This is a genomic window from Vibrio sp. 1CM23M (genome assembly GCF_023161755.1).
Taxonomy (GTDB): domain Bacteria; phylum Pseudomonadota; class Gammaproteobacteria; order Enterobacterales; family Vibrionaceae; genus Vibrio; species Vibrio coralliirubri.
In genome coordinates, this window is record NZ_JALNTR010000004.1 from 256,445 (window position 1) to 314,115 (window position 57,671).

The 57,671-nt window shown below is 44.8% G+C and carries 47 protein-coding genes and 2 tRNA genes; 11 read left to right on the forward strand and 38 right to left on the reverse strand.

From position 1 onward, the window contains the following. Positions 1-77: 77 nt before the first annotated feature. Complete coding sequence (gene fusA, locus MSG35_RS15410) at positions 78-2,165, reverse strand: elongation factor G (protein WP_048612295.1); 2,088 nt, start codon at positions 2,163-2,165, stop codon at positions 78-80. Positions 2,166-2,400: 235 nt separating this feature from the next. Beyond that, a complete protein-coding gene (radA, locus tag MSG35_RS15415) occupies positions 2,401-3,780 on the reverse strand; it encodes a DNA repair protein RadA (protein WP_017058826.1) in 1,380 nt (459 codons plus the stop codon). A gap of 161 nt (positions 3,781-3,941) precedes the next feature. Between radA and MSG35_RS15420 the strand changes: the two genes are divergently transcribed. Continuing rightward, positions 3,942-6,287, forward strand: coding sequence for a PilZ domain-containing protein (locus MSG35_RS15420; RefSeq protein ID WP_048605639.1), 2,346 nt, complete (start codon positions 3,942-3,944; stop codon positions 6,285-6,287). A gap of 121 nt (positions 6,288-6,408) precedes the next feature. On the opposite strand, the gene serB is transcribed toward MSG35_RS15420, so the two are convergent. Beyond that, positions 6,409-7,389 (reverse strand): phosphoserine phosphatase, encoded by a 981-nt coding sequence (gene serB / locus MSG35_RS15425; RefSeq protein ID WP_248384479.1) that lies wholly within the window; start codon positions 7,387-7,389, stop codon positions 6,409-6,411. A gap of 109 nt (positions 7,390-7,498) precedes the next feature. Here serB and MSG35_RS15430 point away from each other — a divergent pair, with 109 nt between their 5' ends. After that, a complete protein-coding gene (locus MSG35_RS15430) occupies positions 7,499-8,110 on the forward strand; it encodes a YtjB family periplasmic protein (protein WP_076655999.1) in 612 nt (203 codons plus the stop codon). A 129-nt stretch (positions 8,111-8,239) separates the two neighbouring features. Here the strand turns inward: MSG35_RS15430 and deoD are convergent, their stop codons facing one another. The 7 genes from deoD to MSG35_RS15465 form a co-directional block, all read right to left on the reverse strand. Next, complete coding sequence (gene deoD, locus MSG35_RS15435; RefSeq protein WP_017063285.1) at positions 8,240-8,959, reverse strand: purine-nucleoside phosphorylase; 720 nt, start codon at positions 8,957-8,959, stop codon at positions 8,240-8,242. Positions 8,960-9,023: 64 nt separating this feature from the next. Next, positions 9,024-10,244, reverse strand: a complete 1,221-nt coding sequence (locus MSG35_RS15440; protein ID WP_248384480.1) for a phosphopentomutase — start codon at positions 10,242-10,244, stop codon at positions 9,024-9,026. A 76-nt stretch (positions 10,245-10,320) separates the two neighbouring features. After that, positions 10,321-11,649, reverse strand: a complete 1,329-nt coding sequence (gene deoA, locus MSG35_RS15445; protein WP_248384481.1) for a thymidine phosphorylase — start codon at positions 11,647-11,649, stop codon at positions 10,321-10,323. A 110-nt stretch (positions 11,650-11,759) separates the two neighbouring features. Continuing rightward, on the reverse strand, positions 11,760-12,536 hold the full coding sequence (deoC, locus tag MSG35_RS15450) for a deoxyribose-phosphate aldolase (RefSeq protein ID WP_161752724.1): 777 nt from the start codon (positions 12,534-12,536) through the stop codon (positions 11,760-11,762). Between the two features lie 520 nt (positions 12,537-13,056). Beyond that, a complete protein-coding gene (locus MSG35_RS15455; protein ID WP_017058833.1) occupies positions 13,057-14,319 on the reverse strand; it encodes a NupC/NupG family nucleoside CNT transporter in 1,263 nt (420 codons plus the stop codon). Between the two features lie 204 nt (positions 14,320-14,523). Continuing rightward, positions 14,524-15,336: a TatD family hydrolase gene (locus MSG35_RS15460; protein WP_248384482.1), complete on the reverse strand. Its 813-nt coding sequence runs from the start codon at positions 15,334-15,336 to the stop codon at positions 14,524-14,526. Beyond that, positions 15,317-15,472 (reverse strand): hypothetical protein, encoded by a 156-nt coding sequence (locus tag MSG35_RS15465; protein ID WP_248384483.1) that lies wholly within the window; start codon positions 15,470-15,472, stop codon positions 15,317-15,319. The genes MSG35_RS15460 and MSG35_RS15465 overlap by 20 nt, the downstream gene beginning before the upstream one ends. 243 nt (positions 15,473-15,715) lie before the next feature. On the opposite strand from MSG35_RS15465, the gene MSG35_RS15470 reads away from it, so the two are divergent. Beyond that, positions 15,716-16,954, forward strand: a complete 1,239-nt coding sequence (locus tag MSG35_RS15470) for a hypothetical protein (RefSeq protein ID WP_248384484.1) — start codon at positions 15,716-15,718, stop codon at positions 16,952-16,954. A gap of 96 nt (positions 16,955-17,050) precedes the next feature. Continuing rightward, positions 17,051-17,764: a hypothetical protein gene (locus tag MSG35_RS15475; protein ID WP_248384485.1), complete on the forward strand. Its 714-nt coding sequence runs from the start codon at positions 17,051-17,053 to the stop codon at positions 17,762-17,764. Here the strand turns inward: MSG35_RS15475 and MSG35_RS24105 are convergent. From MSG35_RS24105 to MSG35_RS15505, 6 genes are all read right to left on the reverse strand, one after another. Beyond that, positions 17,761-18,591: a LysR family transcriptional regulator gene (locus MSG35_RS24105; protein WP_248384486.1), complete on the reverse strand. Its 831-nt coding sequence runs from the start codon at positions 18,589-18,591 to the stop codon at positions 17,761-17,763. The two genes, MSG35_RS15475 and MSG35_RS24105, sit on opposite strands and share 4 nt — an antisense overlap. A 106-nt stretch (positions 18,592-18,697) precedes the next feature. Further along, positions 18,698-20,278 carry a peptide chain release factor 3 gene (gene prfC / locus MSG35_RS15485; protein ID WP_017059244.1) on the reverse strand — a complete coding sequence of 527 codons (1,581 nt, stop codon included), beginning with the start codon at positions 20,276-20,278 and terminating at the stop codon, positions 18,698-18,700. Positions 20,279-20,437: 159 nt separating this feature from the next. Further along, positions 20,438-20,893 carry a ribosomal protein S18-alanine N-acetyltransferase gene (gene rimI / locus MSG35_RS15490; protein WP_248384487.1) on the reverse strand — a complete coding sequence of 152 codons (456 nt, stop codon included), beginning with the start codon at positions 20,891-20,893 and terminating at the stop codon, positions 20,438-20,440. Continuing rightward, complete coding sequence (locus MSG35_RS15495; protein ID WP_050633587.1) at positions 20,886-21,284, reverse strand: DNA polymerase III subunit psi; 399 nt, start codon at positions 21,282-21,284, stop codon at positions 20,886-20,888. Before MSG35_RS15495 ends, rimI begins: the two co-directional genes overlap by 8 nt. A 198-nt stretch (positions 21,285-21,482) precedes the next feature. After that, on the reverse strand, positions 21,483-21,986 hold the full coding sequence (locus MSG35_RS15500; RefSeq protein WP_050633588.1) for an N-acetyltransferase: 504 nt from the start codon (positions 21,984-21,986) through the stop codon (positions 21,483-21,485). Continuing rightward, a complete protein-coding gene (locus tag MSG35_RS15505; protein WP_248384488.1) occupies positions 21,970-22,539 on the reverse strand; it encodes an SCP2 domain-containing protein in 570 nt (189 codons plus the stop codon). The genes MSG35_RS15500 and MSG35_RS15505 overlap by 17 nt, the downstream gene beginning before the upstream one ends. 216 nt (positions 22,540-22,755) lie before the next feature. Between MSG35_RS15505 and MSG35_RS15510 the strand changes: the two genes are divergently transcribed. The 3 genes from MSG35_RS15510 (at position 22,756) to MSG35_RS15520 (ending at position 26,874) form a co-directional block, all read left to right on the forward strand. Beyond that, on the forward strand, positions 22,756-24,795 hold the full coding sequence (locus tag MSG35_RS15510; protein WP_061038666.1) for a bifunctional diguanylate cyclase/phosphodiesterase: 2,040 nt from the start codon (positions 22,756-22,758) through the stop codon (positions 24,793-24,795). Between the two features lie 168 nt (positions 24,796-24,963). Then, entirely contained in the window at positions 24,964-25,977 is a 1,014-nt protein-coding gene (locus MSG35_RS15515; RefSeq protein ID WP_017068227.1) for a peptidase U32 family protein, read from the forward strand. 18 nt (positions 25,978-25,995) lie between these two features. Continuing rightward, the gene (locus MSG35_RS15520; RefSeq protein WP_017059237.1) at positions 25,996-26,874 is read left to right on the forward strand and encodes a U32 family peptidase; all 879 of its coding nucleotides are present in this window, start codon (positions 25,996-25,998) and stop codon (positions 26,872-26,874) included. 85 nt (positions 26,875-26,959) lie between these two features. Here the strand turns inward: MSG35_RS15520 and MSG35_RS15525 are convergent, their stop codons facing one another. The 17 genes from MSG35_RS15525 to rlmE form a co-directional block, all read right to left on the reverse strand. Continuing rightward, positions 26,960-28,297: an MATE family efflux transporter gene (locus MSG35_RS15525; protein ID WP_248384489.1), complete on the reverse strand. Its 1,338-nt coding sequence runs from the start codon at positions 28,295-28,297 to the stop codon at positions 26,960-26,962. Between the two features lie 88 nt (positions 28,298-28,385). Continuing rightward, positions 28,386-28,793 carry a MarR family transcriptional regulator gene (locus tag MSG35_RS15530; protein ID WP_017056675.1) on the reverse strand — a complete coding sequence of 136 codons (408 nt, stop codon included), beginning with the start codon at positions 28,791-28,793 and terminating at the stop codon, positions 28,386-28,388. 152 nt (positions 28,794-28,945) lie between these two features. Then, complete coding sequence (nlpI, locus tag MSG35_RS15535) at positions 28,946-29,869, reverse strand: lipoprotein NlpI (protein ID WP_048605659.1); 924 nt, start codon at positions 29,867-29,869, stop codon at positions 28,946-28,948. Positions 29,870-29,993: 124 nt separating this feature from the next. Further along, positions 29,994-32,114 carry a polyribonucleotide nucleotidyltransferase gene (gene pnp / locus MSG35_RS15540; protein ID WP_019819855.1) on the reverse strand — a complete coding sequence of 707 codons (2,121 nt, stop codon included), beginning with the start codon at positions 32,112-32,114 and terminating at the stop codon, positions 29,994-29,996. A 378-nt stretch (positions 32,115-32,492) separates the two neighbouring features. Beyond that, positions 32,493-32,762, reverse strand: coding sequence for a 30S ribosomal protein S15 (rpsO, locus tag MSG35_RS15545; RefSeq protein WP_010436144.1), 270 nt, complete (start codon positions 32,760-32,762; stop codon positions 32,493-32,495). A 218-nt stretch (positions 32,763-32,980) separates the two neighbouring features. Beyond that, on the reverse strand, positions 32,981-33,934 hold the full coding sequence (gene truB / locus MSG35_RS15550; protein WP_017059233.1) for a tRNA pseudouridine(55) synthase TruB: 954 nt from the start codon (positions 33,932-33,934) through the stop codon (positions 32,981-32,983). Further along, on the reverse strand, positions 33,934-34,347 hold the full coding sequence (gene rbfA / locus MSG35_RS15555; protein ID WP_017065964.1) for a 30S ribosome-binding factor RbfA: 414 nt from the start codon (positions 34,345-34,347) through the stop codon (positions 33,934-33,936). The genes truB and rbfA overlap by 1 nt, the downstream gene beginning before the upstream one ends. A 134-nt stretch (positions 34,348-34,481) precedes the next feature. Then, positions 34,482-37,172 carry a translation initiation factor IF-2 gene (infB, locus tag MSG35_RS15560; protein ID WP_048605664.1) on the reverse strand — a complete coding sequence of 897 codons (2,691 nt, stop codon included), beginning with the start codon at positions 37,170-37,172 and terminating at the stop codon, positions 34,482-34,484. Positions 37,173-37,194: 22 nt separating this feature from the next. Further along, on the reverse strand, positions 37,195-38,682 hold the full coding sequence (gene nusA, locus MSG35_RS15565) for a transcription termination factor NusA (protein ID WP_017059230.1): 1,488 nt from the start codon (positions 38,680-38,682) through the stop codon (positions 37,195-37,197). Positions 38,683-38,717: 35 nt separating this feature from the next. Continuing rightward, the gene (gene rimP / locus MSG35_RS15570; RefSeq protein ID WP_004738265.1) at positions 38,718-39,173 is read right to left on the reverse strand and encodes a ribosome maturation factor RimP; all 456 of its coding nucleotides are present in this window, start codon (positions 39,171-39,173) and stop codon (positions 38,718-38,720) included. 234 nt (positions 39,174-39,407) lie between these two features. Continuing rightward, a tRNA-Met gene (locus MSG35_RS15575) sits at positions 39,408-39,484 on the reverse strand. Between the two features lie 53 nt (positions 39,485-39,537). Further along, a tRNA-Leu gene (locus tag MSG35_RS15580) sits at positions 39,538-39,622 on the reverse strand. Positions 39,623-39,638: 16 nt separating this feature from the next. Beyond that, entirely contained in the window at positions 39,639-39,971 is a 333-nt protein-coding gene (gene secG, locus MSG35_RS15585; RefSeq protein WP_017059392.1) for a preprotein translocase subunit SecG, read from the reverse strand. Between the two features lie 294 nt (positions 39,972-40,265). Next, on the reverse strand, positions 40,266-41,606 hold the full coding sequence (gene glmM, locus MSG35_RS15590) for a phosphoglucosamine mutase (protein WP_248384490.1): 1,341 nt from the start codon (positions 41,604-41,606) through the stop codon (positions 40,266-40,268). A 20-nt stretch (positions 41,607-41,626) separates the two neighbouring features. Beyond that, entirely contained in the window at positions 41,627-42,457 is an 831-nt protein-coding gene (gene folP / locus MSG35_RS15595; RefSeq protein WP_248384491.1) for a dihydropteroate synthase, read from the reverse strand. Between the two features lie 88 nt (positions 42,458-42,545). Continuing rightward, a complete protein-coding gene (gene ftsH, locus MSG35_RS15600; protein ID WP_086775330.1) occupies positions 42,546-44,513 on the reverse strand; it encodes an ATP-dependent zinc metalloprotease FtsH in 1,968 nt (655 codons plus the stop codon). A 107-nt stretch (positions 44,514-44,620) separates the two neighbouring features. Further along, positions 44,621-45,250, reverse strand: a complete 630-nt coding sequence (rlmE, locus tag MSG35_RS15605; RefSeq protein WP_017059396.1) for a 23S rRNA (uridine(2552)-2'-O)-methyltransferase RlmE — start codon at positions 45,248-45,250, stop codon at positions 44,621-44,623. 114 nt (positions 45,251-45,364) lie between these two features. Here rlmE and yhbY point away from each other — a divergent pair, with 114 nt between their 5' ends. Continuing rightward, a complete protein-coding gene (gene yhbY, locus MSG35_RS15610; protein ID WP_004738252.1) occupies positions 45,365-45,661 on the forward strand; it encodes a ribosome assembly RNA-binding protein YhbY in 297 nt (98 codons plus the stop codon). A 125-nt stretch (positions 45,662-45,786) separates the two neighbouring features. Here yhbY and greA read toward each other — a convergent pair whose 3' ends face one another. After that, entirely contained in the window at positions 45,787-46,260 is a 474-nt protein-coding gene (greA, locus tag MSG35_RS15615; protein WP_017059397.1) for a transcription elongation factor GreA, read from the reverse strand. A gap of 513 nt (positions 46,261-46,773) precedes the next feature. On the opposite strand from greA, the gene MSG35_RS15620 reads away from it, so the two are divergent. Continuing rightward, positions 46,774-47,829: a porin gene (locus MSG35_RS15620; RefSeq protein ID WP_248384492.1), complete on the forward strand. Its 1,056-nt coding sequence runs from the start codon at positions 46,774-46,776 to the stop codon at positions 47,827-47,829. 112 nt (positions 47,830-47,941) lie between these two features. After that, the gene (dacB, locus tag MSG35_RS15625) at positions 47,942-49,375 is read left to right on the forward strand and encodes a serine-type D-Ala-D-Ala carboxypeptidase (RefSeq protein WP_248384493.1); all 1,434 of its coding nucleotides are present in this window, start codon (positions 47,942-47,944) and stop codon (positions 49,373-49,375) included. Between the two features lie 124 nt (positions 49,376-49,499). Here the strand turns inward: dacB and MSG35_RS15630 are convergent, their stop codons facing one another. Continuing rightward, the gene (locus MSG35_RS15630) at positions 49,500-50,345 is read right to left on the reverse strand and encodes a magnesium transporter (protein ID WP_210472483.1); all 846 of its coding nucleotides are present in this window, start codon (positions 50,343-50,345) and stop codon (positions 49,500-49,502) included. Between the two features lie 381 nt (positions 50,346-50,726). Next, on the reverse strand, positions 50,727-51,914 hold the full coding sequence (gene tyrS / locus MSG35_RS15635) for a tyrosine--tRNA ligase (protein ID WP_017059402.1): 1,188 nt from the start codon (positions 51,912-51,914) through the stop codon (positions 50,727-50,729). Positions 51,915-52,043: 129 nt separating this feature from the next. Between tyrS and MSG35_RS15640 the strand changes: the two genes are divergently transcribed. Beyond that, positions 52,044-53,333 carry a peptidoglycan DD-metalloendopeptidase family protein gene (locus MSG35_RS15640; RefSeq protein WP_248384494.1) on the forward strand — a complete coding sequence of 430 codons (1,290 nt, stop codon included), beginning with the start codon at positions 52,044-52,046 and terminating at the stop codon, positions 53,331-53,333. A gap of 96 nt (positions 53,334-53,429) precedes the next feature. Here MSG35_RS15640 and MSG35_RS15645 read toward each other — a convergent pair whose 3' ends face one another. Next, positions 53,430-56,519 (reverse strand): efflux RND transporter permease subunit, encoded by a 3,090-nt coding sequence (locus tag MSG35_RS15645; protein WP_248384495.1) that lies wholly within the window; start codon positions 56,517-56,519, stop codon positions 53,430-53,432. Positions 56,520-56,529: 10 nt separating this feature from the next. Then, positions 56,530-57,654, reverse strand: a complete 1,125-nt coding sequence (locus MSG35_RS15650; RefSeq protein WP_248384496.1) for an efflux RND transporter periplasmic adaptor subunit — start codon at positions 57,652-57,654, stop codon at positions 56,530-56,532. Positions 57,655-57,671: the final 17 nt, after the last annotated feature.

Here is a 57,671-nt window from a genome sequence, read left to right on the forward strand (position 1 = left end):
CAGTATGTTACAAGCAATAAAAAGCCCCGCAAGCTTTCACTTGCAGGGCTTTTTTAGTTACTTGAGAAAAGGGCTAATTACTTACCAGCTTCTTTTTCTGCTTTAACTTTTGCAATCACTTCGTCAGCAACGTTAGTTGGACATGGTGCGTATTGTGCGAATTCCATAGAGAATTGGCCACGACCAGAAGTGATAGTACGTAGGTGACCGATGTAGCCGAACATCTCAGAAAGAGGTACGTCAGCTTTAATACGAACACCAGTAACGCCAGCTTGTTGATCTTTGATCATGCCACGACGACGGTTAAGGTCACCGATAACATCACCAACGTGATCGTCTGGAGTGAACACGTCAACGTTCATGATAGGCTCAAGAAGTTGCGCGCCAGCTTTAGGCATAGATTGACGGAATGCACCTTTCGCTGCGATTTCAAATGCGATTGCAGATGAATCGACTGCGTGGAAACCACCATCGAAAAGTTCAACTTCAACGTCTAGAGTTGGGAAGCCAGCTAGTACGCCGTTTTCCATCATAGATGCGAAGCCTTTCTCAACTGCAGGCCAGAATTCTTTAGGAACGTTACCGCCCACAACTACAGAGTTGAACTTGAAGCCAGAACCTGCTTCGCCTGGTTTGATACGGTAATCGATCTTACCGAATTGACCAGAACCACCAGATTGCTTCTTGTGCGTGTAGCTATCTTCAATTGCTTGAGTGATAGTTTCACGGTAAGCAACTTGAGGAGCACCTACAGTTAGGTCAACGCCGTATGTACGCTTAAGGATATCTACCTTGATGTCTAGGTGAAGTTCACCCATACCTTTCAGGATAGTTTCGCCAGTCTCTTCGTCAGTCTCAACTTGGAAAGATGGATCTTCTGCAACCATTTTACCGATCGCGATACCCATTTTCTCAGAACCGCCTTTATCTTTTGGAGATACAGCGATTGAGATTACTGGAGTTGGGAATACCATTGGCTCAAGCGTTACTTGGTGCTTAGGATCACATAGAGTGTGACCAGTTTGCACGTTCTTCATACCAACGATCGCAATGATGTCACCAGCTTGTGCGCTAGTTAGTTCGTTACGGTCATCAGCTTGCATCTCAACCATACGGCCAACACGTTCTGTTTTGCCAGTGAATGAGTTAAGAATCGTGTCACCTTTGTTCAGTTTACCAGAGTAAATACGAACGAAAGTTAGAGCACCAAAACGGTCATCCATGATTTTGAATGCAAGCGCTTTGAAAGTTTCATCTGTAGAAACGATAGCGTGTTCGCCAGTTTCTTCGCCGTTCTCGTCCATTAGAGGTTGAGGATCAACTTCAGTTGGAGAAGGTAGGTAATCTACAACAGCGTCAAGAACGATTTGTACGCCCTTGTTCTTGAATGCAGAACCACAGAAAGTTGGGAAGAACGCTAGGTCACGAGTACCTTTACGGATACAACGCTTGATGTCTTCGATAGAAGGCTCTTCACCTTCCATGTAAGCTTCCATTAGGTCATCGTCTTGCTCTACAGCAGTTTCGATTAGCTCTTCACGGTATTGCTCAACGTCATCTACCATGTCCGCAGGAACATCTAGAATTTCGTAGTTTTCAGGAAGACCAGTGTCATCCCAAACGTATGCTTTACGGCTTAGAAGGTCTACAACACCCACGAATTCATCTTCGCGGCCGATTGGTAGAACCATAACTAGAGGAGTAGCACCTAGAACGTTTTTAACTTGGTCAACAACGTTGTAGAAATCTGCACCCATACGGTCTAGTTTGTTAACGAAGATCAGACGAGATACTTCTGATTCGTTAGCGTAGCGCCAGTTAGTTTCTGATTGAGGTTCAACACCACCAGAACCACAGAATACACCGATACCGCCATCAAGTACTTTAAGAGAACGGTATACTTCAACTGTGAAGTCAACGTGTCCAGGAGTATCGATAACGTTTAGACGGTGACCGTTCCAGAAACAGCTTACAGCTGCTGATTGGATAGTAATACCGCGCTCAGCTTCCTGTTCCATGAAGTCAGTAGTTGATTCGCCATCATGTACTTCACCAGTCTTGTGGATTTGACCAGTTAGCTTAAGGATACGCTCAGTGGTAGTTGTTTTACCCGCATCAACGTGCGCGAAAATACCAATGTTTCTGTATTTCGATAAATCTGCCATTGTCTTACTCTGTTAATAGGATATAAAATGCGCGCAGAGTATATCACAATCTGTGAAGACTGATAGCTTTGCATGCATTTGGGACTAAAAAACTTTGCCTTTTTCTAACATATAGAAAAAGGCAATCTGTAGAAACAATCTAAATGATTGTTTAGTTTAGTGCTAATCTAAAGCGCAATTGGCGTTTTAAGTTAGACTGAATTTCTGCTGTATAGAGTAGCTGAAGTGAGCTCAATTACAACTCATCAAAAGCATTAATTGCTTCTGATAATTTTTTCACGCCATGGATCTGCATTCCTGGAATACCTCCCTTAGGCATGTTAGCCGCCGGTACAATCGCTTTCTTGAAGCCGTGTTTAAATGCCTCATTAAGACGCTCTTGCCCACTTGGTACCGGTCGAATCTCACCCGCTAGGCCTACTTCTCCAAATACCACCACATCTTTTGGCAATGCGCGATCTCTGAAACTTGAAAGTAGAGCCATCACCAACGCAAGATCAGCACTGGTTTCGGTTACTTTAACACCACCGACGACATTCACAAACACATCTTGGTCAGCCATTTGTAAGCCGCCGTGTTTATGCAGCACCGCTAATAACAACGAAAGCCTGTTTTGCTCTAGGCCAACGGCGACACGACGCGGGTTAGCCAGCTGGGAATAATCCACCAGCGCCTGGATTTCAACAAGCAATGGACGAGTACCTTCCCACACAACCATCACCGAACTGCCCGAGGTTTCTTCTTCACCACGAGACAAGAAAATAGCCGATGGGTTGCTGACTTCTTTTAGTCCTTGGCCTGTCATAGCAAACACGCCAAGCTCATTGACCGCACCAAAACGGTTTTTGTGGCTGCGCAGTGTTCTAAAGCGGCTATCGGTTCCGCCATCCAATAGAACAGAACAGTCAATAATGTGTTCAAGCACTTTTGGCCCGGCTAAGGTGCCGTCTTTAGTTACGTGTCCAACTAAGAACACAGCAACGTTATTCTGTTTTGCGTAGCGCGTTAATGCGGTTGCCGATTCACGAACCTGAGCAACACTGCCCGGTGAAGACTGAACATCAGCAACGTGCATAACTTGGATGGAGTCGATAACCATGATCTTTGGCTGTTCTTTTTCAGCAACCTGACAGATCTTATCTACGTTGGTTTCAGAGAGCATCTTTAGGTGCTCTTTTGGCAATCCAAGTCGAGAGGCACGCATTGCAACCTGCTGTAAGGATTCTTCACCTGTTACATAAAGAGTCGGCAGTTGAGAAGAGAGCTGACACATGGTCTGCAATAATAGTGTTGATTTACCCGCGCCTGGGTTACCACCAATCAGGATCGCAGCACCAGGGACAACACCACCACCGAGTACGCGGTCGAGTTCTTTGAAGCCACTACTAAAGCGTGGCACTTCTTGTAGATTAATTTCAGATAATGTCTGAACGCTCGATTCTGTTACTGCACCTGCATAACCAGATAATCTTTCATTGCGCGCTACTTGAGGTGAAGCGGCTAACCTAACTTCTGTAATCGTGTTCCAAGCACCACATGCGTTGCACTGCCCCTGCCAACGTGGAAAGTCAGCACCACAGTCATTACACACATAAGCTCGTTTTGCCTTAGCCATAAAACCTCAATAATTTACTCAGTTACACAATGATGTTGTCAATTTGTGACTTATTTGACCGTACGGGTGAAAATAAACGTTGCAGTCATACCACTTATACTTAAAGATCGATTTAAACTAGTCGATAACATAAATGCACCGTCCATTCTAACAAGAAAAGTATGCAGCAATCTGAAATTCTATCTGTAGCAGAACGTCTTATCCCGGCCTACCACGCCGAAGATTTCGAATTCCTTCTTTCTCAAATGACAGAAGGCGAATCTCCGTCTCTAAAACTGCTGGTTAAAATGGAACTGAATCGTATCATGGCTCCGTGTACAAAGAGCATTGATTTACGTGGGCGCATTGATAATGAATGTCGTCAGTTCACGTTAGACGGCCGTAAGCACTGGCTCGATGACATCGCGTTAAACGCATATCAACGTGGTACGAAAAAGTTTAAAGGTTACACAGAAGGCGCATGGGAGTTAGTAATGACTCCGCGAACTCAGCCTCTGAGCGTAGTTAAAACCTCTTCTCAAGGTAATCACGACATTACTAGCGCCAATAGCCCGTACGAAGCGGAAGCTATTAACCTAGGTTACGACTTAAAGCGCCAAGAGAACAGGCTCAAGATTAGCTCGCAGGTCGAGATCACCACATCGAAAGGTCAAAGCCTACATGGTGTAACAGTTGATATCTCCCCGTCGGGTGCAAAGTTCAAGGTGCCGAGCGCCTTTCGATACAACCTCGGCGAGATCATCAGCGTCAAGTTCTCAGAGCTTATCGAAAAGTCCCAAGAAAACGATGTTAACCAAGCGGTTGAGTTTCGTGTTTTGGGTATCGACGAATCTTATGAGAACAACGCGGTCAAATTTCTAAGAACCATCAAGGTAAGCGACAACAATATTGTGGCTCGCTTACTCGATGAGTCTTTAAATAGCACTAGTAAGAAAACCAGCCATGAAAATCAAGATAGGGTCATTCGAACTCGTACTCGAGGAATCGAACACACCTATCTAAAGCACACTTGTAACCTTCCCCTGTTCTTCAGCGGCAGCGAACTCAAGCTTGCCCTACTGACGGATAACAACCATCCGTTATGGCAATATTGGCACGACGAGCGAAATCAACAAGCACTGGGCACCCTGTTCAACGAACAACGTATGAACCTGCTGGCGAAACCAGGAGTGAAGGGAACCAGTAACGTCATCTATTCGTTTACCCATGAACACCAAAACAAGACTTTGTTCTATTCAATGATGCTGCCTGAAGCCTCTCGTGAACAAAGACAGCTGTTCTGGCACATCGGTGGCAAACGTAAAAGTTGGAAGGCGTTCAAGTTCTCGGTTTTCGAACTGTCAGACACCGAGCGACAAGCATTAGCTAAACACTCGGATACGCTGGCTCAAAGCTCAGCTCAACTGACGCATTGCGGAATCTTGCAAGAGATCGGCGATCACGAAAGTGCGGCTGATTATCTTCTGAGTGAAAAGCCACGTATTCCAAGCAGTGAACTGAACCGCTTCCGTCACCCGCGTACTGTTGTCGGCAATATTCAAAGCATCTACTTTGATTCTCAGACTCGTCGTAAAGAGCCGAGATACCAATTTAAGTCACCGTTGCAACTTACATCACAAGATGGCGCAGCGGCGAACGGACACACCTTAGATATCTCAAAGCGTGGACTAAGCATTAGCCTTGAACACCCAATGGTACTCAAGATTAATGATCCGGTATTAGTGAACTTCAATGAACTGCAGCTCTATGACAAGAACCTGCCCCTGAGCACTGTGCCTTACCACGTGATTCGAGTGAGCCCGAATGGCCGTAACGTGCAGTTGGTTATTGCTGAGAACGCCAAGACAATGCGTACCATCGCTTTCCTTAATGGGCTTATCGATCAAAACCAAAGTAAGCTGATTAAGAAGCAAGAGATACTGCCAACACATTCGCTACTCGAATCACTGCACAACATTTTGTTGAGCAAGATGGTCAGCAACCCAATATTCATTGATAAGCCAAGTTCAACGCTGCGCTGTAAGATCATTGGTGTGAATTTCCCACTGAATAAGCATCTAGCGTTACTCGCTAAACTTGGTCACAACCAAAAGTTCTCACTGGAGCCAATCTTTAAGGGTCACACCAACTCACTGTTGGCTGAACCACTGAAAAGAATTGAAGGTGCAGAGCCTAAACACCATGACGTATACATTGCTGCGGTAAAGTTTGGCGACAAGATCCAATCAGTACACACCAAGTTGGTCAAAGACTTCGCCTCAGCCAAAGAACGCATCTTATTCATCAAGAAAGCGCAACACTTAGGTGATGTGTATGTATTGCGAGTCACCACGGCACCTATCTTTAATCCGCTAACGAGTTTATTCCAGTCGGATTTAGAAGAGCTTTCACGCATCAGTATGCATCAAGCTAAGAAGCTAGAGAATGAGGTGACGGCGTTTATCGGTTATGGCGAGATAGAGGACATTACCGATGAAGTGCTGATTCGATTGGAGCTAACACGCTAGCCTCGAGTGGCGTATTAACTTAAGCATGAAAATTGAAAAAGCAGGCTGATAGCCTGCTTTTTTGTGTCTGAGCCACTATTGCTAAATAAAATACATAGCCAATAGCACTTAGGTAGAGCCCCTAAGGTTTCGCTTGCCAGCTGATCTTCTGTTGCTTAGCCAATACACCCGACAAGATGCATAGCACCCCGCCTAAACCAGCGTAACGCACAGCGGTTTGAGCTTGCTGCTCTACTTTTGGTTTCGCGTGGTAGGCAATGCCTAAACCTGCAGAGCCCATCATCACCAAGTCATTGGCACCATCACCAACGGCAACGGTATTATGCAGTTCCAATTCGTACTCTTCAGCCAACTCTACCAAGATATCCGCTTTGGTCTGCGCCGAAACAACATCACCTAACACTTCACCCGACAACTTACCATTAACGATCTCAAGCGTGTTCGACTGTGCATGGTCAAGATCAAGGGTATCTTTCAAATAGTCAGAGAAGTAAGTAAACCCGCCTGATGCAATCGCTGTTTTCCAGCCAAGCTTATTCAGAGTATTCACCAGCCCGACCAAGTCTGGCATGAATGGCAAAGACTGACGCACTTGCTCTAATATCGACTCATCCGCACCTTTCAGTGCTCCTACTCGTTGGCGTAGGCTCTGTTCAAAGTCGAGCTCGCCTTGCATTGCTCTTTCTGTGATTTCAGAGACTAACTCTCCCACTCCAGCTAGCTTGGCAATCTCATCGATGCATTCAATTTGAATCGCTGTAGAATCCATATCCATCACGATCAAACCTGGCTTAGATAAGTCTGGGACCTCGCTAAGGCAAGCATAATCAAGCTTTAGCGCTTGAAGGATTTCTTCGTGTGCTGGCGTTAGATTGCCTGACATCAAAGCCACTTCATAATGCCCAACCTTCCACGTATCGAGGATGGTGTTGTAAGTGCCAGTGAAAAAGTCGATGTCATCGAAAAATTGTGGAGATAGATACTCACCAAACACAATCCAATTAGCCTTGGATTTAGCGAGTTGAGAAGCGAAACGAGTCTCGGGGAGTCGAGTTAATAATGTGGTATGCCTTTTTATCGGCAGATATTTCTGAGCGTCCATGTGTATGATTCCTAATTAACTATGCTAAACGTTAACCTATTGCAATTTGAAAACGCAAGTCTCAATATGTCTTAATCATAACATTTGTTTATTTCAGGCTTCGTGAAACATGAATGAATCATTGTTCTCAATACGTAACGCTTTACGAATGCTAGCCCTCATTTTGTTGGCTACCATGTTCGTTGTAACGATTAAAAATACGGTCGTGATCAGCAAAGGTAACGAGAAGATCCAAGCAAAACAGTTGGAAACTCTTACCAAGCTGCTTATCTCTCAGGCATCACTTTCAGCCAGCAAGATGATCACGCAACAAGACCAAGAGCGATTGCTTGATCTGACTAACCAGTTATCTCAAGACCGATTGGTGTTCGATACCACCATCTATGATGCAGAGGGTATTCGACTGGCTTCGAGCGAAAAAGCCCTCTCGGTACGCGAGGTTCTAGGCTTAGATACGCCACTTTCAACCGCAAGTATCGGCAGACAACAATTAGTTGAACCTATTTATTCACCAGAGAAGACGATCATCGGCTTTATTCGAGTGACTTTTGAAACCGGTAAGATGACGGCGATTTCTGATCACCACTACCGTAAAAGTGATCGCTACATGATCGGTATGGTGTTGATGGGGTTTGTGAGTGGCGTGTTGTTCATCATGCTGATTCGCAGAAGACCGACTAAGTCTGGTGAGAACTTACTGTTGAAGAATGTAAGCTCATAGACACACTAGGCTGACAATAAAGACACTAGACTGAGAATAAATATCGCAATCCAATAAAAAGCCCCGACGCTCAGGCAGCAACGGGGCTTTTTGTTATCTGTTAACTTATCAAGCTAAGACAAATCAAGATTATTCTTGGTCACCAAGCAACACTGAGTCTAGTGCGATAACCATCATGTCGTTGAAAGTCGTTTGACGTTCATCTGATGTCGTTTGCTCACCAGTCTTGATGTGGTCAGAAACAGTACAAATCGTTAGAGCTTTTGCGCCGTATTCAGCACATACACCATAGATGCCTGCCGCTTCCATCTCTACGCCAACAATGCCGTATTTGTCCATTACTTCGAACATCTCTGGATCTGGCGTGTAGAACAGCTCAGCCGAGAACAGGTTACCGACTTTTACGCCGACACCGAGAGCTTTGGCTGCATCTTCTGCAGCGCGCACCATTTTGTAATCCGCAATCGCCGCAAAGTCATGATCTTTAAAGCGAATACGGTTCACTTTAGAATCAGTACATGCACCCATGCCGATCACCACATCACGCACTTTGATATCTTCGCTCACTGCACCACAACTGCCCACACGAATGATCTTTTTCACACCAAAGTCTTTGATCAGCTCAGTCGCGTAAATAGAACAAGATGGAATGCCCATACCATGCCCCATTACCGAAACCTTACGGCCTTTGTAAGTCCCCGTGTAACCAAACATGTTACGAACATCGCACACTTGAACCACTTCTTCTAGGAAGGTTTCAGCGATGTATTTTGCACGTAGCGGATCGCCGGGCATTAGAACTACGTCAGCGAAATCACCCATTTCAGCATTAATATGTGGAGTAGCCATTGAAAATATCCTTAATCTCAAAACAAAAAAGAAGAGAGAGGTTTCCCTCTCTCTTCGTTAACTATTATAGAAAGCTTGTACCGTGTCCCATTGGCGATGTGCCAAAGTAAGACGCTAAGCTTTGACCGATATCAGCGAAGGTATCACGACGGCCTAGAGAGCCAGCAGGAACCTTGTTTCCGTAAACAATCACAGGGATATGTTCACGAGTATGGTCAGTACCTGGCCATGTCGGATCACAACCGTGGTCAGCCGTTAAGATAAGCACATCGTCTTCTTTCATCATATCAATGATTTCATTAATGCGACCATCGAAGTACTCAAGTGCCGCTGCGTAACCAGCAACATCACGGCGGTGGCCGTAAGCTGAGTCGAAATCAACGAAGTTAGTGAACACGATAGTGTTGTCGCCCGCTTCATTGATCGCTTCTTTGGTTGCTTCAAATAGCGCAGGGATACCTGTTGCTTTGGTTTTCTGAGTGATGCCACAACCCGCGTAGATATCAGAAATCTTACCGATTGAGTGAACGTTACCGCCCTTCTCATCAACTAACTTCTGAAGAATGGTAGCTGCAGGTGGCTCAACAGAAAGGTCACGACGGTTACCAGTACGTTCGAATTGACCTTTACCTGGGCCAATGAACGGACGAGCGATAACACGACCAATGTTGTAATCTTCTAGCTCTTCACGAGCAATCTGACAAAGGTCTAATAGGTTTTGCAGGCCGAATGTCTCTTCATGACAAGCGATCTGGAAAACAGAGTCTGCAGAAGTATAGAAGATAGGCAGGCCAGTCTTCATGTGCTCTTCACCTAGGTTATCTAGGATCTCTGTGCCAGATGAGTGGCAGTTACCTAAGAAACCAGACAGGCCTGCACGCTCAAGGATGCGGTCAGTCAGTTCTTTTGGAAAGCTGTTCTCTTTGTCGGTGAAGTAGCCCCAGTCAAACAGTACCGGAACACCTGCGATTTCCCAGTGACCTGATGGCGTGTCTTTACCAGAAGACAGTTCAGCAGCGTGACCGTAAGCGCCAATGATCTCAGCGTCTGCATCCATACCTGGAGCAAAACGACCTGTAGACTCTTTGTGAGCCATCGCTAGACCTAGCTTAGACAGGTTTGGCAGCGTCAGTGAACCTTTACGATCTGCATTGTCTGCAAGACCTTGGTCACAATGATCTGCGATGTGGCCCATAGTGTCAGAACCTACATCACCAAATTTGTCTGCATCCGCTGTTTCACCGATACCGAATGAATCTAAAACTAAAATAAATGCTCTTTTCATTTTCTTCACCAACTTATTGCTCTTTGCACCAGAACTCTGTTCATCGGTATACGCAAGGCATACCGATATCTGTTATTTACACGTCTTCAGAACGAATCTGACGGTAAACGTCTGGCGTTGCTGTATATTCTCCGCCCACAGTGATTGCATTTTGTAATGCTGTTGCAGCTTCTTGCCACTGTTGTTCGTTGCGAGCATGAATCATTGCTAATGGCTTATCTTCACTTGCTACTTCACCTAGGCGAATGAAGTGATCAAAACCGACTGCGTAATCAATGCTGTCAGTTGCTACGCGACGACCGCCGCCCATACCAACCACAGCCATACCAATCGCACGAGTATCCATTGCTGATACCACACCGCTTTCTAGCGCGTACACTGGCTTAATAATGTCTGCTTTTTCTAGGTAGTTATCGTAGTTCGTTACGAAATCTGCTGGACCACCAAGGCCCGCTACCATCTTACCGAAGCACTCTGCTGCTTTACCGTTATCCAGTGCTGCCATCAGTTTTTCGCGCGCTTCGTCTGAATCTTTAGCTAGGTTACCCAGCACCAACATTTCAGCACACGATGCTAGAGTGATCTCTAACAAGCGAGAGTTACGATATTCACCCGTTAGGAACTGAACCGCTTCACGAACTTCTACTGCGTTACCCGCTGAAGAAGCTAGAACTTGGTTCATGTCGGTTAGGATTGCTGTTGTCTTAGTACCTGCACCGTTTGCTACTGCAACGATCGATTTCGCTAGCTCTTCAGACGCTTCATAAGTCGGCATGAATGCGCCTGAACCTACTTTTACATCCATCACTAGAGAATCAAGGCCAGCAGCCAGTTTCTTAGACAGGATTGAAGCCGTGATCAGCGAGATATTATCTACGGTTGCTGTGATATCACGAGTCGCGTAAACACGCTTATCAGCAGGAGCTAGATCGCCTGTTTGACCGATGATCGCTACGCCAGCATCTTTAGTTACTTCACCGAACACATCGTTGGTTGGTGTAATGTTGTAACCAGGAATAGATTCAAGCTTGTCTAGCGTACCGCCAGTGTGGCCTAAACCACGACCAGAGATCATTGGAACGAAACCGCCACATGCTGCCACCATAGGGCCAAGCATCAGAGAAGTAACGTCACCAACACCACCAGTAGAGTGTTTATCAACGATTGGGCCATCAAAGTTCATGTGGCTCCAGTCAATCACCATGCCTGAATCACGCATTGCACACGTTAGTGCGATACGCTCTGGCATTGTCATTTCATTAAAGAAGATAGCCATTGCGAATGCGGCAATTTGGCCTTCAGAAACCGTGTTTTTAGCTACGCCTTGAATGAAGAAGTTAATTTCTTCAGCTGTTAGGACTTCGCCGTCACGTTTTCTGCGAATAATTTCTTGAGGTAGATACATTAGTTCCTCCCAAACTCTAGTGAGTATGGTTTGTAGGGAAAGAGGTAATGTGGAGTGACTTAACGCCACTCCATCAAACAGACTAAATCTTGTTACACCCGATTGGGATATTAGTATGCTGCTGGATCAGCAGTTTCGTCTGTCACTTCTAATGTATTAAGAAGGTTAGTTAGTAGGCTTGAAGCACCAAAACGGTAGTGCATGTTATCTGCCCACTCAGCGCCTAGTAGCTCATCAGCCATTGCTAGGTATAGTGCTGCATCTTCAGCAGTACGTACGCCACCAGCAGGTTTGAAACCAACTGTTTTAGCAACGCCCATGTCACGAATAACTTCAAGCATCATGCGCGCGAACTCTGGAGTCGCGTTTACTGGCACTTTACCTGTTGAAGTTTTGATAAAGTCTGCACCTGCTTCGATACAGATTTGAGAAGCTTTCTTGATCAGTGCTTCTTCTTTCAGTTCACCTGTTTCGATGATCACTTTAAGCGTGATGTCACCACAAGCTGCTTTACACTGTTTAACTAGCTCAAAGCCAACTTCTTCGTTGCCAGCAATAAGAGCACGGTATGGGAATACTACGTCAACTTCGTCTGCGCCGTACGCTACCGCTGCTTTTGTTTCTGCAACAGCAATTTCGATGTCGTCATTACCATGAGGGAAGTTAGTTACAGTCGCAATGCGTACTTCTGGAGTACCTTGCTCACGCAACGCTTTCTTAGCTACTGGGATAAAGCGAGGGTAAATACAGATTGCAGCTGTGTTGCCTACTGCAGTCTTCGCGTCATGACAAAGTGCCACTACTTTCTCAGTAGTATCGTCGTCATTTAGCGTAGTTAGGTCCATAAGTTTAAGTGCACGTAGAGCTGCTGCTTTTAAATCGCTCATTTCTATCTCCGATCAATATATTCAAATAGTTAACTACTTCGCCCTCCATCCAGTATAGATGGATATTTTAGTAATGCTCAGTAGCCACAAATGAACGGACTTGGTTCCCTGAAGACTTGATAACTTTCGCTACCAATTGCAATCCTTGTCACCGCACAGTACCAGTTTGGTCTATGGCACAACAAATCAGTCATGTTGTGTCTAACATCTATAGCGTATCGCTAATTTTGGCTTAATCCCAGAAGAATAACGTTCGAGTTGATTTCGAGGTTACTTTCTTGCCAACAGAGACATCCTATCCCTTTAGCTTATACATTATAGGTATCCATCAATAAATTGTAGTGCTCCTTAGAACGCAAACGGTTTGTATCTCAAAAAAACATTCTAGACCCTACATCGAATCTAAGCATAAGCGCGTGCATATGCTAAAAACGGCAGGCCTAAAAACAAAAAAGCCCCGCAGCAATTTCTTGCTACGGGGCGATATTATTATGGCGTCTATATATCGATTTCTAACTAATTAGAAAGACAGGAAGAAGCCAGCAATTGTTGCTGCCATCAGGTTAGATAGAGTACCAGCAATTACCGCTTTAACACCCATACGTGCGATGTCGTGGCGACGGCTTGGTGCAATACCACCTAGACCACCTAGAAGAATCGCAATAGAAGAAAGGTTTGCGAAACCACATAGTGCGAATGCGATGATAGCTTGAGTCTTCTCAGACATCACTTGACCAGTTGCTGCAACAACTTGAGCGTTTTCACCAACGTATGGTACGAAGTTTAGGTATGCAACGAATTCGTTAACAACTGTCTTCTGACCAATGAAAGAACCAGCGATAGTTGCTTCTTCCCATGGAACACCAATGATGAATGCTAGCGGTGCGAAGATCCAACCTAGAAGAAGTTCTAGAGTTAGGTTTTCCATACCGAACCAACCACCGATGCCACCTAGGATACCGTTGATTAGAGCAATTAGACCGATGAATGCTAGTAGCATTGCACCAACGTTAAGTGCTAGTTGTAGACCAACTGATGCGCCACCTGCTGCTGCGTCGATAACGTTAGCTGGTTTGTCATCGCCACCGTCCATTTCGTCAGCGATGTTGTCGTCTGGCGTATCTGTCTCAGGCTTGATGATTTTAGCGAATAGTAGACCACCAGGTGCTGCCATGAATGACGCTGCAACTAGGTACTCTAGAGGTACACCCATAGATGCGTAACCTGCTAGTACACCACCAGCTACAGAAGCCAAACCACCACACATTACTGCGAATAGTTCAGAGTTAGTCATTTTAGGAACAAATGGACGAACAACTAGAGGTGCTTCAGTTTGACCAACGAAAATGTTTGCTGCTGCAGACATAGACTCGGCGCGAGAAGTACCTAGAGCTTTCTGAAGACCACCACCAAGAACTTTGATTACAATTTGCATAACACCAATGTAGTAAAGTACAGAGATAAGTGCAGAGAAGAAAATCAGAGTTGGTAGTACTTGGAAAGCAAAGATGAAACCGATACCGTCAACTGAGAAGTTAACTAGGCTGCCGAATAGGAAACCAGTACCGTCTTTACCGTAGTCGATCACGTTTGCTACACCAGCAGAGAAACCTGCAAGTAGATCACGACCCCAAGGGATGTAAAGTACGAATGCACCAAGTGCGAATTGGATAGCGAAAGCGCCACCCACTGTTCTTAGATTAATAGCTTTGCGGTTGTCAGATAGTAGTACTGCGATTGCGATCAGTGCAACCATTCCGACTAGGCTCATAAACAGGCTCATAGTTTATGACTTCCTTATTAGTTATTTATTGGCGTGTTACAAAATGGGGCTATAAAGCGGAGGCAATTATACTCATGCGACCACTAATAAAGTAATGCCGTCCTCACACTTTCGTAGAAGATTCATGTACCATTCACACGCAAATGTGACCCAAATCACAGGCTCAGTGCAATTTACGCAAACGATAAACAAAAACCTTCGATTTTATTCACATATACCGAATGCACGATGGCTATTTTGCCAAATTTGCGCTGCAATCGATTGCTTTGGCTCTTTTCTAAGCAAAAAAAGTTCATTTAAGATCGTAACTAAATATTTGGAATGATTAACATTTCCTTGGTTTCCATACATGGGCATGTCCGGAGCATCCGTTTCCAATACCAGACATTCAAGGGGCAATTTTGCGATGGTTGTGCGTGTTTTTTGCGCTCTTGGGTAAGTTATCGTTCCACCGACGCCAATATAGAAACCGAGCTTGATCCACGCCAAAGCTTGCTGTTCACTCCCTGAAAAACCGTGAATCACCCCTCCAAAAGTAAACTTATGTTGCTTTAACAACTCAATAAGTCGGTTATAAGACTTCCTCTCATGGATGATTAAAGGCAGCTCAAACGCCTTGGCAAGTTCCATTTGTTGGATGAAAAAGCGCTCTTGTTTCTCTCGTTCAACGTCCACAAAAAAGTCGAGCCCGCACTCACCTATCGCGACACATTGGCTGTTTTTTGAAGAGAGTAGTTGGCGAAGTTCCGAAAATTGTTCGTCATTGGCCAGCCCTAAAAAGTAAGGATGGAAGCCTAATGCATAGTAAACATTGGGGTGAGATTGAGCGATTTCATCAAGCCTCCTCCAGTTACTTTGGCCAATAGAAGGGATGATTAACTTCTCGACTTGCGCTTGTTTCGCTTCTTTAAGATAGCCATCAATAGTTTGATCAGGTGTAAAACCTTGCTCAAACGCTTCAAAATCCGCGTGGCAATGAGTATCAAACAGCGGAAAGTCACTTATTTGCTGTGTCATCTTCCCTGCTCTCCATTTGTTTCCCTTGAAGATCACGACGATAAGCAACACAACTGCGCTTGTTCTCAGGCGTTAAGCCAAGCTCTTCACACCACTTATCGTATCTTTTAACCCAAGTTTTTATCCAACCCAACATACTTACCTCAAGTCTATTCAATACGCATGACAAACCAACACATAAAGCAAAGCGTCATAACAACATATAAAAACAACAAATGAGTTCAATAAACACCCAAAAACAATCAGATATATAAACTAAATTTATATATTAACACTAGCCGGCTATATTGTTGAAAATCTCACCACAGCGAATAATAAACGCACTTGCCAAGGAGGCATTGATAGCAAGACGCTCCATTCAATAACGAGATCCTACTTTATGAAAGCATCACTCTTAGCCATATCAATTTCTAGCGTATTAGCAGCACCTGCTTTTGCTTCTGCACCTCAAGTTGACGTAGAACTAGCAAACCAACAAACACTTCAACTTATTGACGGGCAGATGAACGCTATCGATGCTTCTGTTCAGTATAAATTAAACGAACAATATGCCAATGCTACTCCAGGCACGACAGCTACAGTCGATGACGTAACTTACGAAAAACAATCTAACGGTACTTGGGCTGCAGTTGGTGCGGCTTCAGCTGCATTAGTTGCAGGATTGTTAAGTAGTTCTTCATCTTCCAGTTCATCTGACAATGGCAATACCCCGCCGGAACTTCCTGTCACTACTTCAATGGACAGTGTTGGGACATGGAAAGTCGCGGAAAATGATAGTGGTTACATAGTTACGATAGCTGGACAGGACGCTTATGTAGATTCGAGCAATGTGATACTCAATAACGATGGTACAGCTACCATTATCCTGAATGATCGCAAACTTACACTGGGTGTTAATGGGGATGAGCTTTACCGAATAGATCAAGTTAGTCACCCAGACTTAGATGCACCGACCTTCGACCTACCTCAAATCGACACACAGTACCAATTCCACAACGCTGATGGTGTGATTGTGATTACTCATTCTCACAACAGTGAGTTTGTTGCCAAGATCGAAGGTAATGGCGATGGCACAGCTACCATCACCAACGCCAAAGGGCAGACGATTGATTTCAGTAAATCTGACATCAACGATAAAATTGTTGATAAAGGAAATGATCGCCCTGAATTACCAGGCTGCACAACTCAAGGTTGCTCATACCCAGATAATGAATTACCAGAATATGGTAACGATCCGAGCTACGGTAACAACCACTACCAGTTAGCGGACGTCCGTGGCAATAATGCAGTGCTTGTTAAAAACGGACAGGAAGTTGCTGACTTAGAGTACAGCGATGGCCAGCTAGTTGTGAATGATTACGACTCAACAGTAACAAAACAATATGATGTAAGAGTCATTGATACAGAGAATAACGGTAGCAAACTGGTTGTAATTGGTGGAGATAACACTACCGACGGTCAATTAATTCACATTAACCCAGAAGGTGTTGTAACACCGATCGATGCTGAAAAAGCTAAGTCTAGATTGCAATCTGTCGACCGTAGCAAACTTCAATCTATCAACCCAGCGAAGTTACAAAAAGCTAAATTAGCAATTCAACAGCGTTTACGCGGTTAATCTAAAACCAAGTTAAATCCTCTCACCCGATAATAGTGAACGCTATTATCGGGTGTTTTTACTCACTAGCTAAGGAAAGCGATTCGGAATTTGAACATGAAACGCCTTCTATTAATACTTGCTTTGACCTTCCCTTTTGACTCGTCTGCAAATGACACCCTTGTTGAATCTATTGAGCGTTTTACAGATATCTTTTCCGTCAGCTTATCTCAAAATCCAGACAGTGATAAAACGGTCGCTACACTTGATATAAACTACCAAATCAATGATAAATTGCGTGTTTTTGGAGAGGTTGATACTCAAGAATACTGGCAGGCAGGATTGGGATATTCATTCTGGCAAGGGGATACGTACTACACTGAAAACACAGTAAAAGTCAGCGAACATGAGATCACGACAGGCATTTTTGTTGCTAAGTTGATTCATGAAAATTGGACACTGCTTGGCGATATCAACTATAACCATATGGATAGAGATTTCGATGCTTGTCTTCCAAACTTATGCATGGAATATAGAGCCTCTGACACATTCGATTATAGTGCAGGCGCTCTGTGGAGCCCTATTCAATATGCTGACTTTCTTTACAAATTCAACCAAGAAATCGGATTCAAAAAAGATACCCAAGACTTTTATATTAAAGATGATACCGCTATAGGACCTGGATACATCAGAAATGAAACTAGGACCAACACTTATTATCACGAAGTAGCTGTATTCTTTAACTTGAGGTACGTAAAACCGTCCGTTACCTACACCATACACCCTGAAAACAAAAACTATGTGGAATTCGGTTTAGCCTTCGATTTCTAGCTATTTAGTAGCTGTTTAAGCTCATCTCGTAGCTCTTGGTGTTGCCCATTAGTTTGATACTTCTTGTGATAAAAAAACTCAAACTCCACAGGACGCATTGAGAATGGAGGTTCATGAATTTGTAAACCGATGGTTTTTGCTAAATGGATCATGCTAACCGGAACCGCAGCAATGTAGTCAGTTCCTTTAACTGCTAGGAGCAAGTTCGTTAGATTGCGAACTTCAATTGCCACATCACGCGTGAAACTCTGCTCGGAAAGAAAGTCGACTATTTGAGTATCTTGTCGAAGTAGCTTCAAGGTTACATGCCGTGCTTCAAGAAACTCATCCATTGAAATCTGCTCACCAAATTTACTGACCTCGGGATCGCTCATCAATAACAGTCTATCGGTTGTCGCAAATTCAGATGCTAAGCTCGCTTGTTTCGGCAAACCAGTATCGACTACTAAATCTACTCGGTTAAGTCGGATATCCTCGACAACGTTATCAACAGAGATTGGTGATTCAACCAGCTGAACACCATTGAGCATGGGCATCTTGTGGAGCAGATTCGCAGGCATATAAACGGTAAAATCACGCTTTCTTGATACTGCACCTTCCATCAACTCTAAAGCATCAGATAATTGACCTGCCAATTTGTGAGCCATTGATGTTGGTTCTATTGAACGCCCTACTCTTACGAACAACCCATAGCCTACCACCGCTTCAAACCTCTTGATTGCAGCACTGACCGCAGGTTGAGTTAGCTCTAACGATTCAGCAGCTTTGGTTATCGATCTTTGTTGATATACAGAGAGGAATGGCTTTACTAAATTGAGATCAAACACGCTTTACTCCATCAAAACGGTGTACTCTTAGTGTAACAAAAAAGCCGAATGCTAGAAGCAATTCGGCTTTAATATTATCCAACAGTGTTATGTAGAACTGTCGCTATTAGTGCTCGCGCGTCGCTCGGAATTGAACTTCAGGGAAGCGTTCAGAAGCAAGGTTCAAGTTCACCATAGTTGGTGCGATGTAAGACAGGTTATCACCGCCATCTAGCGCTAGGTTAGATTGGTTCTTACGTTTGAATTCTTCTAGTTTCTTAGCGTCATCACATTCAACCCAACGAGCTGTTGCAACGTTAACACCTTCGTAGATAGCTTCTACGTTGTATTCCGCTTTCAAGCGCGCTACAACCACGTCGAACTGAAGTACACCAACCGCACCAACGATCAGGTCGTTGTTTTGCATAGGACGGAATACTTGTACTGCGCCCTCTTCTGAAAGCTGAACTAAGCCTTTTAGAAGTTGCTTCTGCTTAAGTGGATCGCGCAGGCGAATACGACGGAATAATTCAGGTGCGAAGTTAGGAATACCAGCGAACTTAAGGCTCTCACCTTGAGTAAAGGTATCACCAATCTGGATAGTACCGTGGTTATGTAGACCGATAATATCACCCGCGTATGCTTTCTCAGCACGAGCACGGTCACCCGCCATGAAGGTTACCGCATCAGAGATACTTACACTCTTACCAGTACGAACATGGTTCATCTTCATACCTTGGTTGTAAGTACCCGAAACGATACGCATGAATGCGATACGGTCACGGTGTTTAGGGTCCATGTTTGCTTGGATCTTAAATACGAAACCAGAGAACTTCTCTTCTGTCGCTTCAACATCACGCTCGTTCGCTTGACGCGTTTGAGGTGCTGGAGCCCATTTCGTTAGACCATCAAGCATATGGTCAACACCAAAGTTACCTAATGCAGTACCGAAGTAAACCGGCGTTAGTTCACCCGCAAGGAACAGTTCGTGATCAAACTCAGGGCAAGCACCGATAACAAGCTCTAGCTCTTCACGTACGCTTTCCGCAAGATCAGCACCTACCGCTTCATCTAGCTCAGGGTTATCTAGACCTTTGATGATGCGAACTTCTTGGATCTCATGGCCGTGGCCAGATTCATACAAGATCGTTTCATCACGATGAATGTGGTAAACACCTTTAAACTCTTTACCACAACCAATTGGCCATGAGATTGGAGCACAAGCCATACCTAGCTCGCTCTCTACTTCATCAAGCACTTCCATTGGGTCACGAACGTCACGGTCAAGTTTGTTCATAAACGTTACGATTGGCGTATCACGTAGACGCGTTACTTCCATTAGTTTACGAGTACGATCCTCGACACCTTTCGCAGCATCAATAACCATCAAACAAGAGTCAACCGCTGTTAGCGTACGGTACGTATCTTCCGAGAAATCTTCGTGTCCTGGAGTATCTAGTAGGTTTACTAGGCAATCATTGTATGGGAATTGCATTACCGACGTAGTTACCGAGATACCACGTTCTTTTTCCATCTCCATCCAGTCAGATTTAGCGTGCTGGTTAGAGCCACGGCCTTTTACGGTACCCGCTTTTTGAATCGCGTTTCCGAATAAAAGAACTTTTTCAGTAATCGTGGTTTTACCCGCATCCGGGTGAGAGATAATCGCAAACGTTCTACGTTTGCTCACTTCTTGTTGGAAAGACATAGTCGCCCTTTGCTGATCTAAAGCGTAAAAAGGGCAAGTAGATAATACTTGCCCTTGAATTCTGTGTGCGGATTATACAGAAAGCGTGTCACTTTCTAAAGGGTCAGTTTACACCCTATTTTTCGCGCATTATCTGCTTAGCTAAAAGCTACAGTATGACTAGCTAAAAGACATAAAAAGATAGCTCATAATGATGGCGTCTTCGTTGCCTTGCTTGGTTGGATAATAGTTACGACGGCGATCAACTTCATTGAAACCGGCCTTTTCGTAAAGATTAAACGCATTCACATTACTTTCGCGAACTTCTAGCCAAGCGCTTTCCGCACTAGCTTGTTCGCACATATCAAGGAAATGTTCCGTTAACGCTTTCCCATACCCTTTGCCTTGCTGGCTTGGGTCTACCGCAATATTAAGCAGCGTGACTTCACCAACGATGTTTTGTGCGAAGAAGTATCCGACCACTTGCCCATCGACTTCAAGCACATGATGACAAGCGCCTCGACTCTCAAGATCTCGGATCATATTTTCAGACCATGGGTGAGAATGCGCGGCCTGCTCTATCTTCCAAATGGCATCTAGGTGTTGTTGTGAAGTCGGTAAAAATTGATTAGTCATAAGCACAAATTTGTTGCCATAAGTCGCGGCGGTGTTGGTTGTTACCGTTAATGTCAGACAGTAATGGCGATTGAAGTGTTTTAGCCTTCAGCTCTTGAGGCGACTCGCAACCAGCAAACCATACCCACTCAACCGAACCTAAATCCACAGTAGACAAGTGTTGCGGTTGAAGGTGTAAAGCCTGAGATAAGTCGAGCTTGATACTTTTGAGTACTCGCTCAAACATCACGGCGAGATCTTCCTGAGGTTTTTCAGGCGAAACCAACAGTAACTTGCAATCGTTCGAGAGCGGAGTCAATTCAGATTCATAACCCGCTAAACGCTCTGGGTGACTTAGCTCCCATTGGCTAATGCCCATCTCTTGTAGGTATTGCGCGTGTGTTTGTGACATATCTAGCGGTAGTAACCTTAAGTTTATTGGAGCCAAAGTTTATTGAAACCGGAAGTTTGTTAGAACTAGTTTTGTGAAAGCTGCTTCTATTGAAAGAGCGCTTATTAGAACTGGGCTGATACTAACAAAAAATAAAGGAGCATCAAGCTCCTTTATTTAGACTAAAACAGTTTGTATCTTATTGCGTGATAAATCAGCTTATAAGTCGTTGAACTCTGGGCTGTAAGCAATCTCACCAGCATGTCCAGCAAACGCACCATCTACCAACTCAATCGCTTGGAAAGCACCTTCAGGCACATCCCAAACACAACTCAGACCAAACTCGCTCGCTGCCTTGAAACCAAAGCGGCTGTAATAAGCAGGGTCACCAAGCACAACGCAAGCTGGGTAACCAAAATCAACCAAAGTGGAAAACGCATCTTCAACTAGAGATTTGGCAATGCCTTGGTTGCGGAACTCTTCTTTCACAGCAAGAGGCGCAAGCCCTTGCCAGTTATGATCGTCGCCATCAAGAGTGATAGGGCTAAACATCAGGTGACCAACCACCTCGCCTTCATCAGAACAAGCCACCAGCGATAGCGTTAAATGGCTATTCTCACGCAAGCTCATAACCAAGTTAGCTTCTGCATCTGTTTCAAAAACAGATTTCAATAAACGATCAATGACAAGTATATCTGCCGGTGCTTCAGTTCGAATAAGCATTCATTACCTCACTTTGTGTATCTGGGGATTGTACTCCCTTCTGCACAAAATCAGCTAATTGATTTAACAAAGTTTTCATAGGAGTCGGCAATAAGTCCAAATCTACGCTATCCATCAAGTTTTTGACTTCTAAACCGATCTCGGTATCGCCTTCAATAGACAGTCTACGTTGGAAGAAAAGCGTATCTGGGTCTTCTTTACGCCCCGCAATTAACACAAGATCGTTAAGATTGCCGCTAAAGCTTACATCTTCAGCCACCTCTTTATCAGCTACAACCAGTTGCTCATTTTTGTAGCTAATACACCAACTTAACCCCATGTCTTTTATTGAGACTTTCAGCCATTTGTCTTCTAAAAACTCAAAGTCACCGTCCTCTAAAGCTTCCTTGAAGACATTCTTAAGCGCCTCCAATAAGGCTCTTTTTTGTACTGTTTTAGGCAATAACTGGACTGGAGATCGCAAAATTGATGCGGCATTTTGAACTAGTTGAGTGCGAATCTTGTTTATCACGTGACTTATCCGTAACTTTGTCAATAATATGGAATGCATCATAGATGATGTTGAGATCTCAGTTACTGTTATGTATCAAATTAACTTCTGTTTGATACTCGACCTTTAATATCCTGAAAATCACAGTTATAGTAACTCAGGTAATGAGAATTACAGCGGATCGCTGCACTCACAGGTAAATATCGATAGCCACACAGAAAGTAATAAATATTTATCGATAGTGAATATTCAAGCTCTTGGAGAATTGGTAGTACTTTGATGCCTCCCCAGCAACTACAACATTGGTTTACCCAGCTAACTGCAAATAGTCCGTTCTTTTTTGCAGTACTTGATGCTCAACATAACTATTTTATGGTGAATGAGCGTTACTGCGATATTGCTGGTTTGAGTCAAACAGAGCTTGCAGGCATGAATGACCGCCAAACATTGGGCGAACAATTCTACCAACATCTTAAGCCTTACTACGAGCGAGCATTCAGTGGCGAAACGATTGAGGCCGAAGTCACCCTTAACGAAACTGACCTCGATACCAGCCTTCATTTCAGCCTATCTCCGCTTACCAATGGCAACAAAACCGACTACATCGTCTTTCACGCCTTCGACACATCAGAAAACCAAGTACTTGTCCGTTCTTTAGAAGAATCCGAAGCCAAATTCCACAAGCTATCTCAACTACTCCCAGATGGATTACTGCTCGTTGAAAGTGACTACATCTTGTCATCTAACCCAGCAGCGGCGCGCTTGCTTGGCTTTAACTCAACCACAGAGTTAATTGGTGAAGAGTTGGGACGCCTATTTATCGATGAACAAACCAAAACAGTCTTCAATAATAACCTCAGCTCTATTATTTCTGAGTCTGGTTTGGTTTGCTTAACGGGTGCCCGATGCGGCTTTGAACGTAAGGTTCAACTCAACATCGACTCCACCACCGTTCTTGGAAGCAACACTCAGTTGGTGCTTATCCAAGACGCACAAGAAACCGCAAAACAATACACACCGGCACACAGTGAAGATGCCTACATAGATGCACTGACCAAGCTCTACAACCGAGTTGGGTTTACTAAGCGTCTTGAGCAGTTCATTCACAACGATACGCCGGTGGTGATGCTCTACTTAGACATTGATAACTTTAAGAATATCAATGACTCACTTGGTCATCACATCGGTGACAAGGTGATTAAAGAGGTCGCTTCACGCCTTAAACGCTTACTGCCTCGTAAGGCCGTGATTGGGCATTTAGGCGGGGATGAGTTTGGTATTATCCTGCCAGAACCTGAACATCAGCGAACACCTGAAATGCTCGCTGAAAAGATCATATCTCTGATCAATCAACCCTTCGATCTTCACCACTTTAGCAAGCGCTTAGCCTGCTCGATTGGTAGCGTGAGCTTTCCTCAAGATGGTACTGATGCTCGTATCTTGCTGCAAAATGCAGACACAGCAATGTATGAAGCGAAAGATCGTGGTCGCAACCGCCTAATCAAGTTCAACGAACAGATGAACAAAGAAGCGCGCATGCGACTGTGGCTTGAGATAGAGCTCCAAAAAGCGCTGCAACAAAATGGACTTGAGGTTTGGTATCAACCGAAAGTGAATGCCCGTGACTTCACCATCAACGGTGCTGAGGCTCTGGTACGTTGGAAGCACCCTGTCGAAGGGTATATTAGTCCTGCCGCATTTATCCCTGTGGCGGAGCGAGCTGGTCTTATCGAACAACTTGGCCGAGTGGTAATGCGTGAAGTATTTGCTACGGTTAAGCGCTGGAAGATGCAAGGTATCCTTCCAGGTCGTGTCGCGATCAACCTTTCACCAGAACAGTTTGGTAATCCAAAGCTAATTGATTACATGGAAAAATTACTGCGTTCGACCGAGCTTGATCCAAGTGCGATTACGTTTGAACTAACGGAAAGCGCGGTAATGAGTGATAGTGAACACACACTTCAAATGCTTAACGCCATCAAGAAACTTGGCTTTGCTCTCTCCATTGATGATTTTGGTACCGGCTACTCTTCACTGTCTTACCTTGCTCGCTTCCCAATTGATGAGCTTAAGATAGACCGTGCTTTCATCTCTGATATCGATACCCTACCAAAGCAAATCACCGTAATTGAAAACATCATCAACCTAGGTAAATCTCTCGATTTAACTGTGGTTGCTGAAGGTGTCGAAACCAGTGAGCAAGCGACTCTGCTGTCTAACCTCAACTGTAGTTCGATTCAAGGCTTCCACTTCTATCGTCCGCAACCAAAACAAGATGTCGAAGAGTTGTTTGCCCAAAACCGCCGTCATAAGAACTAATCAAGTACCTCAAATTTAAACCAAGCCAACATGTAAAACGGTCACTCGTCAGTACCTCAAACGGAGTAAAAGCAGATTTATCCATCTAAACCTGCCTTACATCAATTCCGTCATTCACAATTCTTCATAAAATGCTCGCTTCAACTTAATTCTACTGGTAGTGAGCAAATGGAACTCTTATGCCCAGCGGGTAACTTACCTGCTTTGAAAACCGCTATTGATTGTGGTGCGGATGCTGTCTATATCGGATTCAAAGACGATACCAATGCCCGACACTTTGCAGGCCTAAACTTTGCGGGTAAAAAGCTCGATCGTGCTGTGCAGTATGTGCATGACCACAACAAGAAAATTCATGTTGCCCTAAACACGTTTGCTCACCCAAATGGCTTCGACCGTTGGACCAATGCCGTAGACAACGCCGCTGCACTGGGTGTTGATGCACTGATCATCGCAGACATCGCGGTACTTGAGTACGCAGCAAATAAGTATCCAGATCTAGAACTGCACCTATCAGTGCAAGCATCTGCGACCAATGCAGCAGCTATTGACTTCTACCATAAAAATTTCAACGTTAAGCGTGTCGTACTGCCGCGTGTGTTGTCGATTCATCAGGTCAAACAGCTTTCTCGTAATATCACTTCTGACGTTGACCTTGAAGTATTCGCTTTTGGTAGCTTGTGCATCATGGCGGAAGGTCGTTGCTACCTCTCTTCATACATGACAGGCGAATCACCCAATACTGTTGGTGCTTGTTCTCCGGCGAAATACGTTCGCTGGCAAGAAACAGAAACTGGCCTCGAGTCTCGCTTGAACGAAATTCTTATCGATAAATATGAAGCAGGTGAAAACGCAGGTTACCCAACGCTGTGTAAAGGCCGCTTTGAAGCAGAGATCGACGGTGAACGTAAGCGTTATCACGCACTTGAAGAGCCAACCAGCCTCAACACGCTATCTATGTTACCTGAGCTTTTCGCAGCAAACGTTGCCTCAGTGAAGATTGAAGGTCGCCAACGCAGCCCTGCTTATGTTGAACAAGTCACTCGCACGTGGCGCGCAGCTATCGATCGCTACTTAGCGAACCCAGAACAATACCAAGTGGAACAAGCTTGGAATGCGACACTGGCGAATGTATCGGAAGGTACACAAACCACGCTTGGCGCTTATCACCGTAAATGGCAATAGAGCCAAATGGAGAACTCAATGAAATACGCATTAGGCCCTCTACTTTATTTTTGGCCAAAACAAGACGTTGAAAGCTTCTATGAGCAAGCGAAATCAAGCTCTGCCGACATCATCTACTTAGGTGAAGCTGTGTGTTCAAAGCGTCGTGAGATGAAAGCAAAACACTGGATGGATATTGCCAAAGAGCTGTCTGCTTCAGGTAAACAAGTGGTCCTCTCGACCATGGCATTGCTCGAAGCACCAAGCGAAGTCAACATCATGAAGAAGTACATCGATAATGGTGACTTTGCGATCGAAGCCAATGATGTGTCTGCAATTCAACTGGCTAGCGAAAGCAAAGTACCTTTCGTGGTTGGCCCTGCAGTAAACACCTACAACGCACGCACCCTGAACCTGTTCTTGAAACAAGGTATGACGCGTTGGTGTATGCCGGTTGAGCTTTCTCGCGAATGGCTAAGCAACGTAATGACCCAGTGCGAAGAGCTCAATATTCGTAACAAGTTCGAAGTTGAAGTGTTTAGCCACGGCTACCTGCCGCTTGCTTACTCGGCACGCTGCTTTACCGCTCGCGCTGAAAACAAAGCTAAAGACGATTGCGAAACCTGCTGTATCAAGTACCCAACAGGGCTACAAGTAGAAAGCCAAGAAGGCCAATCAGTATTCAACCTTAATGGTATCCAGACGCAATCAGGCTACTGCTACAACCTAGTCAATGATTTGCCAAACATGCACGACCTGGTTGATGTGGTTCGTTTAAGCCCACTCGGTATCGATACCTTCTCTGAAATCAACAACTTCAGAGCGAACGAGCAAGGTCAAAAACCGATGAAGATTGAAAGCCGCCAGTGTAATGGTTACTGGCATCAGCTTGCAGGTTTAGACGTTAAGAACATCTAGTTCCTAGCATTGAACTAACCAGAAACAGATACAAAAAAGGTCTAGCGTTCGCTAGACCTTTTTAATTCGACTTAAGAAACGCGACCTATGCCGTCGCGGTTTCCATCGGTGAAGCATCGAGCTTCTTTATATCTTTGTAGAGCATTACCATCACCACCACACTTAGTGCGATGTTAGACAGTGGGTACGCAATCCAGATCCCCGGCACACCATACAACTTAGGCATAATGTACAAGAACGGCAGTTGGATAAGCATGTTACCTATCGTCACAAACATCGCCTTGCTGCCCTTGTTCACTGCTTGATAGTAAGCACCCGCTACTACCAAGAAGCCATCCAGCGCCAGTGCAAACATGTGAAGTCGAATACCCAGCACGGTGTACTCAACTAGCTGAGGTTCGTCTGAGTTAAATACTGACACAAACTCACGTGGGAACGCGTTCAGAAGCAGCACGAACGCCACACCAATCAATACCGAACTCATCATCGCAATCTTAAGTAACTTACGGATGTTCGCTTGGTTACGCGCACCATGGTTGTAGCTCACCAATGGTTGCATGCCGTTGGCGATACCTTCAGCCGTGAGATAATAAACCGTCACGATATAGCCCAAAATCGCGTACGCACCAATCATCAACTGGTCGCCATATTGAGAGAACAACGCATTGTGCAGCGCCACCATCATCGAACCATAAGCGTACATAAAGAAGCTTGATGTACCAATAGCGAAGATTTGTGGAATCACATCCAGCTTCAGTCTCAACTCATTCCAACGTAAACGTAGGTTTGCTCGACGTGAGAAGAAATAAGCCAAGCCAAGGCCCGTTACCACAAACTGGGCAATCGCTGTTGCTAATGCTGCGCCCATCAACTCCCAGCCATACAGCGCGATAAACAGGTAATCGAGTACGATGTTAATTACTGCACCAACAATCATCAGTATCGTCGCTAAGTTCGGGCTGTCATCGTTACGCAGTAAAAACGGCATCGCGATCGAACCTAACGTGAAGACACTGGCACCAATCAGAATGTGTAAGTACTGCAGGCCAAGTTCATACACTCGCCCTTCAGCGCCCTGCCAAAGTAAGAAGTTATCAGCAAACAAAAACAGCAATGCAGAGACAATAGGCGTTATCGCTAACAACAAGGTTAAGCCCGTTGCTAAGATCTGCTTAGCGCCTTGAGTATCTTTTTCACCTTGGCGAATCGAAACAAGCGCACCTGTACCCACACCCACCAACATACCAATACCAAGAATCGAACCAATCACAGGCCACGCAACATTGATACCTGCAAGTCCATCAGCCCCCACATAGCGGCCAATGAAGATGCCATCCACCACTTGGTACAGCCCATTAACCAACATGGCCGCCACGGTAGGGATTGTGTATCGCCAAAATTGACGACTAATTGAGTTACTCATTTCTTACTCTACTTTCATTTGTGAGTCGCATATCAACAAGATATGACTCGAAAAATTAGTTAACAAGGCTAACTAAATATCTAAATATTTACTTCAAAGCTTTATTTAATAATAGGTTTAGCTGCTGAGATTCTTGCTCAGACAAACGACTTTCCAGTATCTGTGCCATGACCTGATAGATCTTACTTTCTTCTTCCAAGCCCACTTCAGCTTTACTGGTCAGTACGACCAACTTAGACCTCGCATCTTCGAGCGAAGCTTTACGCTCAACAAGTCCCTTTCTCTCTAACCTTTGAACCATAGTGGTTGCTGAAGGCTTGGTTACTTGCATTTCAATCGCCAGATCAGTCAATCGAATCGGTTCAGGAGAGGCTTGAATGACCTTTAAATAGTCATACTCATTGAAGCTCAATTGGCAAATAGGATCTTCATTTACCTGAGTGCGCCATATCTTAGAGGCGAAGCGCTCAATCTTTTCTAAATTCTGGTTCAGCATACTCACCTAATCAAAGAATAGCATTTAGTTAGCAAGGCTAACTATTTTAGTGCTGTTTAAATAAAAAGCAATCAAAATGAGATGAAGATCGTAAAAATGCGCATAAAAAAACCGCTGACTGGCAGCGGCTTTTCGGAATCAAAATGTGTTGCTTACTTAGCGTTAGCTTCTTCTTCGGCCTCAGCCAGCTTAACTTGCGCTAAGTGCTCAGCTTTAAGCGTGGTGAAGATACGGCTTAACTCTAAGAAAGAGTAACGGTGTTCTACGTATTCATACACGTTAAAAGAAACCGCTAACTTGTACAAAGAGATCGCATTCGCGTAGTCACCATTCATATGGTAACGCTTAGCAAGATAGAAGTACGTCTCTGTTAGGCGCTGCGCAAGTAACGTGTTGTCACGAGTACCGGTTAAGATCGCTTTGAAAGCCTGCTCTTCAGTAATATCATCAAGCATAATCGCAACTAATACCCAGCCCCACTGCTCATCACGGCTCTCGTAACGTTTTTGTAAATCAAGCTTAGCTTGCTCTGGCGTTAGCTCATGCTGAATGATGTACAACCAAAGAGCGCGAAATGGATCGCTAGGATCATCGGCATAGTGCTTCATCATCTCTTCATTGGCTAAGTCGTAACGCTCGCCATAGTAAAGCGCGATAGAGCGGTTTCTTTCTGCGTAAGAGTTTGCAGGATCAAGCTCTAACGTAGAATCAAAAGATTCATAAGCCGCATCAAACTCCCCTACCTGCGTAAAGTAAACACCCAAAAGATTGAAGATATCAGGTTGAGCAGGGTTCAATGAAAGAGATTGGTTGAAGTCGAGACGCGCAAGATCACGCAGGCCAACACTGTCGTAGTAGTTACCACGTTCAAACAGCATCTTAGCTCGAACTTCATCGTTCAAATCTGGGCGCTGTAATAACTGACTAAGACGTGCAATTTGAACTTCTTGCTGAACGCTTGGTTGCAGTGGCACAGCCATCGGTGGATAAACCCAACGTGAGGTGTTATCTGATGTTGTCGCACAACCTGTTAGTACAAGCAGTAAACACATACTCGCGGTTTGAAACCATTTCACAAATAATTACTCCTGTTATGACCGCAATAAAAAAGGGGAGCGATATGCTCCCCTTTATAACATGCTTTGTTGACGATAGGTTAGAAATCACTAAAAAGCGATATCACCATCGACACACTGAGAATTACTCAGCAGCAGGTGCTTCGCCTTCAGCTGGCGTTTCAACTGCTTCTTTCATGCTTAGACGTACACGGCCTTGACGGTCAATTTCAAGAACCTTAACAGGAACTTCTTGACCTTCAGTTAGGTAGTCAGATACTTTCTCAACGCGCTTGTCAGCGATTTGAGAGATGTGTACTAGACCATCTTTACCTGGAAGGATAGTAACGAATGCACCGAAGTCAGCTAGACGAGCAACTTTACCTTGGTAAATGCGGCCAACTTCAACTTCAGCTGTGATCTCTTCGATACGACGGATAGCTTCTTTAGCAGCTGCGCCTTCAGTAGCAGCAATCTTGATTGTGCCATCGTCTTCGATTTCGATTGTAGTACCAGTTTCTTCACAAAGAGCACGGATAACTGCGCCGCCTTTACCGATAACATCTTTGATCTTATCAGAGCTGATTTTCATTGTGTGGATACGTGGAGCGAATTCAGAGATATCTTCACGAGCACCAGAGATAGCTTCATCCATTACAGAAAGGATGTGCTTACGTGCACCTTGCGCTTGGTTAAGTGCAATTTGCATGATCTCTTTAGTGATACCTTCGATCTTGATGTCCATTTGAAGTGCAGTGATACCAGCGTTAGTACCTGCTACTTTAAAGTCCATGTCACCTAGGTGATCTTCGTCGCCAAGGATGTCAGAAAGAACAACGAAATCGTCGCCTTCTTTAACAAGACCCATTGCGATACCCGCAACAGAAGCTTTGATTGGAACACCAGCATCCATAAGAGCTAGAGATGTACCACATACAGAAGCCATTGAAGAAGAACCGTTAGATTCTGTGATTTCCGATACAACACGAACTGTGTATGGGAATTCTTCAACAGAAGGCATTACTGCTTGGATACCACGTTTAGCAAGCTTACCGTGACCAATTTCACGACGCTTAGGAGAACCAACGAAACCAGTTTCACCTACACAGTATGGAGGGAAGTTGTAGTGTAGAAGGAAGTTGTCTTTCTTCTCACCCATTAGGCTGTCGATGATTTGAGCATCACGTTGTGTGCCAAGCGTTGCAGTAACAAGTGCTTGAGTTTCACCACGAGTGAATAGAGAAGAACCGTGTGTACGTGGAAGAACACCAGTACGTACGTCTAGCGCACGAACCATGTCTTTTTCACGGCCATCGATACGTGGGTTGCCAGCGATGATGCGGCTACGTACTACGTTTTTCTCTAGAGAACCAAGCATGCCGCGGATTTCGCGCTCATCTAGGTTTTCGTCTTGTGCAATTAGAGCTTCAACAACGTCGTTCTTGATTGCGCCAACTTGCTCGTAACGAGCCATTTTCTCAGTGATCTGGTACGCGTCAGATAGACGAGTTTCAGCAAGTTCAGCAACTTGAGCTTTAAGCTCAGTGTTAACTGCTGGTGCTTCCCAGTTCCAAGATGGAGTTGCAACTTCAGCAGCAAACTCGTTGATTGCTTTGATTACAACTTGTTGTTGGTCGTGACCGTAAACAACAGCTGAAAGCATTTCTTCTTCAGATAGGTTATCTGCTTCAGATTCAACCATAAGTACTGCGCCTTCTGTACCAGACACAACTAGGTCTAGTTTAGAGTTTTCAAGCTCAGTATTTGATGGGTTAAGAACAAGTTCGCCGTCGATGTGACCAACACGTGCAGCACCGATAGGACCATTGAATGGAGCACCAGAGATAGCAAGTGCAGCAGACGTTGCGATCATAGTGATCATGTCTGGGTTTACGTCAGGGTTGATAGAAACAACCGTAGCGATAACTTGAACTTCGTTTTTAAACGCACTTGGGAAAAGTGGACGAATTGGACGGTCAATCAGACGAGCTGTTAGTGTTTCGCCTTCAGATGGACGACCTTCACGCTTGAAGAAACCACCAGGGATTTTACCCGCAGCGTATGTACGCTCTTGGTAGTTTACTGTTAGTGGGAAGAAGTCTTGACCTGCAACTGCTTCTTTCTTAGCAACAACAGAAACGAATACTGATGTATCGTCCATAGTCGCCATTACAGCAGCAGTAGCTTGACGTGCAATTACGCCCGTTTCTAGAGTAACGGTGTGGTTACCGTACTGGAACGATTTTACAACTGGTTTTTCAAACATTGTATATCCTTAGCTCTAAAGTCAGACTTTAGATTAAGTGAATAATGACCCAAGACATTACCAATCGCGACTAGTGAAAAGGGACTTAGGATGGTGACTCTTTGTATGTGTTCATACGCCGAATTAGGACCAAATCCGCCTTTGAATAGTCGCGACCTATTGGCCGACATCTGTGACTGTAATCTCTTGAGAGGTTGATTGCCAAACGCTGAAAACGCTATAGGCGGGCGTAGTATAAACTATTTTTATTAGGAGATATATTTCCTATCAGAAAAAGCCAGATGATATTCTGAGCATCCGGTCTAGCATTTTCTTACAGGCACAAAAAAAGGAGCATAAATGCTCCTTTTCTTCAAACTGTCTTTGCAGACATCGCTATTAGCGACGTAGGCCTAGACGCTTGATTAGGTCTTGGTAACGAGCAAGGTTTTTGCCTTTCAAGTAATCAAGAAGCTTACGACGGCTAGAAACCATACGTAGTAGACCACGACGGCTGTGGTGATCGTGTTTGTGCGCTTTGAAGTGACCTTGTAGGTGGTTGATAGAAGCAGTAAGTAGTGCTACTTGTACTTCTGGTGAACCTGTGTCGCCTTCAGATTGTGCGTATTCTGCAACGATTGCTGCTTTAGTTTCTGCATTCAGAGACATAATTCTCTCCTGATAAGAGTAAGTTTATATTTGTAGCAGCCAATCTCTGATTCAGCCGCTACGCGAGCCGAGGATTATAGGGAAGTTTGTCAGTTGGTGCAATAACAATCGAACCCATTAAAAACGAAAAAAGCGAACCACCTAAATTAGGCGTTCGCTTTCTGTCTTATTTGCTCGCTTTTCACGACTCAGCGCCAAGATCAGACACTATGTAAGCGCTAAGCTTGTGGCTCTTCATCTCTGAAAACAACCAAACGCTTCGGTGCAACTCGGCCATCTTCAGCAATCTGAGCAACGCCGACAAACAGCTTCTCTTCGCCACTTGTCATACGAACCGTGCCTTCCGTTGGCGCACCAGCAACCTGAACTGGCATACCGTGCTGAACTAGGTCAGTCAGTTCCGCGTTCAGGTTTACTTCTGGTAAGTCTTCAACGGCAGTGTCCATTGGCATCAGCAGAGGATCAAGCAGCTCTTTCGGGGCAATTTCTTGCGCCTGTGCTTGCTCTAGGATCTCATTTAACTGCTCCAAAGTCACCATACGCTCGTATGGGTACTTCGCGACACCTGTACGACGAAGCATAGTCACGTGAGCACCACAACCTAGCATCTCACCAAGATCGTCGGTAATTGTGCGGATGTATGTGCCTTTCGAACAATGCACTTCCATTTCAACTTCATCACCTTCAAAGCGAAGCAGTTCAATAGAGTACACAGTGATCTTACGAGACTCACGAGGAACCTCGATACCTGCACGTGCGTACTCGTACAAAGGCTTACCTTGATACTTCAATGCCGAAAACATTGATGGTATCTGATCGGTTTCCCCCTTGAAGCTCGCAATGCAACGCTCAAGCTGTTCTTGAGTCACGTTAACATCACGTGTCTCTACCACTTCACCATCAGAGTCAGAGGTATTGGTACGCTCACCAAGCTTAGCGATAACAACGTAGCGCTTATCAGAATCTAGAAGAAACTGAGAGAACTTCGTTGCTTCACCAAGACAAATTGGCAGCATGCCAGTCGCAAGAGGATCCAGAGCACCGGTGTGCCCTGCCTTCTCTGCAAAGTAAATACGCTTTACTTTTTGCAGTGCATCATTAGACGAAATGCCAGTCGGCTTATCTAATAGAATTACCCCGTTGATAGGGCGACCTTTACGACGGCGAGCCATTACTCTTCGCCCTTAGACTGAGTTTCGTCAGTGCGGCCAGCTTCTTCTTGCTTACGCTTATCATCGTTCAGAACTTCACTTACTAGGTTAGACATACGCATGCCTTCTACTAGTGTGTTGTCGTAAGTAAAACGAACTTCAGGCGTTAGACGGTGGCGAATACGCTTACCAAGAGCCATACGAACTGGCACTTCATGCTCTTTAAGAGCTTTAAGACATGATTCAGGAGTTTGCTCACCAACACACAGGAAAGTCACGAACACTTTTGCGTAAGCAAGGTCACGAGACACTTCTACGTCTGAGATAGTTACCATACCAATACGTGAGTCACGAACTTCACGTTGTAGGATAAGCGCAAGCTCTTTTTGAAGCTGCTGAGACACACGTTGTGTGCGGCTAAATTCTTTTGACATTTTCTTTTCTCACTTAGAAAGATGGGGGGCTTGGTAATTACCAGCCCCCCATGGTGTATTCAACAACCGATTACTTATTACCTTTACTAGTAATGTTAGTAACCTTAGTCAATATGTCGAGTCGTACAGACTGATTAGTCTAGAGTACGTTTAACCTCAACGATTTCGAATACTTCGATCTGGTCACCAACGCGAACGTCGTTGTAGTTCTTAACGCCGACACCACACTCGTAACCGTTCTTAACTTCTTGTACGTCATCTTTAAAGCGACGAAGTGACTCTAGTTCACCTTCGTAGATAACAACGTTTTCACGAAGTACACGGATTGGGTTGCTACGCTTAATCGTACCTTCAGTAACGATACAACCAGCGATTGCACCAAGTTTAGGCGACTTAAATACGTCACGAACTTGTGCAAGACCAATGATCTCTTGACGGAATTCAGGAGCAAGCATACCGCCCATCGCCTGTTTAACTTCGTCAATCAGTTGGTAAATGATTGAGTAGTAACGTAGGTCTAGGTTTTCGTTCTGAACCGTGTTACGCGCAGTTGCGTCAGCACGAACGTTGAAACCAAGGATGATAGCGTTAGAAGCTGCAGCAAGAGTTGCATCAGTTTCAGTAATACCACCAACACCAGAACCTACGATGTTCACTTTAACTTCGTCAGTAGACAGTTTCAGTAGAGAGTCAGCAATCGCTTCTACAGAACCTTGAACGTCAGCTTTAAGTACAACGTTAAGCTCAGCAACTTCGCCAGCCGTCATGTTCGCGAACATGTTCTCTAGTTTCGCTTTTTGTTGGCGAGCTAGTTTAACATCACGGAATTTACCTTGACGGTAGTTCGCAACTTCACGTGCTTTACGCTCATCACGTACAACAGTCGCTTCGTCACCTGATGCAGGTACGCCAGAAAGACCTAGAATTTCTACAGGGATAGATGGACCTGCAGTTTCAATGTCTCTGCCGTTCTCATCGCGCATTGCACGAACACGGCCGTACTCTTGACCACAAAGAACGATGTCGCCTTTGTTTAGAGTACCAGACTGTACTAGTACTGTTGCAACTGGACCGCGACCTTTATCAAGACGAGATTCAACAACAACACCAGACGCCATGCCTTCTTTAACCGCTGTAAGTTCAAGAACTTCAGACTGAAGAAGGATTGCTTCTAGAAGACCATCGATGTTTGTGCCCTGTTTAGCAGAGATGTGAACGAAGATGTTCTCACCGCCCCATTCTTCAGGGATAACGTCGTATTGAGCTAGCTCATTCTTAACGTTGTCTGGGTTTGCACCCTCTTTATCGATCTTGTTCACAGCAACAATCAGAGGAACGCCTGCCGCTTTCGCGTGCTGGATTGCTTCGATTGTTTGTGGCATTACGCCATCGTCTGCTGCAACTACAAGTACAACGATATCTGTCGCTTGAGCACCACGAGCACGCATAGCTGTAAACGCCGCGTGTCCAGGAGTATCAAGGAAAGTGATCATGCCGTTGTCAGTATCTACGTGGTAAGCACCAATGTGCTGCGTGATACCGCCAGCTTCGCCAGAAGCAACGTGTGCTTTACGAATGTAATCAAGTGTTGAAGTTTTACCGTGGTCAACGTGACCCATGATAGTAACAACAGGAGCACGACCTTCAGCGATAGCATCGCTATCACGGTCAGCTAGTACTGCTTCTTCAAGTTCGTTTTCTTTACGTAGGATTACCTTGTGACCCATTTCTTCAGCAACAAGTTGTGCTGTTTCTTGGTCGATCACTTGGTTGATAGTCGCCATAGCGCCCATCTTCATCATTACTTTGATAACTTCAGTTGCTTTAACTGACATTTTGCTAGCCAGTTCAGAAACAACGATAGTTTCGCCGATAGCAACGTCAGATTTAGCAACAGTTGCTGACTTATCGAAGCCTTGCTGCATTGAAGTTGGTTTAGCAAGCTTACCTTTACCGCCACGACCACGTTGGTTACGACCACCACGGTTGTTTGCAGGTTGGTTAGCAGGAGCTGCTTTCTTCTTGCGACGACGAGGTGCTTTCTCATCTTTTTTATCTGCCGCATCTTCAGCTTCACGAGCGTAAGTAGAAGTAGTCACATGGTAATCCGCAGATTTCTCTTGCTCTTTCTTCTTCTTCTCTTCTTCAGACCAACGTTCTTGGTTCTCTTCTGCTAACTTACGAGCTTCTTCAACAAGCTTAGCTGCTTCAGCTTCTGCTTTACGAGTTGCTTCTAGCTCTTGACGAGCTTTAAGTTCATCCGCTTCTTTTTTCGCTTGTGCGTTAGCGTCTGCATTTTTTGAATTCATGTCTTTTTTAGCCTTTTCAGCTTGTGCGCGTTGAGCCTTCTCTTCAGCTTCACGTTTTGCATCCGCTTCACGTGTTACTTTTTCTTCGGCTTCGCGCTGTGCTTTCTCTGCAGCATCACGTTTCGCTTGCTCTTCAGCATCGCGTTGTGCTTTCTCTTCCGCTTCACGATTAGCTACTTCCTCAGCTTCACGTTTCGCTTCATCTTCAATAGTGCTGCGCTTCACGTAAGTACGCTTTTTACGTACCTCTACTTGAACATCCTTACTCTTACCGCCTCCAGCGGCAACACTTAGCGTGCTGCGGGTCTTGCGTTGAAGAGTTAAACGAGTCGGTTCTGTTTCGCCTGAAGTATCGCCGTGCTCCTTTTTAAGGTGCGTTAGCAATGTTTGCTTCTCTGAATCAGTCACTTGATCCGACCCTGCTTTCTTCATGCCTGCATCAGCAAGTTGTTCAATTAAGCGGTCAACTGGCGTACCAATCTCTTCACTCAGTGCTTTAACTGTTAATTGTGTCATACCGCTTTCTCTCCTTGCTGAATTATTCTTCGTCGCCGAACCAACAGATGTTACGCGCAGCCATAATTAGCTCGCCTGCACGCTCTGCAGTTAGGTCTTCGATGCCTTCTAGTTCATCAACGCCTTGGTCAGCTAGGTCTTCCAATGTCGCAACGCCTTTTGCTGCTAGCTTGTAAGCCATTTCACGCTCAAGACCTTCAAGTGCAAGTAAGTCTTCAGCAGGCTCAACACCGTCGAAAGTTTCTTCTTTCGCTAGCGCTAGAGTAGTCAGTGCGTCTTTTGCGCGGTTACGTAGTTCTTCAACGATACCTTCGTCTAGACCGTCTACTTCAAGAAGCTCGTTCACAGGAACGTATGCTACTTCTTCAAGCGTAGAGAAGCCTTCTTCAACAAGCATTTGAGCAAAGTCTTCTTCAATGTCTAGGTGCTTCATGAAGTTTTCAATAGAAGCAACTGCTTCTTCTTGGTGCTTCTTCTCAAGATCAGCAACAGTCATTACGTTCAGTTCCCAACCAGTAAGTTGAGACGCTAGACGTACGTTTTGACCGCTACGGCCAATCGCTTGTGCTAGGTTATCCGCTTCAACAGCGATATCCATAGAGTGTGCGTCTTCATCAACGATGATTGAAGCAACATCAGCAGGAGCCATTGCGTTGATTACGAATTGAGCCGGGTTATCATCCCAAAGAACGATATCAATACGCTCACCACCAAGATCGTTAGAAACAGCTTGTACACGTGCGCCACGCATACCAACACACGCACCAACTGGGTCAATACGTTTGTCGTTTGTTTTCACAGCGATTTTAGCACGAGAACCAGCGTCACGTGCAGCACCTTTAAGTTCAATTAGCTCTTCACCAATCTCAGGCACTTCAACACGGAATAGTTCAGCTAGCATTTCTGGCTTCGAACGAGTAACGAAAAGCTGGAAACCACGAGCTTCTGGTTTAACTGCGTAAAGAAGACCACGAACACGGTCACCTGGACGGAAGTTTTCACGAGGAAGTTGGTCATCGCGAAGGATTACCGCTTCAGCGTTGTTACCTAGGTCTAGGATAATAGTGTCACGGTTAACTTTCTTAACTGCGCCAGTTACTAGCTCGCCTTCGTTATCGATGAACTGCTCAACGATTTGAGCGCGTTCAGCTTCACGTACTTTCTGTACGATAACTTGCTTAGCCGTTTGAGTCGTAATACGGTCAAACGTTACTGATTCGATATCATCTTCAATGAAACCGCCAAGTTCGATCTCTGGGTCATCGTACTTTGCAGCTTCAATAGAGATTTCTTTTGTTGGGAATTCAACTTCCTCAACAGCTTCCCAACGACGGAAAGTTTCGAAATCACCCGTTTTACGGTCAATCTCAACACGAACTTCAATTTCTAGTTCGCTTTTCTTTTTTGTTGCCGTTGCAAGCGCGATTTCAAGCGCTTCAAAAATACGCTCACGAGGAACTGCTTTCTCATTTGAAACAGCTTCTACTACCGCCAAAATTTCTTTGTTCATTAATCTAGCCTCTTAAGCTCTTCTCTCTAGGAGAACTAAAATTTAGGGATCAGGTTAGCTTTCGCAATATTGCTCAGGACGAATTCTTCTTCTTGTCCTTCAACCAATACTTTCACTGTCTCACCTTCGATAGATTGGATATCACCTTTCCATTTACGACGGTTGCCGACAGCCATTTTCAAAACGATGCTTACCTCGTGACCAATAAATTGTTGGTAATGCTCTGCTTTGAACAGTGGTCTCTCTAAACCTGGTGAAGACACTTCAAGGTTATAAGCCACTGAAATTGGATCTTCAACGTCCATTACGGCACTTACTTGGTGACTAACTTCAGCGCAATCATCTACATTGATACCGTTTGGTGAATCGATGTAAATACGTAGCGTTGAGTGCTCACCAGCACGAATAAATTCTAATCCAACTAACTCATAACCTGATGCTGCTACTGGAGCGTCAAGCATTTCAGTAAGTTGTCTTTCTAAACCAGTCATTTAACCACTCCAGAAACAAAAAAAGGGCTCAAAGCCCAATTTAAATTCCAAGCAAACATTATCTAAATACATTTACAAATGCTTAGATAACAAAAAACCCCGTATAAGCCGGGGTTTTTGTTGCTGGACCCTTATATGTTAAGTGCCATCACATTCGATATCGCACTTAACTCACAGTGAGGTTCACACTGTGCAAACTTGCTACCAATACAAGCTATATAATAGCATTGAAATTGGTTGCGGGAGCCGGATTTGAACCGACGACCTTCGGGTTATGAGCCCGACGAGCTACCAAACTGCTCCATCCCGCGTCCGACTTGCGAGCATTATACGCCCAACAAGATGTTTTACAAGTTTGTAAACATGGTGCCGAGAGAGGGACTCGAACCCTCACACCCTAAGGCACTAGCACCTCATGCTAGCGTGTCTACCAATTTCACCATCTCGGCATCAAATCTTTGCAGATTATTGTGGAATTTCGTCGCCTTGCGCCGGAACTTCACTCACTGCATCATCAGCTTGTTGAATTACCTGACCTTGGGTCGGGTCAATCCACTGTGACTCAGTTTTATGTGTAGACATATTACCAAGCACTAAGCTAAGGATAAAAAATGTAGTTGCAAAAATTGCAGTCATTCGGGTAAGGAAATTTCCTGAGCCACCAGCACCAAACACAGTGTTTGAAGCGCCAGCACCGAAAGAGGCTCCCATATCTGCGCCTTTACCTTGTTGAATCAACACTAGGCCAATTACACCAAGCGCTGCCAACAGGTAAATCACAAGTAGAACTGTAAACATTTTTCCACCTATGTTCCTAATTGTTGAGCCAGCGCCGTTCAAAAAAACATTTTTAAGAACAAGGCTAGCGACCTCCTAACTGAAGGCCGAGCAATACTAGCGAATGCGACGATGGCTGACAAGGAGAATTTGCTAAAAAATAAGCCTTTACCAAGTGAATGGTCAAAAAAAGGTCAAAAGCGACACAAAACTCATTTACGTCTCTTTTGACCGTTATATCTCTTGACCTTTCTATAAGTCAATCACTTCAAATCACAGGCGCTATTCACTACGCCTATTCAGTCAAAGGTTAAATTAGCAGTTTGCTTTTACTGCATCAGCAATCTTAAGTGCAGATGCTTGAACAAGATCGGCATCTTCACCTTCAACCATCACACGTAGCAATGGCTCAGTACCAGATTTACGTAATAGCACACGACCTTTTTCACCAAGCTCAGCTTCTACTTCAACAACCGCTGCTTTCACTGCTTCTGCTTCTAATGGATTTGAATCACCGCTGAAACGAACATTTTCCAAAACTTGAGGGTATAGAGTCATACCTTGCGAAAGCTCGTTCAGTGTCATTTCACTGTCTACAACCGAAGCCAAAACTTGCAGCGCAGCAACGATAGCATCACCAGTTGTCACTTTATCCAGTAGGATAACGTGACCCGAGTTTTCAGCGCCGATCTTCCAACCTTTAGCCAGAAGTTGTTCCATCACGTAACGGTCACCTACAGCGGCACGTACAAATGGAATGCCTAACTGCTTAAGGCCGTTTTCCATGCCCAGGTTCGTCATTAGTGTACCAACAACACCACCTTTTAGCTCACCACGACGCAATGCATCACGTGCAATGATGTAAGCGATTTGGTCACCATCAACTTTGTTGCCTAGCTCATCAACCATGATGATACGGTCACCATCACCATCAAAGCCAAGGCCTAATGCCGCTTTTTCTTCAAGCACTTTTGCTTGCAGAGCACGTACATCCGTCGCACCGACTTCGTGGTTGATGTTAGTACCGTTTGGCTCAACACCAATCGCAATAACTTCAGCACCCAGCTCTTTAAATACAGCAGGCGCAATGTGGTAAGTCGCACCATGTGCACAATCGACAACAATCTTCATTCCTGCAAGCGTCATCTGATTTGGGAATGTGCTCTTACAGAATTCAATGTAACGGCCAGCGGCATCGTTCAAACGTACCGCTTTTCCAAGCTCGAATGAGTCAACACATTCGATTTCTTTATCCAGTTCAGCTTCAATCGCTAACTCGATATCGTCCGGCAATTTTGTACCTTCAGAAGAGAAGAACTTAATGCCGTTATCGTAATAAGGGTTATGCGATGCAGAGATAACAATCCCCGCTTCTGCGCGGAATGTCTGTGTTAGGTAAGCAACCGCAGGTGTTGGCATTGGACCCGTAAATGTAGCTTGAAGGCCAGCAGCAGCAAGGCCTGCTTCTAAAGCTGATTCAAGCATGTAGCCAGAGATACGAGTATCTTTACCAATGATCACTTTCTTTGTGCCCTGCTTTGCAAGAACACGACCCGCAGCCCAGCCAAGCTTCAGAACAAAATCAGGTGTAATCGGGTACTGGCCTACTTTGCCACGCACACCATCTGTGCCGAAGTAACGTCTTTTATCAGACATGTTGATTTCCTTAATTATGATTAGTGATTGTTATTCATCACTTCGATTATCTTCATCGCTTCCAATGTATCTTCGACATCGTGAACGCGAATAATTTGTGCACCTTTCATTGCTGCGATGGTCGCGCAAGTCACGCTTGCTACCATGCAATCTGCAGGTGCTTTGTCTAGTACCTTAAAGATCATCGATTTTCTCGACATTCCCGCCAAGACAGGCAAGCCCAACGTATGAAACTTCTCTAGGTGCGCTAATAGGTGGTAATTGTGCTCGATGGTTTTACCAAAACCAAAACCAGGGTCTAGAATCAGCTGTTCTTTTGAGATACCAAACACCTCACAAGCTTCAACTCTTTCTTGTAAGAAAGCTTCCACATCCGTTAGAACATCGTCGTAACTAGGATTTGCCTGCATGGTTCTCGGTTGACCTTTCATGTGCATCAAGCAAACCGGAACCTTCGCATCAGCGGCAGCTTCTAAAGCTCCGGGCTCTTGCAATGCGCGCACATCATTGATCAAATCCGCACCCGCTTCAACAGCTTGACGCATCACTTCCGCTTTACTGGTATCAATAGAGATCCAAACATCAAACTTAGCGCGAATCGCTTTAATCGCAGGGATAACTCGAGCTAACTCTTCCTCAAGGGAAACATCAGGAGCTCCGGGGCGAGTCGACTCACCACCAATATCAATAATGCTCACTCCAGCTTGAATCATGCGCTCTGCTTGCAGTAAGGCATTATCTAGTGAATTGAATTTTCCTCCATCAGAGAAAGAATCAGGCGTGACATTGAGGATACCCATCACATGTGGGCGATCTAAAACGAGTGTTTTATTGTGTGCTTTTAATATCATGAAAGGCGGGTCTTAAAAGGTAAAAACATCTTGGCTATAAACAGAAAAACCCTGAGCGTACTCAGGGTTTTAATTTATAACTTAGCGATTAAGAATCTTTGTTTTGAGCATCATCTGTTTCAGATTTAACTTCTTCAACTTTCGACTCTTCAGCTTTTGGTTCGGCTGTTGCTTCTTCTGATTTCGCTTCAGGTTTAGCTTCTTCCTTTGTAGGTTCTGCTTTCGCCTGATCACCCCAACCAGCTGGCTCACGAATGTCGTCTTTACGTTCCATCAAGTCATCAATCTGACCTGCATCAATCGTTTCAAACTTCATTAGCGCGTCTTTCATCGAGTGCATGATATCCATGTTCTCTTCAAGAATTTGCTTCGCGCGAGCATAGTTGCGGTCGATTAGAATACGAATTTCTTCATCGATCAGCTTAGTCGTATCATCAGAAACATGTTTCGCTTGGCTCATACCGCGACCTAGGAAAACTTCGCCTTCTTCTTCAGCATATAGAAGAGGACCCAGTTTTTCAGAGAAGCCCCACTGCGTTACCATCTTACGAGCAATATCAGTTGCACGTTCGATATCGTTAGACGCACCAGTCGACACTTTGTCTTTACCGTAGATAAGCTCTTCAGCAAGACGACCACCGTACAAACTAGAAATCATTGATTCTAGGTGTTGACGAGACATACTTACGCGGTCTTGTTCAGGTAGGTACATCGTCACACCAAGTGCACGACCACGGGGAATGATTGACACCTTGTACACTGGATCGTGTTCAGGTACCAAACGACCAACGATTGCGTGACCCGCTTCGTGGTAAGCCGTTGACTCTTTCACTTCTTCAGACATAACCATTGAACGGCGCTCTGCACCCATCATAATTTTGTCTTTCGCAAGTTCAAACTCAACCATAGATACATTGCGCTTGTTACCACGAGCAGCAAATAGCGCCGCTTCGTTCACAAGGTTCGCAAGATCTGCACCAGAGAAGCCTGGAGTACCACGAGCAATCAGCGATGGTTCAACATCACCTGATAATGGCACTTTACGCATGTGTACTTTAAGAATCTGTTCACGACCACGTACATCCGGTAGACCAACCACAACTTGACGGTCAAAACGACCAGGACGAAGTAATGCAGGGTCTAGTACGTCTGGACGGTTAGTCGCAGCGATAACGATAATACCTTCGTTACCTTCGAAACCATCCATCTCAACCAGCATTTGGTTCAGTGTTTGTTCACGTTCATCGTGACCACCACCAACACCAGCGCCACGTTGACGACCTACAGCATCAATTTCATCGATAAAGATGATACAAGGTGCTGCTTTCTTCGCTTGTTCGAACATGTCACGCACACGAGATGCACCAACACCAACAAACATTTCAACGAAGTCAGAACCAGAGATAGTAAAGAACGGTACTTTCGCTTCACCAGCAATCGCTTTTGCAAGCAATGTTTTACCGGTACCCGGAGGACCAACCAACAGGATACCTGTCGGGATCTTACCACCTAGCTTTTGGAAGCGGCTTGGGTCACGAAGGTAGTCCACAAGCTCTTTCACGTCTTCTTTTGCTTCGTCACAACCAGCAACATCAGCAAACATCGTTTTGATTTGTTCTTCGCTCATCATTCGAGCTTTGCTCTTACCGAAAGACATCGCGCCTTTACCGCCGCCACCGCCTTGCATTTGACGCATGAAGAAAATCCATACACCAATCAGTAAGATCATTGGGAACCATGAGATGAAGATAGTGCCAAGCAGGCTCTGCTCTTCAGGTGGTGTACCCTGAACTTTTACGTTTTGATTAATTAAGTCATCAAGAAGCTTTTGATCATAAACAGGCATGTAAGTTACATACTTAGAACCACCACCACGACGTGTGAAAGTGATTTCGCTGTTATTGAACTGTGCGTCTTGAATCTGGCCTTGGCCAACTTCCTGTACAAACGTGGTGTAATCTACTGCTCTGCCGTTACTTTCCCCAGGGCCGAAGCTCTGGAATACCGACATCAACACTACCGCGATAACAAGCCACAGAATTAAATTTTTTGCCATGTCACTCAAGGTGTAAGCCTCTCGATAACTAATTGTAATTAAAGGTAGGGTACTACAGTTTGTAACCTGTAGCCATGTTGTTAACTCTCACTCTTGGAAGAGAATCGTTAACCTTTGTAACCAGTGGCTACGATAAACACTTCACGAGATCGAGCTCGAGAAGAGTCGGGTTTTCTAACTTTTACTGTTTTAAACATCTCGCGGACGTCCTTAACGTATTGGTCAAACCCTTCGCCTTGGAATACTTTTACAACAAAACTACCATTGGTAGCTAGAACTTGTCGACACATATCCAAAGCTAATTCAACTAAATACATAGCTCTTGGCTGATCCACAGAATTGTTGCCTGCTATATTAGGTGCCATATCTGACATCACGACATCAACCATGTTTGGTTGTATACGTTCCAACAAGGCATCTAGCACAGCTTCTTCGCGGAAATCGCCTTGTAAAAAGCTAACACCAGCAATCGGATCCATTGGTAACAAGTCACACGCAATGATTTGTCCGTTGTCTCCAACAATCTTAGCAGCATATTGAGACCAACCGCCAGGTGCTGCACCCAAATCCACAATGGTCATCCCAGGAGACAGCAATTTATCTTTCGTTTGAATCTCTTCCATTTTGAAATAAGCACGTGAACGATAGCCTTTCTTTCTTGCTTCATTTGCGTACTTGTCGTCGAAGTGTTCCTTCAACCAACGGCCTGAACTGGCCGAGTGTTTCTGTTTGCTCATTGGATACCTAAATTGGAGGAAAGTACTAATTGCTGAATAAATTATAGTGTTCAGCTTTAGATGGCGTTAAAATAGGTTTTTTCAACCCTAATAGTAAAGAAAATTGGCCGCGTAATGAACCTAAGTACCAAACAAAAGCAGCATCTAAAGGGCCTAGCTCACAGTTTAAAACCTGTTGTGCTAATGGGCGCAAATGGACTTACTGAAGCTGTTCTAGCGGAAATCGAATTAGCTCTAGACCACCACGAACTGATCAAGATTAAAGTTGCATCAGAAGACCGTGAGACTAAGCAACTGATTATCGATGCAATTGTACGTGAAACTAAAGCTGAGAAAGTACAGACTATCGGTAAAGTTCTAGTACTGTTCCGTCAGTCAGAAGCACGTAAAATCGAGATTCCACGTAAATAAGCGAGCTTAATATAAGCTAACTTCACTAATAGGAAGCCACAGCGCTTATCTTTTAGTGTAGCGTGAGAAACGAAAAAGGTCGCATTTAGCGACCTTTTTACTTATCAGAAACAAAGAAAATTCAATTAGATATATTCTACTTTGTCGATTTCGAAGTCTTTGTCACCACCTGGGGTGGAGATCATGACTTCGTCGCCTTCCATTTTACCGATAAGGCCACGAGCAATTGGCGATTTCACAGAAATGCGACCCGTTTTGATGTCTGCTTCGTCTTCTGAAACGATTTGGTAGCGAAACTCATCATCTGTATCCACATCAATCAGTGTCACTGTCGTACCAAAGATAATCTTGCCCGTATTATCCATTTGCGTTACATCGATGATCTGAGCCAGTGATAGCTTATATTCAATATCACGGATCTGAGCTTCACAAATACCCTGCTCTTCACGAGCGGCGTGGTATTCAGCATTCTCTTTCAGGTCACCTAGTTCACGTGCTTCACCAATAGCTGCTGAGATAACAGGGCGTAGCTTAAGTAGGCGATCTAATTCGTCACGTAGCTGCTGAGCGCCACGTACTGTCATTGGAACCTTTTCCATTTTTTACCTCTATGCCAAAGCTTTCTTTGGCCAACATAAATACACCCAACGTATTTATTGGGTGATAGAAACAAAACGATTTGGCTTAGTGTAAACAAACTTTATGGCTAAATCACCTTTATTCCACTTTGCGTTATAAAAGCTTTATCTAGGTCTAAATTACAGACATCACAAAAATGAATAATAACTCCCCCATCAATAAGCAGAGAGTTAAATACCTAAAAAAACAAAAAACAAACAAAATAAACACAGATCACACTTTTATAAAAACAACTTTAAAACAAGAACTTAAACAACAAGAGATATAATAAAACAGTGTTCATTTTTTAGTTTTATATCATTTTACTAACTGACCATGGAACTTTAGAGGTAAAAAGTAACCCATGGATTGCACTGGCATTTTTCAGACTTCTGTTCTAATCATGATTATGAAGCCTGATTAATACAGGCAATACACAAAAGGGTTCAAATCCTTGATAAAACTTCTATGGACAGTAATTAGGAAATAATAACATGAACAAGACTATGATCGCGCTTGCTGTATCTGCTGCAGCTCTTGCTACTAACGCAGTGGCAGCGGACGGTAAACAAGCTGGTGGTATTGACGGTACTTCTGTATACAGCTCAAACGGCACTTCTCTAGAGATTGGTGGTCGTGCGGAAGCTCGTCTATCTCTAAAAGACGGCAAAGCTGAAGACAGAACACGTGTACGTCTAAACTTCCTAGGTAAAGTTGAAATCCAAGACGGCCTATACGGTGTTGGTTTCTACGAAGGTGAATTCACAACTAACGAAGACGGCGGCGCGACTGATAACAGTGATAGCAGCGATATCACTAACCGTTACACATACGCAGGTATCGGCGGTGACTTCGGTGAAGTAACTTACGGTAAAAATGACGGTGCGCTAGGTGTTATCACTGACTTTACCGATATCATGTCTTACCACGGTAACTCAGCAGCACACAAAATTGCTGTAGCTGACCGTTCAGACAACATGGTTTCATACAAAGGTCAATTCCAAGACCTAGGCGTTAAAGCTAGCTACCGCTTTGCTGACCGTCAAGAAGGTGTTGTTAATGGTTGTAACATCGGTGAATACTGTGACAACGATGCTGATGGCTACTCGCTATCTGGTATCTACGCAATTGGCGATTCTGGCTTTAAGCTAGGTGCTGGTTACGCTGATCAAGACGAGCAAAACGAATACATGCTAGCGGCATCTTTCCGCACTGAAGCTCTATACTTTGCTGGTACATTCACTGACGGTGAATTAGCCGATAAAAATGGCGATTACACCGGTTACGAATTCGCAACTGCGTACACGCTAGATAAAACTGCATTCACTCTAACGTACAACAACGCAGAAACTGACGGTGAAACTTCAGCTGACAACGTTGCTATCGATGCGACTTACTACTTCAAGCCTAACTTCCGTACTTACATCTCGTACAACTTCAACCTAATCTCTAAAGGTGACAAGATCGGTACTGTAGGTTTTGGTGACGGCAGTGCATCTAAAGCAGACGCTGAAGACGAAATCGCTCTAGGTCTACGTTACGACTTCTAATTCTGATTAACTAATTGATTAATTAGTTAATTGAGAATCAAAACGCCCGCTCTCTAGCGGGCGTTTTTTATATCTGTATACTGAAAACATCAGCCATCCAAGACAATCTTCTATGCGCCTTCTATCCACACTACTGGTATGTAGTTTTTCCATTAGCGCTTTCTCTGTTAACGCTTTCGCATACGCCCCTCTTGATACACTGCCCGATGGTAGTAGTGCGAGTTTGATACTCCAATCATTGAGTGATGATTCAAGCGAGCTCAATTCCAATAGCGATAACTTTTATCCACCAGCCAGCACGTTAAAACTGGTGACGGCTTTAGCCGCTAAATTAGAGCTGGGAGACAACTTTCACTACACGACCAGCATCGCTCGTTCTGGGAATGACTCAATCATTTCATTTAGTGGCGACCCGACCCTACAACGAGAACAGCTAAAAAGCCTTTTAGCTCAATACGCAAAATCTCAATCAAGAACCATCAAAGGAAACTTATACCTCGATAACTCGACTTTTACGGGCTATCAACGAGCCGTTGGTTGGCCTTGGGATATTCTAGGCGTTTGTTACAGCGCGCCTTCTAGCGCAATGACTTTAGACAGCAACTGCGCACAAGCCTCTATTTATACAAAAGATAATGGTTCGACACGCGTTTACATTCCCGCTCACTATCCGATAGACGTGACGACCACTGCAGCCACGGTAACTCGTTCTGGGCAGAAGGCGACACAATGTGACTTAGAGCTCATCACCACATCAGATAACGCTTACAAGCTCTCTGGTTGCTTGGTTGAGCGTAAAAAGCCACTGCCACTCAAGTTCGCTATTCAAAATCCAGAACTTTACACTTATCAAGTCGTTACATCGCTTCTCAAAGAACTGAAAATCGAAGTAAAAGGTAATGTGATTATTGGTAAAAAAGCGAAAGCAGACAAAACCACGTTAGTCGCTAGTCACAACTCAGAAAAGCTTCCTGAACTGCTCGATATCATGCTCAAGAAGTCGGATAACCTTATCGCAGACAACCTAACCAAAACTCTGGGTGCAACATTTTATGTTCAACCGGGTAGCTTCAATAACGGTACTGAAGCGATTAAGCAGGTATTGCTGACCAAGGCTAATATTGACCTCAGTAAAGCGCAGCTCGTCGATGGTTCAGGACTATCCAGAAATAACCGAATGAGGTCACAGACCATGGCGCAGGTGCTTCGTTATATCTGGGAAAACGATCAACAGCTCAACCTGATTGACGCTATGCCTACATCTGGCACTGATGGAACGCTCAAATACCGACAAAGCATGAGAAAAGCGCCGATTCAAGGCAATATTATCGCCAAAAGCGGTTCTCTATACGGAAGTTACAACATGGCGGGATACGGATTAGATAAGGCGGGAAAACCAAGCTCTCTGTTTGTGCAATTTGTCCGTGATTACTTCCCTGAAGAACAAGATCCAGACAAACCAGTAGAAGCACCTATCACCCAGTTTGAGCGTGCTTTCTACAAAGATGTGGTCGAGTTCAGTCAAACACAAAGCACATCTAAGTAATGCTTAGCTCTATGTAAACTTCTACTTTAATAACAAAAATGACGCTGAAGACCTTCAATCTTCAGCGCCATTTTTATTTCTCAGATGTATTTAGCTATTTTATAGGTGCCCATTTTTATAAGAGCTAAGCGATTCCTAGGAATGAGTTCACGACAGTGAAGTAGATCCACATTCCTGAGATATCAACTATCGAAGCAAGTACTGGGCTCACTAACACGGCTGGATCAAGCTTAAATAGCCTAGCAACTATCGGTAACCCTCCGCCGAGTACAGTTGATATGGTCACCTGAATAAACAGCGCGACCGCAATCGCTAATGCAATCATGTTGATGTCATAACCACCTGTCGATTGGTTTTCACTAAATAGCAAAATGCGCCCAATCATCACTACGGCAATCGCTAGAGCTAGACAAATAGCAACTCTAAACTCTTTCCACAGAACGTTAGCCCATTGGCGTTTTTTCAACTCACCTGTGGCTAAGGCTCGGATCACCAAAGTCGCGGCTTGTGTTCCGGTGTTACCACCAGCAGCAGCAATTACCGGCATGTAGATTGCCAAAAGTACCAACTGACTGAGAATGTCTTCATACTGAGCAATGATAAGCCCTGAGACGATTCCCAATAGTGCTAACGCAATAATCCAACCGATACGCTGCCTAACGTGGCTCATGACGCCAGTAGAAAGATAGCCCTGCTGAGGTTCTACCTCTGAGTAAATCAGCCCTAGTTGGTGAGCTAGATGTCGAGAGCGCTTCTCATAGCCCTGCTCTTCTAGCTCACTAAGTAAAGTCTGAATCGTACTAAGAGAGCATTGCCCCAGCACTAACACCGCATCTTCGAGCGGCATTCGATTCAAAAGGTTAATTTGTTGTTCACGTCCGTACTGTTGAAATGCATTCGATACAGCTTGGATGTCTTGCTCTGAGTACAGAGCTTCAATAGATAAAAAAGTGTTGTTCATTACCGTCATGGCGAATCTCCCGATTGGCAAAGGTAACGACCATCAAAACAAATAGCCTATAGCTAATACACCATGAGCGTACAGCTAAGCGCACCAAGAGCTGAAAGCTACTGATGTGTCTACTTGTTAGAATCTAGTGTGTGGAAAAGAATGCGGGGGAAAACAAAGATACCCTACCTGAACGGCAGGACAATAGATCAATACCGAGACAGGTTATTCTTCTCCACTCAAACTAGGAGGATGGTCGGTATTGTTCATAAAAATCTCCAGAATTACTGTCAATATGACAGCGCGCATAGTGTAGCAATAGGCGTTTCAAAGTTTCGTCAATTTTAAGTCAATAAAAAAGGCATCCGTGGATGCCTTTGGTTCAATTATTGATGTGCATTATTACTTAATAGTAATACGAGCAAACTTACGCTTACCTACTTGGTAAACGGCAGTACCTGCTTCAGGCACGAATTTGCTGTCTTCAATCTTCTCGCCTTCAAGCTTAGCCGCGCCTTGCTTGATCATACGCATCGCATCAGAAGTAGAGTTTACAAGACCTGCTTCTTTTAGAACGTTCGCAATTGGCAGGCCAGCTTCGAATTCGAATTCTGGCATCTCATCAGGAACTTGGTTCTTAGCAAAACGGTTAACGAACTCTTGCTCAGCGGCTTCTGCATCTGCTTCACTGTGGAAACGAGCGATGATCTCTTTAGCAAGAAGCACTTTAACGTCACGCGGGTTCTTACCTGCATCAACGCCAGCTTTCAGTTCCGCAACTTCTTCAAGAGGACGGAAAGACAGCAGCTCGTAGTAGCTCCACATTAGATCGTCAGAGATAGACATGATCTTACCAAACATCTCGCTTGGTGCTTCGCTAATACCGATGTAGTTGTGCGCAGACTTAGACATCTTCTTAACACCGTCTAGACCAACAAGTAGTGGCATCATCAGTACCGCTTGTGGTTTTTGACCTGCCGCTTTTTGCAGTTCACGACCCATTAGAAGGTTAAACTTCTGGTCAGTACCGCCAAGCTCAACGTCGCTCTCTAGTGCAACAGAGTCGTGACCTTGTAGAAGTGGGTACATGAATTCGTGGATTGCGATCGGTTGACCACCAGCGTAACGCTTTTTGAAGTCATCACGCTCAAGCATACGAGCAACAGTTTGGTTAGAAGCAAGACGAATCATGCCTTCAGCACCAAGCTCAGATAGCCATTCAGAGTTGAAACGAATTTGCGTTTTCGCAGGATCTAGAATCTTGAATACTTGCTCTTTGTAAGTTTCAGCATTCTTCAATACGTCTTCACGGCTTAGCGGTGGACGTGTTGAGTTTTTACCTGATGGGTCACCAACCATTGCAGTGAAATCACCGATAAGGAATGTCACTTCATGACCAAGCTCTTGGAAAGCACGAAGCTTGTTAAAGATAACCGTATGGCCTAGGTGGATATCTGGAGCTGTTGGATCGGCACCCAGCTTAATGCGTAAAGGACGACCTTCTTTTAGTTTTGCAATCAGTTCGTCTTCTGGAATCAGTTCTTCTACGCCACGTTTGATCTCGGCTAGTGCAGCTTCAATACTCGCCATTCTTGTTCACTCCCACAGATTTGGCAAAAATACATTAATTAGACATCTTACTTGAATAGCGATGTATTTTGAAACCAGTTACACTATTCCGTCGTCGATTTTCATAATATTTACAGAACGAACCGGAACATGTTGTCTATTTTTGCACGCCTTCCTATTTTGCACCGGGCTTTTATCGCATTTTTTAGTGCCATAATTTTCGTCGCGATTTTCTTACTCCCCGACGTCAACAGTTTGCGTGACGATTCGGGCGCTTTAGTTGTGGGAAAACATTACCCACTGACTATCAATGCCTCTGCGCTTATTAGCTCAAGTGACGCTCCACCGACGGCAGTGCTCAATTGGGAGAAATACACCGTTCGTTCTGGCGAAAGCACCTCTGTTTTATTTGAACGTATTGGCCTCTCATACCGTCTGCTGATCACGCTACTCAATACCAATAATGATATTAAGAAGCAGCTGTCTAATCTAAGACCTGGTGATGTCTTGCAGTTCGGCTTTGATGAAAACAACGACCTTATTCAGCTAAAAAGACAACTTAGTGCGTTTGAAAGCTTCAAGATCAATAAGTCTGGCGATTCTTTCTCATCAAGTTTCGACAAAAAAGAAGTGGCATACCAATACAATTATGCCGAAGCCAACATCACCTCTAACTTCTGGAACGCTGGCGTCAGCGCAGGTTTAACCGCAAACCAAATTATGGAACTGGCGGGCATCTTCGGTTGGGATATCGACTTTGCGTTAGATATTCGTAAGAACGACAGCTTCAAAATCTTATACCAAGAGAAAGTGGTTGAAGGTGAAGTGGTTGGTCGCGGTAAGATCATGGCAGCCGTATTCAAAAACCAAGGCGACTCATTTACCGCGGTATTGGATGATAAGAGCGGAAACTACTTCGATGAAAATGGTCGAGCAATGAAGAAAGCGTTCTTGCGCTCACCAATTGATTTTCGTCGCGTAACATCGAACTTTAATCCTACCAGGAGACACCCAGTAACCGGTAAGGTTCGCGCTCACCGCGGCACTGACTACGCAGCTCCTGTTGGCACGCCTATCTGGGCAGCCGGTGATGGTATTGTTCAGAAGTCGGGTTACAACCAATTCAATGGTAACTACGTGTTTATCCGCCACAGCAACACCTACATCACCAAGTACCTGCACATGAAGCGACGTATGGTGAAAACGGGTCAGCGCGTAAAACAAGGCCAAACAATTGGTACTTTGGGTGGCACAGGTCGTGTAACTGGCCCGCACTTACACTATGAATTCTTGGTTAATGGCGTACATAAGAATGCGCGTACCGTGAAATTGCCTCAATCTAAGTCTTTAACGGGTAAAGCAAAAGCAACATTTATTGCCAACTCAGAGATTCGACTGAATAACCTTGAGCGATACGGCCAGTTGCTAGCGACTAATTAGGCTACTAGCGACCAATTAGATTAATAGCCCTATAAACCAACGAAAAGAGCGCCCACTAAGGCGCTCTTTTTTATGTTCATCGAACCACTATATCTACTATTTTTCAGACTTCTTGTCTCGCCCTAGCATTAACAGACATGGTGTCAGTACCAAGGTCAATACTGTCGCAAATGCCAAACCTCCCGCAATTGCCGTAGCGAGTTGCGACCACCACTGCGTACTCGGAGCGCCGAATTCTATCTTTTGATTAATCAGGTCGATATTCATCTCTAGCACCATCGGCATCAAGCCTAAAATGGTGGTGACTGTAGTCAGCATTACTGGCCTTAAACGTTGCACACCGGTTCTTAGAATCGCATCTCGCTTATCCAAGCCTCTTTTAATCAACTGGTTATAGGTGTCGATCAGCACGATATTGTTGTTCACCACTATACCTGCCAGAGCAATCACTCCAATACCAGACATCACTATGCCAAACGGGCGTTGGAAGATAAGCAGACCAACAAACACGCCAACCGTTGAGAACAACACAGCACTAAGAATCAAAAACGCTTGATAGAAACTATTAAACTGAGTAATCAAAATCAAAGCCATTACCGCCAAAGCAACCAAGAAAGCACTTTGTAAGAAGGCGGAAGAGTTTTCTTGTTCTTCATTTTGACCACGGATACGAAATTCTACACTACTCGGTAGCCCAAGTTCACTCAACGCTTGCTCAATCTTTGGCAGCTCGAGTGCAAGGTTATAACCCTCTTCCATATCCGCCATGATGTTCACCACACGCTTACCATCAAGGCGTTTAATCGTATCTTGCTTATGGTCGGGAACAATCTGAGCAAAGTTGGTGATCGGCACCAAGCCCGCAGGTGTTTTGACTCTCAGCTGGTCGAAGCGTCCGATATCCCTTTTATCATTCGGGTAACGCACCAAGATATCGACCTCTTCTGAAGAGTCATCGGGCAGATAATCACCAATCTTGAGACCATTAGTCACGAATTGAACGGTATTACCCACCAAGGTCGCATCAGCAGCAAAACGCGCGGCATCATCGCGGCGAATATCCACCTTCCAATCGATGCCGTCTTTACTCGCGGTATCACTGATATTGGTCAGTGCCTGATTGCCATCCGCCCAACCTCTCACGATTTTTGCAGCCTGATTAAGTTGCTCTGGCGTTCTTGCCGACAGCTCAATCACTAAGTCATTTTCAACCGGAGGCCCAGCATCAGGGAACTTATATTCAATCTCAACACCAGCGTATTGATCGGTTTGTACCTTCAATTCATCAATGATCGCTTTAACGCTGCGGCGGTATTGCCAGTCAACCGGCGTAATTGAGATCAAACCAATCTGGTCGTCACCACCAGTACGCGTGTAAACGGTATCGAACTCATCATGATTGAGCATCATCAGTTCAATATCACGCATGATGTCATCCTTTTCTTGGATAGACAGATCCCCATGCGAGCGAACTTTGACATTAAAGAATGGCGGATCAACTTCTGGGAAGAACTCTGCACCTAGGCCCGCTTTGGAGTAAGTAAACCCAACCGCAACCGCGAGCAGTATCGCACTACAAAGAATCTTAAAAGGATGCTTAATCGCAATCGACAGTGTGTGGTAATACGCTTTGGTTAAGCCTGTTGCTTGTGAAAAGTCGCCATTATGCAGTGCGACCATTCGAGCTTGGCTCTGAGACGATACGTATTGCGGTTTGCCAATCAAACCTCCCAGCACAGGCACAAACAACAGCGCCATAATTAACGAAGCAGTTAACGTAGCGATCAGAGTTAGTGGTAAGAACTTCATGAATTCGCCCGTCACATCCGGCCAAAACAACAACGGAGCAAATGCGGCTAAGGTTGTGGCAGTCGATGCGGTTATCGGCCACGCCATCCGTTTCGCGGCATCTCGGTAAGCGGCTTTGCGCCCTTCACCCTCTTGCATTCGCCTGTCTGCAAACTCGGTAACAACAATCGCGCCATCGACCAACATACCCACCGCCATGATCAGAGAAAACAACACTACGATGTTGACGGTTAAGCCAAACACGGAAAGAACCAATAACCCGGTTAGGAAGGAGCCTGGAATGGAAATACCCACTAACAAAGCGGTACGCACACCAAGAATCGCGATGATAACGGTCACCACCAGAATAATGGCGGATAGAATATTGTTTTGCAGATCATTAAGCATGATCTTCACATCTTTAGATTCATCCCAGGTGTATTTGACCAATAGGTTATTTGGCCATTCAGCTTGCTGCTGAGCACCAGCCATTACCGCTTTGACTAGCTCAACCGTTTCGATGATGTTCTCACCTGCACGCTTCTTGATATCCAACACCACCGCAGATTTGCCATCTAAACGGGCAAAGCTCTCTGGATCTCGAAACGCTCGACGAACCGTAGCGACATCGCCAAAAGTGACCACCTGCTTGCCATCCACTTTAATAGGCAACTCAAGCACGTCTTTTAAGGAATTAAACACCGAAGGGACTTTGACAGAAAAACGTCCGTAGCCAGTATCAACAAAACCAGCGGCAACTACTCTGTTATTCAGAGCGATCAAGTTATAGATATCCGCTTGATCTAAGCTGTAGCTTTCCATCAACAGCGGATCGACAATGATCTCAACAATGTCATCGCGATCGCCCGCAATATCGACTTCAAGGATTTGGCGATAGCTTTCTAACTTATCTCCAAGCTCTCGGGCAATTTGTACGATAGTGCGCTCAGGAACGGTACCGAATAGCACAACAGACAGAACAGGTTGCTCAGAAGCCAGCGTCACTTCATTTACGGTCGGCTCATCACTGTCTTCTGGCAGTTTTGGTTTAGCCAGATCAACCGCGTCACGCACATCGGCCATCGCTTTGGTGAGATCGACGCCGACATTAAACTCCAACACAACAGAGGCATGCCCTTCTGCTGCTGTTGCTGTCATCTCTTTTACGCCTTCAATCGACCTCAGCTCTTGCTCTATCGGCCTAACCAATAAGCGTTCGGCATCGGTTGGCGAAATACCTTGGTGCCCAACAGAGACATAGATAATCGGGATAGTAATGTCTGGGCTCGATTCTTTGGGGATCGTGATATAGGTGACAACACCAGCGATCAAGATAAGCGCCAAAAGGGAGAGCATTGTTCGAACACGAGACAAGGCTGCATCAATAATTGAATACATCGGCAATCTCCTACTCTGCGGTTACATTTGAGGGTTCAGCACCTTGCTCAACAGCAATCACAGTATCACCATCACGTACAAAGCCTTGACCTACGGTGATGATGTCGACGCGTTGACCTAGCCCAGTGAGCCACACTCCATCTTGTTCGGCCTTTACTAGCTGAATGCCTACAAACTTCACCGTTGGTGAGTCACTAGCAGAAACCAAGGTTTTGACCCCGAGGTTACCCGCCTCATCCAATGCCAGCATCGCCGGTGTTATCTTGATTGCGTCTCTTGTTTCTAGGTTGAGTTTTACTTCGGCACTGACACCTGCAGGTAATAGGCCTTTGGAGTTATCGATTTCAATCTCGATTGGAAAAGTATTGGTAGAAGCAGAAGATATTCGAGAAACATAACGCAGACGACCTTCTGCTTCTTCTCTCCCTAACAGGCGAACCAAAGCGGATTGATTGACTAACAAATGCTGGATATGACGTTCACTGACATCGGCTTCGATGACCAGAGGGTCGAGGTCAATCACGCCCGCGACCGGATCGCCAACCCCAACAAAGTCACCAAGCTCAACCATTAAGTCTTGAACCACACCCGAAAAAGGCGAAGTAATGACAGTATTCTTTAAAGCCAATTCCGCATTGCGCATCATGGCTTTTGCTTCTGTTAATGAAGCCTCTGCTGTGGTGTAGGCGATTTCGCCTTGCAGCCCTCTTTTCTTCAGTGACTGCGCCGCTTTAAACTCTTTTTGCTTCAAGCGATATAAAGCCGAGGCTCGCTCAAGTTGAATTTCTAAATCACCCTTATCTATCTGGGCAATGGCTTGTCCAGCTTTAACCATATCCCCCTTAACAACGTTCAATCTGACAATCTTGCCCGCGACTTCTGCACCTAGACGAGCATGCCGATCGGGCGCCGTTCTTCCATAGAGATCAATGGTTTTAAAGGTCGGTGATGAGGTGAATGTTTGAAAGGAAACCTTAGCCAACGGAATTTCTGTCGCCTTTTTTTCAGGTGACTCTTCTGCTTGCCCTACGCCTAAACCAAGCCAGATCGACAACAACACGACTAGAGTCAGAGAAACCAGCCACGGCTGCTTCAATTTCTGAAAAAGTGGTGAGTTAGAAAATAGAGTGGGCATAACAAATCCTTTTGTCC

Excerpts from the sequence above, each read along its gene's own strand:
- fusA (WP_048612295.1), bottom strand. The coding sequence starts at position 2,165 with ATGGCAGATTTATCGAAATACAGAAACATTGGTATTTTCGCGCACGTT.
- radA (WP_017058826.1), bottom strand. The coding sequence starts at position 3,780 with ATGGCTAAGGCAAAACGAGCTTATGTGTGTAATGACTGTGGTGCTGAC.
- MSG35_RS15420 (WP_048605639.1), top strand. The coding sequence starts at position 3,942 with ATGCAGCAATCTGAAATTCTATCTGTAGCAGAACGTCTTATCCCGGCC.
- serB (WP_248384479.1), bottom strand. The coding sequence starts at position 7,389 with ATGGACGCTCAGAAATATCTGCCGATAAAAAGGCATACCACATTATTA.
- MSG35_RS15430 (WP_076655999.1), top strand. The coding sequence starts at position 7,499 with ATGAATGAATCATTGTTCTCAATACGTAACGCTTTACGAATGCTAGCC.
- deoD (WP_017063285.1), bottom strand. The coding sequence starts at position 8,959 with ATGGCTACTCCACATATTAATGCTGAAATGGGTGATTTCGCTGACGTA.
- MSG35_RS15440 (WP_248384480.1), bottom strand. The coding sequence starts at position 10,244 with ATGAAAAGAGCATTTATTTTAGTTTTAGATTCATTCGGTATCGGTGAA.
- deoA (WP_248384481.1), bottom strand. The coding sequence starts at position 11,649 with ATGTATCTACCTCAAGAAATTATTCGCAGAAAACGTGACGGCGAAGTC.
- deoC (WP_161752724.1), bottom strand. The coding sequence starts at position 12,536 with ATGAGCGATTTAAAAGCAGCAGCTCTACGTGCACTTAAACTTATGGAC.
- MSG35_RS15455 (WP_017058833.1), bottom strand. The coding sequence starts at position 14,319 with ATGAGCCTGTTTATGAGCCTAGTCGGAATGGTTGCACTGATCGCAATC.
- MSG35_RS15460 (WP_248384482.1), bottom strand. The coding sequence starts at position 15,336 with ATGACACAGCAAATAAGTGACTTTCCGCTGTTTGATACTCATTGCCAC.
- MSG35_RS15465 (WP_248384483.1), bottom strand. The coding sequence starts at position 15,472 with ATGTTGGGTTGGATAAAAACTTGGGTTAAAAGATACGATAAGTGGTGT.
- MSG35_RS15470 (WP_248384484.1), top strand. The coding sequence starts at position 15,716 with ATGAAAGCATCACTCTTAGCCATATCAATTTCTAGCGTATTAGCAGCA.
- MSG35_RS15475 (WP_248384485.1), top strand. The coding sequence starts at position 17,051 with ATGAAACGCCTTCTATTAATACTTGCTTTGACCTTCCCTTTTGACTCG.
- prfC (WP_017059244.1), bottom strand. The coding sequence starts at position 20,278 with ATGTCTTTCCAACAAGAAGTGAGCAAACGTAGAACGTTTGCGATTATC.
- rimI (WP_248384487.1), bottom strand. The coding sequence starts at position 20,893 with ATGACTAATCAATTTTTACCGACTTCACAACAACACCTAGATGCCATT.
- MSG35_RS15495 (WP_050633587.1), bottom strand. The coding sequence starts at position 21,284 with ATGTCACAAACACACGCGCAATACCTACAAGAGATGGGCATTAGCCAA.
- MSG35_RS15500 (WP_050633588.1), bottom strand. The coding sequence starts at position 21,986 with ATGCTTATTCGAACTGAAGCACCGGCAGATATACTTGTCATTGATCGT.
- MSG35_RS15505 (WP_248384488.1), bottom strand. The coding sequence starts at position 22,539 with ATGATGCATTCCATATTATTGACAAAGTTACGGATAAGTCACGTGATA.
- MSG35_RS15510 (WP_061038666.1), top strand. The coding sequence starts at position 22,756 with ATGCCTCCCCAGCAACTACAACATTGGTTTACCCAGCTAACTGCAAAT.
- MSG35_RS15515 (WP_017068227.1), top strand. The coding sequence starts at position 24,964 with ATGGAACTCTTATGCCCAGCGGGTAACTTACCTGCTTTGAAAACCGCT.
- MSG35_RS15520 (WP_017059237.1), top strand. The coding sequence starts at position 25,996 with ATGAAATACGCATTAGGCCCTCTACTTTATTTTTGGCCAAAACAAGAC.
- MSG35_RS15525 (WP_248384489.1), bottom strand. The coding sequence starts at position 28,297 with ATGAGTAACTCAATTAGTCGTCAATTTTGGCGATACACAATCCCTACC.
- MSG35_RS15530 (WP_017056675.1), bottom strand. The coding sequence starts at position 28,793 with ATGCTGAACCAGAATTTAGAAAAGATTGAGCGCTTCGCCTCTAAGATA.
- pnp (WP_019819855.1), bottom strand. The coding sequence starts at position 32,114 with ATGTTTGAAAAACCAGTTGTAAAATCGTTCCAGTACGGTAACCACACC.
- rpsO (WP_010436144.1), bottom strand. The coding sequence starts at position 32,762 with ATGTCTCTGAATGCAGAAACTAAAGCAGCAATCGTTGCAGAATACGCA.
- truB (WP_017059233.1), bottom strand. The coding sequence starts at position 33,934 with ATGGCTCGCCGTCGTAAAGGTCGCCCTATCAACGGGGTAATTCTATTA.
- rbfA (WP_017065964.1), bottom strand. The coding sequence starts at position 34,347 with ATGTCAAAAGAATTTAGCCGCACACAACGTGTGTCTCAGCAGCTTCAA.
- infB (WP_048605664.1), bottom strand. The coding sequence starts at position 37,172 with ATGACACAATTAACAGTTAAAGCACTGAGTGAAGAGATTGGTACGCCA.
- nusA (WP_017059230.1), bottom strand. The coding sequence starts at position 38,682 with ATGAACAAAGAAATTTTGGCGGTAGTAGAAGCTGTTTCAAATGAGAAA.
- rimP (WP_004738265.1), bottom strand. The coding sequence starts at position 39,173 with ATGACTGGTTTAGAAAGACAACTTACTGAAATGCTTGACGCTCCAGTA.
- secG (WP_017059392.1), bottom strand. The coding sequence starts at position 39,971 with ATGTTTACAGTTCTACTTGTGATTTACCTGTTGGCAGCGCTTGGTGTA.
- glmM (WP_248384490.1), bottom strand. The coding sequence starts at position 41,606 with ATGTCTGATAAAAGACGTTACTTCGGCACAGATGGTGTGCGTGGCAAA.
- folP (WP_248384491.1), bottom strand. The coding sequence starts at position 42,457 with ATGATATTAAAAGCACACAATAAAACACTCGTTTTAGATCGCCCACAT.
- ftsH (WP_086775330.1), bottom strand. The coding sequence starts at position 44,513 with ATGGCAAAAAATTTAATTCTGTGGCTTGTTATCGCGGTAGTGTTGATG.
- rlmE (WP_017059396.1), bottom strand. The coding sequence starts at position 45,250 with ATGAGCAAACAGAAACACTCGGCCAGTTCAGGCCGTTGGTTGAAGGAA.
- yhbY (WP_004738252.1), top strand. The coding sequence starts at position 45,365 with ATGAACCTAAGTACCAAACAAAAGCAGCATCTAAAGGGCCTAGCTCAC.
- greA (WP_017059397.1), bottom strand. The coding sequence starts at position 46,260 with ATGGAAAAGGTTCCAATGACAGTACGTGGCGCTCAGCAGCTACGTGAC.
- MSG35_RS15620 (WP_248384492.1), top strand. The coding sequence starts at position 46,774 with ATGAACAAGACTATGATCGCGCTTGCTGTATCTGCTGCAGCTCTTGCT.
- dacB (WP_248384493.1), top strand. The coding sequence starts at position 47,942 with ATGCGCCTTCTATCCACACTACTGGTATGTAGTTTTTCCATTAGCGCT.
- MSG35_RS15630 (WP_210472483.1), bottom strand. The coding sequence starts at position 50,345 with ATGACGGTAATGAACAACACTTTTTTATCTATTGAAGCTCTGTACTCA.
- tyrS (WP_017059402.1), bottom strand. The coding sequence starts at position 51,914 with ATGGCGAGTATTGAAGCTGCACTAGCCGAGATCAAACGTGGCGTAGAA.
- MSG35_RS15640 (WP_248384494.1), top strand. The coding sequence starts at position 52,044 with ATGTTGTCTATTTTTGCACGCCTTCCTATTTTGCACCGGGCTTTTATC.
- MSG35_RS15645 (WP_248384495.1), bottom strand. The coding sequence starts at position 56,519 with ATGTATTCAATTATTGATGCAGCCTTGTCTCGTGTTCGAACAATGCTC.
- MSG35_RS15650 (WP_248384496.1), bottom strand. The coding sequence starts at position 57,654 with ATGCCCACTCTATTTTCTAACTCACCACTTTTTCAGAAATTGAAGCAG.